The sequence below is a fragment of the Isoptericola sp. NPDC056618 genome (assembly GCF_042792715.1).
Classification (GTDB): domain Bacteria; phylum Actinomycetota; class Actinomycetes; order Actinomycetales; family Cellulomonadaceae; genus Isoptericola; species Isoptericola nanjingensis.
In genome coordinates, this window is record NZ_JBHTVZ010000008.1 from 137,510 (window position 1) to 178,142 (window position 40,633).

Sequence of the window (40,633 nt, forward strand, 5' to 3'; positions counted from 1 at the left end):
GTCCCGTCAACCGTGACGGTGAGGCCGCCGTCCGTCTCGGACTCTCGGATGGGGCCGGTCGTGTTCGCCGCCGGGTTCGACACCCACAGCCAGATCGGCATCCCCACGATCCCGATCGCGTTCCCGTCCACCTCCGTCGTCGGCGGCGTCGAGCCGATCTCGCCCATCGTCAGCTGCATCCGCGCGTACGCGCGCTCCGCCAGCTCCTCCGGGGTGGGACCCATGTCCGTGGGCGGCAGATCCGGTGAGTACTGCTGGCCGCCCGCGCAGAGGTACATGAATTCCGTGGCGTCGTCCATGCCCTCGATGCACTCATCCCGGGGGGGCGTGCACTGGACGATGTAGCCCTCGTCCTTGCCGTTCCAGATACCCGCGTCCTTGGGCGGCTGCGGGTTCGCCAGCTTGATGTAGCACGAGCCGTTGTAGACGCCAAGGCTGGTCACGCAGGGGATCACCTTGCCGCTGTAGCGGCACACCCACTCGCCGCCGCTGCCGTTGCTGACGCCGCTGCTGTCCGAACCGTCGTCGCCGTCGTCGCCGTCCTCGCCCGGGCAGGTCACCTCGCCTCCGACGTTGCCGTCATTGTCGGCGCCGCCACCACCGGTGCAGGGGTCGGCGACAGCGGAGACGGGGGCCGCTACCGACGGCGCGACGGCCACGCCGGTGAACAGCATCAGCACGGCCAGGACCCGCGTCACCTGCCTCAGCACGACTCCTCCGTGTCCGCCTCGCGGCTGTCGATGCCCCATCGGTCCTCCCCGCGCGCGCTCATCGTGTACACGACCGTGAACCGCTCCGGCACGCCCTCGGCCCGGGGGACCTTCGCGCCGTCCTTGTCGAGGGTCGTGACGCCGGAGGTGTCGTTGCACACCTCGAGGGTCACCCGCTCGTCCCCCGGCTCATCGCCGCCGGGGTCGAAGTCGCTCGCCTGCACGTCCGTGAAGGTGGCGGCGCCCTCGGTCGTCCAGCCGTCGGCGACGCGCTGCTCGTAGGTCGCCTGCTGCGCCTGCCACTGCTCGTCGTCGGTCCAGAAGCCCTGCATGACCTGCCAGTTCACGAAGCCGTCGTTGCCGACCTTCGCGCCCAGCTCGTAGAAGTCCTGCAGCGTCTGCTCGGCGGCCTCCACGCTCTCGCGCTCCTGCGCGTCCGGGGTGGGCGACGGCGACGGGCTCGGGCTGGCCGGCAGGGGCGCGGCGGGCTGGTCGGCCCCGGGCGAGCAGGCCCCCAGGACGCCGACGGCCGCGACGAGAACGCCGGCCACCAGGGCGGCGCGCGTCGGGGTCTGGTGCATGAGGGTCCTCTGCTCCGGTGCCGCTCGAAGCACGCGGGCACGTGGTGGGTCGGATCGGGCGCAAGGATACAGGCCAGGCCCCGCCGCGGGACAGCGAGTCCGTCCCGCGGCGGGGCCTGCTCCGGCCCTGGCGTCAGGCGTGCACGTGCCCGTACCGGTGGCGCGTGCGGCTGACGGCCTGCTCGCGCACGACGGCGAGCAGCTCGCGCCGGCCGCTGGCGACCACGGGCGCGTCGAGCACGGTCACGGTGCCGAGGCGCGTCGCGGCGGCCTCGCGCAGGCCCGGCGCGCGGCCGACCACGCGGACGCGCCCGGTGACGCGGCCCGCCGCGACGGCGGCGGCGAAGTCCGCGTGGGACGTCGGCGCCTCGTGCGGCACGCCCCAGCCGGAGTCCGTGTCGGGGACGACGACGGCCGGCACGCCGGCGCGCTTCGCCGCGGCGAGCACGCGCCGCACCTCGATCGGCAGGGCGCCGTCGCCGACGCGCACGGTGAGGCGGTCGATCGGCCGGTAGCGGAAGGTGTTCTCCTCCACCGTCAGGCCCGACTTGTCGTGCCCGACGCCGATCTCCGTGGCCCAGGCGGCGTCGTCCGACGCCTGCGCCGCGGCGAGCCAGCCCTCGGGGTCGTTCGTGCGCGACGGGAGGTCGGCGTCCGCCCACGCGCCGAGCTCGGCGACGTAGTTGGGGCCGCCGGCCTTGGCGCCCGGGCCCACGGCCGAGGCCTTCCAGCCGCCGAACGACTGCCGCTGCACGATGGCGCCGGTGATGTGCCGGTTGACGTACACGTTGCCGGCCTCGACGCGGTCGAGCCAGGTGGCGATCTCGTCGTCGTCGAGGGAGTGGATGCCCGCCGTGAGGCCGAAGTCGACCTGGTTCTGGAGGCGGATCGCCTCGTCCAGGTCCTTGGCGGTCATGATGCCGAGCACGGGGCCGAACACCTCGGTGAGGTGGAAGAACGACCCCGGCGCGACGCCGTCGCGCAGGCCCGGCGACCAGAGCCGGTCCGCCTCGATGCCGGCCGCGGCGGCCGCGTCGTCCAGGCGACGCGGGCGCACGAGCCACGACTCCCCCGGCTCGAGGGTCGTGAGCGCGCGCAGCAGCTTGCCCTGCGCGGGCTCGGTCAGCGGCCCCATGACGGTGGACAGCTCGGTGGGCGAGCCCACCGCGAGCGACTGCACGGCGTCGACGAGCTGGCGGCGGAACCTCTTGCCGGTCTCGGTGGACGGGTCGCCCACGGAGCCGACCAGGATGACCAGCGACGCGGCCGAGCACTTCTGCCCGGCGTGGCCGAAGGCGCTCTTGACCAGGTCGGACACGGCGAGGTCGAGGTCCGCCGACGGCGTCACGACCAGCGCGTTCTTGCCCGACGTCTCCGCGAGCACCGGCCGCTCCGGCCGCCAGGAGGCGAACAGCTCGGCCGTCTCGATGGAGCCGGTGAGGATCACGCGGGCGACGTCGGGGTGCGTCACGAGGTGCTGGCCGAGGTCGCCGTCGGGCACCCGCAGGAACTGCACGACGTCCCGCGCGACCCGGGGGTCGAGCCCGATCTCCGGCGCCACCTCGTCGAGCGCGGCGTGCACGGCCTCGATCGCGAGCTCGTAGCAGCGCGGCGTGGTCGGCGCCGGCTTGGCGAGCACGGTCGACCCGGCCGCGAGCGCCGCGAGGGCGCCGCCCGTGGGGATGGCGACCGGGAAGTTCCACGGCGGGGTGACCAGCGTGACGCCGTCGGGCGTGAACGTGGCGCCGTCCACCTGCTCCAGGGCCTCGGCCATCGCGGCGTAGTAGTTGGCGAAGTCGATCGCCTCGCTGACCTCGGGGTCGGCCTCGGCGACGGTCTTGCCGGGCTCGTGCACCATGGCGGCGACGAGGTCCGTGCGGCGGGCCTCGAGCTCGCGCGCGGCGGCGCGCAGCACGCGCGCGCGGTCGGCGGGCGCGACGGCGCCCCAGGCGCCCTGGGCGGCGACGGCGCGGGCGACGGCGTCGTCGATCGCCTCGGTCGAGGCGACCTCGGGAGCCTGTACCGGGACGAACCCGGAGTCCGGCCCGACGACGCTGCGGGCCCACGCGCGGTGCGCGGCCACGGCGGGGTCGGTGTCGACGGCGTTGCGGAACGGCTCCGCCGTCGGGCAACCGGCGGCGGTGGGCGCGGTGGCCCCGCCGGCGAACCGGTCGCGGCGGCGCGGCGCGACGTCGACCGGCCGGTAGTGCACGCCGTCCCGCACCGACGCCCGGAACGCCAGCTCCTGGCGCTCCATCGGGGTGGCCTCGACGCCACCCGTCCCGGCCGCGGGCGCGAACGCGGCGTGCAGGAAGTTCTGCTCGGCGGCGTTCTCCTCGAGGCGGCGCACCAGGTAGGAGATCGCGACGTCGAAGTCCTCGTCGCGCACCACCGGCGTGTACAGCACGACGTGGCCGCCTTCCTTGGCCACCTCGTCGCGCACGAGGCGCGCCTCGATGGGGGCCATGCCCTGCAGCATCTCGATGTCGAGGCCCTCGGTGACGCCGCGGCCGCGGGCGAGCAGCACGGCGAGCGCGACGTGGAAGAGGTTGTGCGACGCGACGCCGAGGCGCACGGCCGCGGTGCGGTCGGCGCGCAGGTGGTGGTCGAGGATGCGCACGTAGTTGGCGTCCACGTCCGGCTTGGTGGGGTACGGCGCCTGCGCCCAGTCGTGCAGCTCGGCCTCGACGTGCTCCATCGCCAGGTTGGCGCCCTTGACGAGGCGCACCTTGATGCGCGCGCCGCCGTCGGCCACGCGCTTCTGCGCGAACTCGGTGAGCTCGTCGAGCGCGCCCATCGCGTCGGGCAGGTAGGCCTGCAGCACGATGCCGGCCTCGAGGTCCTTGAACTCCTCGCGGTCGAGCACCTGCGTGAAGACCGCGGTGGTCAGCGCGAGGTCCTTGTACTCCTCCATGTCGAGGTTGAGGAAGACGCCGTGGTCGCGCGCGGCCCGGTACAGGGGCAGCAGGTGCTCGACGACGCGCTCGCGCGAGCCGTCCAGGTCCCAGGTGACGAGCTGCGCCGCGACGGAGGACACCTTGACGGAGACGTAGTCGACGTCGGGCCGGCGCACCAGGTCGATGGTGCGCTGCAGGCGGGCGGCGGCCTCGTCGTCGCCGAGCACCGCCTCGCCGAGCAGGTTGACGTTGAGCGTGTAGCCCTCGGCGCGGGTGCGGGCGAGGTGCGCGGTGAGGCCCTTGCCGGCGTCCGCGACGAGGTGGCCGACGAGCTGGCGCAGGCGCACGCGCGCGGCGGGGACGACGACGGACGGCAGCACGGGGGCGACGACGGCGCCGACCTTGAACAGGGTGCGGTCGACGGGGCCGAGGAAGGTGGCCGAGCCGGCGTCCCGCCCGAGGCGGGCGAGCGCGGTGGCGGCGACGCCGACGTCCTGCGGGCGCGCGACGTCGTCGACGAACCCGACGGCGAGCTCGAGCCCGGCCGGGTCGGAGACGAGCGAGCCGAGCCGCTCGGCGGTGGCGCGCGTCTTCCGGTCGGCGCGGGTGGTCGACCCGGTAGCGCCGGAGGAGCCGGAGGCGACGGCGATCCAGTGGTGGGCGAGGGCGACCGCGTCCTCGACCAGGGCTTCGGCGCCCGCGTCGGTGGGGGCGCTCTGCACGGCGGAAGGGGTGGCGCCGCCGCGCGCCGGAACGGAGGTACTCATGCCCCCAGGGTGCGCCCTGGGGCCGGGGCCCGTCTTGTACGATCGGGCGCGCGATGGGAGCAGATTCCGACAACACCACCGGCACCGCGGGCGACGCCCAGGGAGAGCCCGTCGGCGACCCCTCGCCGGTCGGCGCCGAGGCCGCGGCGGACGTCCCCGGCACGGCGGCTCTCATGGCCGCCCTGTCGCCCGTGATGGTGGACCTCATGGACGAGCTGTCGGACGTGATGTTCTGCGCCAAGGACGCCGACGGCCGCTACCTCGCCGTGAACCAGGTGTTCGTGCGCCGCACCAACGAGCGCTCCCGCCGCCAGGTGCTGGGCCGCCGCGCCGTCGACCTGTTCGTGCCCGAGCTGGCCGAGCGCTACGAGGCGCAGGATGCCGAGGTGGTGCGCACGGGCCGCCCGCTGCGCAACGAGCTGGAGCTCATCCGCCGGGTGGGCGGGACGCCCGGCTGGTTCCTCACCGCGAAGCTCCCCGTGCGCGACGCCGCGGGCCGCGTGGTCGGCCTCGTCTCCGTGTCGCAGGACCTGCGCTCGGGCGACGCCGACGACGCGACGATGGACGCGATGGCCCGCCTGGTGGCCGCCGTCGAGCGGCACCTCGACGCCTCCCCCGGCGACCCGCTGTCCGTGGCCGACCTGGCGCGACTGTCGGGCAGCACGCCCGCCGTCCTGGACCGCCGGGTGCGCAAGGTCTTCGGGCTCTCGCCGCGCCAGCTCGTGCTGCGCACGCGGGTGGACCGCGCCGCGCACCTGCTGACGTCCACGACCACGCCGCTCGCGGAGGTCGCCGCCGCGGCGGGCTTCTACGACCAGCCGTCGTTCACCCGCACGTTCGCCCGGCTCACGGGCGAGACGCCGTCGTCGTTCCGGCGCCGCGCCCGCGCCGCGGGCTGAGGGTCACCCGCCGAGCACGGGCGCGAGCGCCTCGACCAGCTGCTGCACGCCGAGCACCACGAACATCAGCGTCACCAGCCCGAGGATCACGTTCGTCAGCGGCCGGTTGCGCCACCGCTCCGGCACCCGCGACGAGTTCATGAGGATGAGCAGCGTGACCGCCAGGAACGGCATGAACAGCGAGCCGAGCGCGCCGTAGGCGACGACGAGCGCGATGGGCTTGTCGAGCAGGAGCAGCAGCATCGGCGGGAACGTGAGCCACAGGATGTACGCCCTGTAGTAGCTGCCGCCGGCCTTGCGCCGCGGGTCGTCCTCCGCCAGCCCGCGGACCGTGGCGACGAAGTCCGCGAACATCAGCGAGACGCCGTTCCACACGCCCAGCACGGACGAGAACGACGACGCCCAGAAGCCGACGAGGAACAGCGGCGCCATGAACGCCCCGTACCGCTCGGCGAGCACGTCGGACAGGTCGACCAGGCCGCCCTCGCCGTCGGCGACCGTGATGCCGGAGGAGTACAGCAGCTCGGCGCCCACGATGAGCATGGAGATGACGAAGACGCCGGAGATCACGTACGCCATCGCGTTGTCGATGCGCATGACCTTCATCCAGCGCGGCGCGTACCAGCCCTTCTCCTTCAGCCAGTACCCGTAGGCCGCCAGCGTGATGGTGCCGCCGACGCCGCCGGCGAGGCTGAGCGTGTAGAGGATCGATCCCTCCGGGATGCGCGGCACCAGGCCGCCGAGGATCTGGCCGAGGTTCGGCACCGTGAGCACCGCGGAGCCGACGATCGTCACGAACATGACGCCCACGAGCACGGCGATCACGACCTCGAACATCTTGTACTTCCCGAGCCAGACGATGGCCGCGCCGATCAGGCCCATGCCGATCGCGAACCAGATCAGGTCGACCTGCGGGAACAGCGCGACGAGCGGCAGCGCCGAGCTCGACATCGCCGCGGCGCCGTAGCTGAAGCCCCACACCACGATGTAGACGCCGAAGTAGACGCTCGCCCACGCGCCCAGCGACTTCCAGCCGTCGAAGATCGTGCGGTTCGTGGCGAGCGACCAGCGGCCCGCGCCCTCCACCAGGACGATCTTGATGATCACGCCGAGGACGGCCGCCCAGAGCAGGGTGTAGCCGAACTTGCTGCCCGCGACGAGCGTGGCGACCAGGTCCCCCGCGCCGATGCCCGTGGCCGCGACGACCAGGCCGGGGCCGACCAGCTTCCAGCGGGGGCGTTCCACGTCGGAGCCGTGGTCGAGGTCTCGGTCGAGGGCGGGGGGTGTGACGTCCTTGTCAGCCATGTCGCCGGAGGCTACCGCACGGAGGTTCCAATCCTGTGACATACCGGGCGCGTCGGCGGGCCCCGCTGCACGATTCCCACAAAGGAGCCGCCCCAGCACGCCCGCTGCCCCGCCGCGTGTGTACGACCTGCACAAACAGACGCCCCCGAGCGTTGGTCCACCTCGGTCATGACCGCGGCCGCCGTCCGCCCCTAGCGTCGTCGTCATGACCGCAGCCGCCCTCCCCCTCTCCCCCGCCCGCCCGCGCCGCGTCCTCGCCGACCTGCTGCCCGGGGCGCTCGCCCGCGACGCCGTCCTCGTCGTCGCGGTGGCCGCCCTCACCGCGCTGGCCGCGCAGGTCGTCGTCCCGGTGCCCGGCCTGCCGGTGCCGCTCACCGGCCAGACGTTCGCCGTCCTGCTGGGCGCCGCCGCCCTCGGCCCCTGGCGCGGGGCCGCCGCCCAGGCGGTCTACCTCGCCGCCGGCGTCGCGGGCCTGCCCGTGTTCGCCGGCGCGACGGCGGGCTGGGAGTCCGTCGCCGGCGCGTCCGGCGGCTACCTCGTCGGCTTCCTCCTGGCGGGCGTGGTCGTCGGGGCGCTCGCCCGCCGCGGCGCAGACCGCCGCGTGCTGTCCACCGTCGGCGCCTACGCGCTCGGCACCCTCGCCGTCTACGCCGTGGGCGTCCCGTGGCTCGCGGTGAGCACCGGGATGCCCGTGGGCGCCGCGCTGCTCTCCGGCGCCGTCGTCTTCCTGCCCGGCGACGCGCTCAAGGCCGCGCTCGCGGCCGCCCTGCTGCCGACCGCCTGGCGGTTCGTGCGCTGAGGCGCACCCCGGTGCCGCCGGTCGAGCTTGTCGAATCGCCGTCCCCCGGTCTCGACAAGCTCAACCGGCGGCATCGTCGGGTCAACGCCCGGACACGGCTCCGTAAGGCGGCGGGTTTCGCCCGCTGAAGGGTGCGCGGGAGCGGCTACGGTGGGCGCCGAGGCCCACCATCCCGGGCCGCGCCAACCCTGCCGGGGCCCCTACCCGGGGACCTCGGCACCGTGTCCTGGAGGACCCGTGACGACGACGACGTCGATGACCTCGACACCCCTGCCCGACACCCCGGCCGCGCCGCGGGCGAGCTCCCCGCTCGACACGGCGCACAGCCAGCTCGCCAGCGCCGTGGCCGTGCTCGGCTACGACGAGGGCCAGCGCCAGATGCTGGCCACCCCCCGCCGCGAGATCCACGTGGCCGTGCCGCTGCGGCGCGACGACGGCGAGACCGTCCTCTTCCACGGCTTCCGCGTGCAGCACAACATCACCCGCGGCCCTGGCAAGGGCGGCCTGCGCTACGCGCCCGGCGTCGACATCGACGAGGTCCGCGCCCTCGCGATGTGGATGACCTGGAAGTGCGCCATCGTCGACCTGCCGTACGGCGGCGCCAAGGGCGGCGTCGCCATCGACCCGCGCGACTACTCGACGGCCGAGCTGGAGCGCGTCACCCGCCGGTACACGTCCGAGATCATGCCGATGATCGGCCCGGACACCGACATCATGGCGCCCGACATGGGCACCGACGAGCACACGATGGCGTGGGTCATGGACACCTACTCCGTGAACCGCGGGTACACGATCCCCGCCGTCGTCACCGGCAAGCCCCTGGCGCTGGGCGGCTCCCGCGGCCGCGGCACCGCCACCAGCGCCGGCATCGTGCACGTCACCGCCGCGGCGCTCGGCGAGGCCGGCGTGCCGCTGACCGACGTCACCGTCGCCGTGCAGGGCTTCGGCAAGGTGGGCTCGCACGCCGCCGCGATCTTCGCCGCGCGCGGCGCGACCGTCGTCGCGGTGAGCGACCAGTACGGCGGGCTCCGCAACGACGCGGGCCTCGACATGCCCCGGCTCCTCGCGCACGTCGCGGCCACCGGCTCCGTCGTCGGCTTCGACGGCGCCGACCCGCTGTCCAACGCCGACCTGCTCGGCCTCGACGTCGACGTGCTCGTGCCCGCCGCCGTCGAGGGGGTGCTCGACGGCGTCACCGCCGGCACCGTGCGGGCGCGCTGGGTGGTCGAGGGCGCCAACGGACCGACCACCACGGACGGCGACAGCGTGCTCGCCGCGAACGGCGTCACGGTCGTGCCGGACGTGCTCGCCAACGCGGGCGGCGTCGTCGTCTCCTACTTCGAGTGGGTGCAGGCCAACCAGACCTACTGGTGGTCGGAGGAAGAGATCGCCGACCGCCTCGAGCACCGTATGACCTCCGCGTACGGCGACGTCTCCGCGCTCGCCAAGCGCGAGGGGCTGTCCCTGCGCGACGCCGCGCTGGTCATCGGCGTGCAGCGCACCGCCGAGGCGCACCGCATCCGGGGGCTGTACCCCTGAGCACCGACCGGACGGACCCCGCACCGCCCGCGGCCGACGACCTGGGACCCGACCTGGAGCCCCTCGTCGCGCGGCTGCGGGCGGCGGGCTGCGTGTTCGCGGAGGACGAGGCCGCGCTGCTGCTCGAGGCGGCCGTCGACGCCGTCCGCCTCGAGGGCCTGGTCGCGCGGCGCGCGGGCGGCGAGCCGCTGGAGCACGTGCTCGGGTGGGTGGAGTTCGCCGGCCGACGCTGGTCGGTGGGCCCCGGCGTGTTCGTGCCCCGGCGCCGCACGGAGCTGATGGTCGCCGCGGCGCTCGCGCTCCCCGCCCCGGCCACGGTGCTCGACCTGTGCTGCGGCTGCGGCGCGGTGGGCGGCGCCGTGCTGCTGGGGCTGCGCGCCGCCGGGACCGATCCCGTGCTGCACGCGAGCGACGTCGAGCCCGCCGCGGTCGTGCACGCCCGGCGCAACCTGGCCCCGCTCGGCGCCGCCGTGCACGAGGGGGACCTGCTGTCCGTCGTCCCCTCCGTGCTGCGCGGCCGCGTCGACCTGCTGCTGTGCAACGCGCCCTACGTCCCCACCGACGCCATCCCGACGATGCCGCCCGAGGCGCGAGACCACGAGCCCGCGGTCGCGCTCGACGGCGGCACCGACGGCCTGGACGTGCTGCGCCGCGTCGTCGCGGCGGCACCGGGCTGGCTCGCCCCGGGCGGGTCGCTGCTCTTCGAGGTCGGCACGGACCAGGTGCCCGGCGCGACGACGCTCGTCGAGGCGCACGGGCTGAGCGTCATCGTCGTCACCGACGAGGATCCGGACGACGACGCCGCCACCGGCGGCACCGTCGTCGTCGCGACCCTGGACGCGAGCGGGGTCAGGCGCGGGGCTGCTTCTCCGCCCAGTCGGCGAGGGTGACGCGCGGGCCGGTGAAGAACGGCACCTCCTCGCGCACGTGGCGCCTGGCCTCGGTCGCGCGCAGGTCGCGCATGAGGTCGACGATCCGGTGCAGCTCGTCCGCCTCGAACGCCAGCAGCCACTCGTAGTCGCTCAGCGCGAACGTGCTCATCGTGTTGGCACGCACGTCCTTGTACCCGGCCGCGGCCATGCCGTGGTCGCGGAGCATCGTGCGGCGCTCGTCGTCGGGCAGCAGGTACCAGTCGTAGGAGCGCACGAACGGGTAGACGGAGAGGTAGTCGCGGGGGCGCTCGCCGGCGAGGAACGCAGGCACGTGGCCCTTGTTGAACTCGGCGGCGCGGTGCAGCGCCACGACCGACCACTCGGGCGCCAGGGACGCGCCCAGCCTCGACGCGCGCAGCCGCTGGTAGGCGCCCTGCACGGACTCGACCGACGGGCCGTGCACCCACACCATGAGGTCGGCGTCGGCGCGGAGGCCGGCGACGTCGTACACACCGCGCACGACGACGTCGCCCTCGGCGCGGGCCGGGTCGCGGGCGTCGTCGGGCTGGCCGTCCCAGAGGGCGGCGTCCGCCTCCGCGGCGATCTCCGCGCGCTCGGCGTCGCCCGCCGGCAGCGGCTCGGCGGTGGAGAAGACCGCGATCATGGCGTACCGGATGGACTCGTTGATCGAGGCGGCGTCGACGGTCTCGCCGGTGTCGCCGTGGATGTGGCTGTCGGTCATGACGTCCTCTCGGGGCGGGTCAGGAGTGCAGGTCGACGCTGCACAGGGCGGGGATGCCGCTCGGCTCGCCGTCGCGCCGCAGGCAGCAGCCGGGCGCGCACACCGAGCGGAAGGCGGGGAGGTTGCCGACCGTCTCCTCCACGACCTCCTCGCCGCGGGCGATGGCCGCGCGCTCGAGGAGCAGGTCCACCAGGCCGGACACGAACGCCGGCCGGGTGCCGACGGTGCCCGCCCGGACCGCGGTCATGCCGAGCTCGGTGGCCGTGGCCATCGCCTCGGTGTCGAGGTCGTAGGCCACCTCCATGTGGTCGGACACGAACCCGATCGGGGACAGGACGACGTCCTTGAGGCCCTGACCGGCACGCTCGGTGAGCAGGTCGTTGACGTCCGGCTCGAGCCACGGCTGCGACGGCGGGCCGGAGCGCGAGCAGTACGCCAGCTCCCACTCGACGGCGTGCCCGCGCACCTCGGAGACGACGGCGGCGATGACGGCGGCGACGTCGAGGTGCTGCGCGGAATAGGTGGCGTGCGAGACCTGGGACGCCGCCTCCATCGTGTCCGGGATGGAGTGCGTGACGAAGACGAGCTTCGCCGCGGCCGGGTCGCCGCCCTTCGCCTCGAGCGCCTCGTAGCCCTCGAGGACGGCCTCGGCGTTGGCCGCCACGAAGCCCGGGTGGTTGAAGTAGGAGCGGATCTTGTCGAACTGGACACCCGTGGAGCCGTTCGCGCCGAGCTGCCCGCGCTTCTCCAGCGTCACGGCGAGGTCCTCGCGGTACTGCCGGCAGCCGGAGTAGGACGAGTAGGCGGACGTGACGAGCGCGACGGCGCGCTTCACACCCAGGCGCTCGAGCTCGTCGATCGCGTCGGTGGTGTAGGGCTCCCAGTTGCGGTTGCCCCACACGACGGGCAGGTCGAGACCCCGCTCGGCGAGCTCGGCCTCGAGCGCCGCCTTCAGCGCGAGGTTCTGCTCGTTGATGGGGCTCTTGCCGCCGAAGCCGTAGTAGTGCTCGCCGACCTCCTCGAGCCGCGAGTCGGGGATCCCCTTGCCGGCGGTCACGTTGCGGAGGAACGGGACGACGTCCTCCGGCTTGTTCGGACCACCGAAGGAGTACAGGAGCAGGGCGTCGTACGGGCCGGCATCGGCCGACTGGGGGGTCAGCGACATGACTGCCATCATGGCACCGGCCCGAGGCTCGGCCCGCCGAGAACGGCCCCCGGCCGACGTGACGTTGATGGCACGCGTTGTCATCTCCGGTCAGGGATGTCCGCCTGCGCCAGCCGGAGCCGGTCCAGCAGGTCGCGCAGGTGCTCGAGCTCCTCGCCCGGCAGGGCTGGGCCAACGTACTCCGCGATCGTGCGCACGTGCGCCAGGCCGGTCTCGCGCTGCCGCCGCGCCCCGTCCGCGGTGAGGCGCACCAGGGTGCCGCGGGCGTCGTCCGGCGGCACCGACCGGGTGACCAGCCCGCGTCCCTCGAGCCGCTCGACCATCCGCGACAGCGACGACTGGGCGATGAGCATCCCCTCGTTGAGGTCGCGCAGCCGCAGCTCGCCGCCGGGCGCGCGGGACAGCGTGAACAGGACGTCGTACTCGCGCATCGACAGGTCGCGCCAGATGTCGTCGGCCTGGAAGCGGCGCATGAGCGTGACCTGCGCGCGGAACAGCGACTCCCAGGCCTCGGCGGCGAGGCGGACGTCGGGCGCGGGTCGGGTCTCGTGGTCGGGCGGGGTCACCGTGGCAGTGTGCCCCACCCGCCGGTGGTCGAGCCCGTCGAGACGCAGAACCGGGTCGCGACAGGCTCAGCGGCCGAGGCGCCGCTCCCGCCGGGAGAAGTCGCGCAGGGCGCGCAGGAAGTCGACGCGGCGGAAGTCGGGCCAGTACGCCTCGCAGAAGTACAGCTCCGAGTGCGCGCTCTGCCACATGAGGAAGCCGCCCACGCGCAGCTCGCCCGACGTGCGGATGACGAGCTCCGGGTCCGGCTGTCCCTTGGTGTACAGGTGGGCGGCGATGTCGTCGACGTCGATCCGCCCGGCCAGCTCCTCGAGCGACGCCCCGGTGGCGGACTCCTGCTTGAGGTACGACCGGACGGCGTCGGCGATCTCGTGCCGGCCGCCGTAGCCGACGGCGACGTTCACCTGCAGGCCCTGGACGTTCTTCGTGGCCTCGGCCGCGGACCGCACGGCGTCCGCGAGCTCGCCCGGCAGCAGGTCCAGCCGGCCCACGACGCGCAGGCGCCAGCGCCCCGACTCCGCGAGGTCCTGGACGGCGTCACGGATGATGTCGAGCAGGTCGGCGAGCTCGGACGCGGGGCGCGCGAGGTTGTCGGTGGACAGCATCCAGAGGGTGACGACCTCGACGCCGAGCTCCTCGGCCCAGCCCAGGAACTCCGCGATCTTGTCCGCCCCGCGCCGGTGCCCCGTGGCCGCGGTCTCGCCGAACGACCGGGCCCACCGCCGGTTCCCGTCGAGGATGACGCCGACGTGCCGGGGCGTCTGCGCCGGCGGCAGCGAGGCGGCCAGGCGCCGCTCGTACAGGCCGTAGAGCAGGTGGGGCATGCGCACGCGGGACCTCGAGGGTTCGGGCCGGGCCGCGGGCGCGCGACGGCGCAGGCGCCCGGCGGGGGCGGGACGGACGGAGAGCGGGACAACGGTACCGCTCCCGTGGACCCGCAGGTCCAGGGCCTGGCGGACGCCCGGCGACGCCCCGCAACCCCTGCGCACGATCTTCACGGCGCGGGGTCACTGCGCCCGCGCCGCGTCCCCTACGCTGACGTAACCTACGGATGCGTAGGTTCAGCGCGTCCGATCGAGAAGGAGCACCCGTGGCAGCAGCCGCCCAGCCGAACGGCCACCGGGCCGACCGGCTCGACGTCGACGACGTCAAGGAGGTCGCCCGCGAGGCGAAGGGCGTCGTGGGCGACGCCGTGCAGACCGTGTCGGCGGCGGCCGCCGGGAAGGCAGCCCTCCTCAAGCCGCACCTGCGTGGCTGGATCCACGCCGTGACGGCGCCGCTGGCGCTGGCCGCCGCGATCGTGCTCGTCGTCCTCGCCGACACCACCGCCGACAAGGTCGCGTGCGCGATCTTCGGCGTCACCGCCGTCATGCTCTTCGGCACCAGCGCGGTCTACCACCTCGGCACCGGCACCTGGTCGCCCCGCACGGCCGCCGTCCTGCGACGCCTGGACCACGCCAACATCTTCCTCATCATCGCCGGCACCTACACGCCCCTGGCCGTGATGCTGCTGCCGCGCGGCACCGCCACCGTGCTCCTCGCCGTGGTCTGGGGCGGCGCGATCCTCGGCCTCGTCGGGCGCGTGCTGTGGATGAGCGCGCCGCGCTGGCTCTACGTCCCGGTGTACGTGGCGCTGGGCTGCGTCGCCGTCGGCTACATCCCGCAGTTCGCCGCCGCGGGCGGCGCCGCCGTCGCCTGGCTGGTCGCCTCGGGCGGTATCGCGTACATCCTCGGCGCCGTCGTGTACGGCACCAAGTTCCCGAACCCGTCCCCGCGCTGGTTCGGGTTCCATGAGATCTTCCACGCGCTCACCGTGGTCGGCTTCACCTGCCACACCGTGGCGATCTACCTGGCAGCCCTGTAGCCGCGCACGGCCGGTCCCGGCGGGCTCAGCCCGCGGGCACCACCAGGTAGCGCCGGTTCGCCAGCGACGGGTTCTGCAGGCGCACCTGGGCCAGCGGCTCCGGGTCCAGGTCCACGGTGCGCACCTGCGGGGTCTCGTCGAGCTCGAGGCCGACGACGCCGTCCGGCCCGGCCAGGAGCGACCGGCCCACCAGCCCGGGGCCGGACATCCCGACGCCGATCACCACGGCCGTGTTCTCGATGGCCCGCGCGCGGATCAGCGTGCGCCAGTGGTCCGCCTTGAGCGGGCCGTCCACCCACGCCGCCGGCACGACGATGACGTCGGCCCCGGCGTCCACGAGACGGCGCGCCGACTCCGGGAAGCGCAGGTCGTAGCAGGTGACGACGCCGAACGTGAGGTCCCCCAGCCGCAGCACGAGGGGCGGCACGCCGGGCGGGCCGGGCTCGAGACGGTCGGACTCTCGCGTGCCGAACGCGTCGTAGAGGTGCACCTTGCGGTAGGCGCCGACGACGGCGCCCGTCGCGTCGACCGCGACGACGGTGTTGAACGCGCGCGTCGGCGGCCCGGGCGGCGAGCCCACCGTCGGCGTCGTCCCGGTGATCGCGGGCAGCGAGCCCGTCACCGCGGGGAACGACCCCGTCACGGCGGGGAACGCACCGCTGACGGCGGGGAACGCGCCGGTCACGGCCGGGTGCTGGCCGGAGCTCGCGGCCGGGGCGCCGTAGGCGGGCAGGGTGGTGCCGGCCACCACCGCGATGCGGTACCGCGCGGCGTGCTGGCGCAGGGCGGTGACGAACGGGCCGTCGAGCGGCTCGGCGTGCTCGACGCCGACGCCGTGCGGGTCGTAGCCGGAGGAGTACTCCGGCAGCACGAGCAGGTCCGCGCCCACGCGGCCGGCGGCGAGGAAGGCCTCGGCGACCGCCTCGCGGTTGGCGTCGTGGTCGGCCGTGATCGCGAGCTGGCCGACCGTGACCCGCACGCTGGCGCTCATCGACCGGGCTCGCCGTCCGTGCCGTCGCCCGTCCCGCCGTCGCCGGCTCCGCCGTCGCCGCGCGGCCCGGCACCGTCGGGCGCGGCGCCGGGCGCGCCGGAGCCCCGCCCCGGGCCCTGGAGCCCGAAGTGCTTGGGTTCCTCGAGCGGGATGCCCTGGTCCTCGGCGTTGCGCTGCGCGCGGCGCAGGTGCCGCGTGAGCGACAGGAAGAGCAGCACGCAGGCGACGGCCACGGCGAACGTCGCGACGAACCCGGCGAGGCCGGGCGTCACCTGGAGCTCGTCCGGCCCCTGGCTCGGGCTGGGGCTCGGGCTCGGCGCGGCGGCGAGCAGGGTCCAGACGGCGCTCATCGGACCTCCTCGCGGAGGCCGGCGAACAGGTCGTCCTCGGGCAGCGACGTCGGCACCCGCGAGTCGGCGAGCTCGTACTCCTCCGTGGGCCACACGTCGGCCTCGAGGTCGCGCGGGACGGCGAAGAAGAACCCGTCCGGGTCGATCTGCGACGCGTGCGCCACGAGGGCCGCGTCCCGCTGGGCGAAGAAGTCCGCGACGGCGACGTGCGTCGTCGCCTCCCGCTCGGGGATCTCGCGGGCCGCGCGCGACTCGATCCAGTCGCCGAACGGCGACTCCAGGCCGGCACCCTGCATCGCCTCGTGGACCGCGCGCATGCGCGCCATCGAGAAGCCGTGGTTGTAGTAGAGCTTCAGCGGCTCCCAGGGCTCCGCGCCGCCCTCGACGACGTACCGGGAGGCGTCGCCCGCCGCGTGGTAGGCCTCGAACGACACCTCGTGGCACTTGATGTGGTCGGGGTGCGGGTATCCGCCGGACGGGTCGTAGGTCGTCATGACGTGCGGGCGGAACTCGCGCACCAGCTCGACGAGCGGCGCCGCCGCCTCGTCGAGCGGCACCAGGCCGAACGAGCCCTCGGGCAGGGGCGGCAGCGGGTCGCCCTCCGGCAGCCCGGAGTCCACGAAGCCGAGCCAGGTCTGGCGCACGCCGAGCGCCTCGGCCGCGGCCGCCATCTCCAGGCGGCGGACCGCCAGGCGGCCCTCGATGCTGTCGAACTCGTGCCCCTCGGGCACCTGGAAGCTCGGGTTGAGCACGTCGCCCCGCTCCCCGCCCGTGCAGGTCACGACGAGCACCTCGACCCCCTCGGCGGCGTACCGCGCGGTGGTCGCGGCACCCTTGCTGGACTCGTCGTCCGGGTGCGCGTGCACCGCCATCAGACGCAGGGGCTCGGGCCGCGGGGTGGGCGACACGGAGGAGGCGGAGGACAAGGTCCCTCCCGGGGTGACGGGTCGGCGTTGAGGTTCAGGGACAATGGTGCACCATGAGCGAGCCCGTCAGCCCCACTCCCCCCGCCGACCGGTACGGCACGTCGCGTGCCGGACAGGGCGGTCGGCAGGACGGCCGACGCCCGCTCGGCACGGGGGCCAAGGTGGCCATCGGCGCCGCCCTCGCGGCGGCGGTCGGCGTGGCCGCCTGGTTCTCGGTCGAGCAGACCCGTCGGGACCCCGTGACGGTGGAGATGGTGGGCTTCGACGTCCGCGACGCCGAGCAGGTCGACGTCACCTTCCAGGTGCACATGCCGCCCGGCACGACGGCGGTCTGCGACGTGGAGGCGCTCGCGCAGAGCTACGCCCAGGTCGGCACCCTCGAGGTGCCCGTCGGCCCGGCCGAGCAGCAGACCTCCACGTACTCCGTCACCGTGCGCACGTCCGAGGAGGCGACGACCGCGGTCGTCGAGTCCTGCGACGTCCCCGACGCCTCCTGAGACCACCCCGAACCCGACGTCCCGACCGGGATCACCCTGTTCGCCCAGGGCAGAGGCCTGGGTTCTGGCGCCCGCCCGGGCTATCCTGAGGGATTCACACGCAGTCCTGCCCCAGCCGACGCGCGTGCCGACGCCCGTCGGTCGCCCGCGCACGGCCGAAACAGGCCATCGAGCACCACGAAAGGAGAGCCCTCGTGACCGAGAGCACTGTCACCTGGCTCACCCAGGAGGCTCACGACCGGCTGCAGGCCGAGCTGGAGCACCTCTCCGGCCCCGCCCGCACCGAGATCGCCGAGCGCATCGCCGCCGCCCGCGACGAGGGCGACCTCAAGGAGAACGGCGGCTACCACGCCGCCCGCGAGGAGCAGGCGAAGAACGAGGCCCGCATCCGCGAGCTCACCGAGAAGCTGCGGCACGTGCAGATCGGCACGCCCGCGGACGACGGCGTCGTGGAGGCCGGCATGGTCGTCACCGCGGTCGTGGCCGGGGACGAGATGACGTTCCTGCTCGGCTCCCGCGAGATCGCCGGCACCACCGACCTCGACGTGTACTCGCCGACGTCGCCGCTCGGCGCCGCGATCGACGGGCACCGCATCGGCGAGAAGGTGGCCTACACCGCGCCGAACGGTCGCGAGATCCCCGTCGAGATCCTCAAGGCCACGCCCTTCGCGGGCTGACCTCCCCCGGGCCCTGCCCGGCACCGACGCATGCCATGGGCGTGCCCGTCCCGACGGGCACGCCCATCGTCGTCCCCGGCACCGCCCGGTGACTTCACCCCCAGCGGTCTCATCATCCGAGACGGATGGCGATCCATAGAACCGTCGATGATCCGTCGATGGTCAACACGACCTTTCGTTGCGCTGCCAACGATCAGGGCCTCGCCGCCATGCCCGACCGGTCGAGGAATGGTCATGGCCAAGGTGAAGTTTCCCCCGTGATGCGTCTATGGTCGATGGCGGTATGGACACGACGGACACCGCAACGACCAACCATTCGACCGACGACAGCTCGACCGACAGCCTGGCCGACGACACGGCGTCGTCCCGCGCCGCGGAGCCCCTCCCTGGCCTCACGGTGCGCGCGCCGACGACGCAGGACGGCGCCGCGATGTGGCGCCTGGCGCGCGACTCGGGCTCGCTCGACCTCAACTCCTCCTACGCCTACCTGCTGCTCGCGGACCACTTCGCCGCGACCTGCCGCCTGGCGTTCCTCCCCGACGGCACCGACCGCACCGGCACGGAGGGCGAGCCCGTGGGCTTCGTCTCCGCGTACCGGCTGCCGGCCGACCCCGCGACGCTGTTCGTGTGGCAGGTCGCCGTCGACCCGCGGGCCCGCGGCCGGCGCGTCGCGGGGCGGCTGCTGGACGCCGTCGTCGACGCGGCGGTGGAGGGCGACGGCCCCGCCGTCACCCGGCTGCACACCACCGTGACCACGGACAACGCGTCCTCGCGGCGCGTGTTCGCGCGATGGGCCGCCGAGCGCGGCGCGACCCTGCGCGAGACGACGGGCTACGAGGCCGCGCACTTCCCCGACGGCCACGAGGCCGAGCCGCTGCTGGTGATCGAGGGCATCCGCCCTCCCCGTTGACGTCCGTACCTCTCAGGTCCCCAGACCTCGGGCTGCGCCGGTTCGGCGCGCAGGTGACGACGCAGCCCTCTCCACCACAAGACACCGCACCGGCGCGCACCACCTCAAGGAGTGTCCTTCGTGACAACCCCGACCGTCCCCACCACCGAAGCGTCCGCCGCCGACGACCCGCTGGGCTTCACCGCCCTGGAGTCCGAGGTCCGCAGCTACTCGCGCTCCTGGCCCGTCGTGTTCGACCGGGCCTCGGGCGCGACGGTGCACGCGGAGGACGGTACCGAGTACCTCGACTTCTTCGCCGGCGCCGGCACGCTCAACTACGGGCACAACAACCCGATGCTCAAGCAGGTGCTGCTGGACTACCTCGCCGACGACCGCATGGTGCACACGCTGGACATGTTCACCTCGGCGCGGCGCGAGTTCCTGGAGACGTTCAACGAGGTGATCCTGGAGCCGCGCGGGCTGGACCACAAGGTCGTGTTCCCCGGCCCGGGCGGCGCCAACGCGGTGGAGGCGGCCCTCAAGCTGGCGCGCAAGGTGACGGGCCGCGAGTCGGTCATCAACTTCACCAACGCCTTCCACGGCATGACGCTGGGCGCGCTGTCCGTGACGGGCAACTCCATGAAGCGCGGCGGCGCCGGCGTCCCCCTGGTGCACGCCACCCCGATGCCGTACGACGACTACTTCGACGGCGACGTGCCCGACTTCGTGTACCTGGAGCGCCTGCTCGAGGACAGCGGCTCGGGCCTCAACGCGCCCGCCGCCGTCATCGTCGAGACGGTGCAGGGCGAGGGCGGCATCAACGCCGCGCGCGCCGAGTGGCTGCGCGGCCTGGCCGACCTGTGCAAGCGCCACGACATCCTGCTGATCCTGGACGACATCCAGATGGGCTGCGGCCGCACCGGCAAGTTCTTCTCGTTCGAGGAGGCCGGCATCGTGCCCGACATCATCTGCCTGTCGAAGTCGATCTCCGGCTACGGCCTGCCGATGGCGCTCACCCTCGTGCGCCCCGAGCTGGACATCTGGGAGCCGGGCGAGCACAACGGCACCTTCCGCGGCTTCGCCCCCGCCTTCGCGACGGCGTCCGAGGCGATCCGGACCTACTGGACGGACGACACGCTCGAGACGGCCACGATCGACAAGGGCGCGCTCGTCGAGGCGCACTTCAACTCCCTCGTCGCCCGCTACGGCGACGACGTGCTGGTCGCCAAGGGCCGCGGCCTCGCGCGCGGCCTGCAGACGCCCGACGGCGAGACCGCGGGCCGCATCTGCGACGAGGCGTTCTCCCGCGGGCTGCTCATGGAGACCTCGGGCCCCGACGGCGAGGTCGTCAAGCTGCTGCCGCCGCTGACGATCACCTACGACGAGCTGCAGCGCGGCCTGCGCATCATCAGCGACTCCGTGGCCGCCGTCCTGCCCGCGCCGACGGCCTGACCCGCACCCGACCCACCGCACCCGAACCACCGGAGGTACCACCCATGCTCGTGCGCACGCTCGACGAGATCACCGACACCGACGCCGACGTCAAGAGCGAGAACTGGCGCTCGAAGCGGATCATCCTGGCGAAGGAGGGGGTCGGCTTCTCCGTGCACGAGACCACCCTGTACGCCGGCACCGAGAGCTTCTTCTGGTACGCCAACCACATCGAGGCCGTCTTCATCACGTCCGGCGAGGGCGAGATCGAGGACCTCGGCACCGGCGAGGTGCACCAGCTGAAGCCCGGCTCGCTGTACCTGCTCAACGACCACGACAAGCACAAGGTGCGCCCGCGCACCGACATCACGTGCGTGTGCGTGTTCAACCCGCCGGTCACCGGGCGCGAGGTGCACGACGAGAACGGCGTCTACCCCCTCGTCACCGAGCCCGAGGCCGCCGCCGTCTGACCGGCCCGACCAGTTGTGGGTGGGATCGTGGCCCTGTTTCGCGACGAAACAGGGCCACGATCCCACCCACGACGTCTTCTTGGGTCAGCGGCCGCCGATTGCGGCGAGGCGGGCGCTCAGGAGGCGCCGGTCGCCCTCGCGGTCGACCTGGTCGAGGGCCCGGCGCAGCTCGACGAGGGCGTCGGCGGGGCGCCCGGCGCGCGTCAGCAGGTCCGCCCGCAGGGCCGGCAGCAGGTGGTAGCCCGCCAGCGCCGGGTCCTGCGCGACGGCGTCGACGGCGGCCAGACCGGCGTCGGCGCCGTGCACCTCGGCCACGGCCACGGCCCGGTTGAGCGCGACGACGGGCGACGGCGCCAGGTCGAGCAGCACGTCGTAGAGGGCGAGCACCTCCGCCCAGTCCGTCTCCGCCGCGGTCGCCGCGCGGCAGTGCAGCGCCGCGATCGCGGCCTGCACCTGGTACGGCCCCGGTCGGCGTGCTGCGAGCGCCGTGTCGAGCACCGCCAGCCCCTCGTCGATCTCGTCGCCGTACCACCGCGTGCGGTCCTGCTCCGCCAGGGTCAGCGCGACGCCGTCCTGCCCGGTGCGCGCGTCGCGGCGCGCGTGCTGCAGCAGCAGGAGGGCGAGCAGGCCGCGGGCCTCGGGCTCGTCCGGCAGCAGCCGGGCGGCGAGCCGGGCCAGCCGCACCGCGTCCCCGGCCAGCGCGCGACGCTCGGCGCACCCCTCGACCTCGTCGGCGGGCTCCGCCCAGGCGTCGTAGCCCTCCGTGAACAGCACGTAGAGGACCGCGAGCACCGCGTCCGTGCGCCCGGCGAGCAGCGCCGGCGGCGGCACCCGGAACGCGATGCCGGTGGCACGGATGCGCCGCTTCGTGCGCACCAGCCGCTGGGACATGGTCGCCTCGGGCACGAGGAAGGCGCGCGCCACCTGCCCCGTCGTCATGCCGGTGAGGGAGCGCAGCGTCAGCGCCACCCGGCCGTCGAGCGGCAGGGCCGGGTGGCAGCACGTGAACAGCAGACGCACCAGGTCGCCGTCCGGGTCGTCGGGCGACCAGCCCTCGTCGTCGAGGCCGCGCTCGACCTCGTCGTGCACGCCGTCGCCGGCCCGCCCCGGCCCGTCGACCCGCTCGCCCCGCCGCACGGCTGTCGCGCTCTTCTCCGCCTCGACGCGGCGGCGGCGCAGCACGTCGAGGGCGTGCCGCCGCGCCGTCGTCGTGAGCCACGCGCCGGGCCGGTCGGGGACGCCGTCGCGCGACCAGGTGCGCAGCGCCGCCACGAACGCCTCCTGCGCGGACTCCTCCGCGAGGTCGAGGTCGCCGGTGGCGCGGGCCACCGCGCCGAGGACGCGCCCCCACTCGCTGCGGAAGGCGTCCTCGACGGCGACGGCGGCCGGCGCTGTCACGCCGGTGCGCCCCCGTCGGTCGGCCAGAACGGGTGCACCTCGACCGTGCCGCCGCCCCGGCTGCCCGGGTGCTCGGCGGCGATCGCGAGCGCGGCCTCGAGGTCGGGCGCCTCGACGACGTCGAACCCGCCGATGACGTCCTTCGTCTCGGTGAAGGGGCCGTCGGTCACCAGGGTGCGGCCGTCGGACACCCGCACGCGCCGGACGTCGGCGGCCGGCCGCAGCCGCTCTCCCAGGATGCGCGAGCCGTCGGCGTCGTGCCGGCGCACCCAGTCCTCGATGTCGGCGTCCGGACCGCGGTCGGGCACGTCGGGCTCGATCACCAGCAGCAGGTACCGCATCACGCGCCCCCGTCCGTCGAGCCGGCGCCCTCGAGGCCCAGCGGCCAGAACGGCCGCAGCTCGATGGCGCCCGCGTGGGCCATGGGGTGCTCGGACGCGATGGTGATCGCCGTGTCGAGGTCGGGCGCGTCGAGGACGTCGAACCCGCCGATCGCCTCCTTGGTCTCCGAGAACGGCCCGTCGGTGACGAGCGCGCGCCCGCCGCGCACCCGCACCCCGACCGCGTCGGCGGGCGGGCGGAGCCGGTCGCCGAGCACGGCGGCGCCGCTGCCGTAGTACTTCTCCACCCACCCCTCGATGGGCGGCGCGCCCGCGGTGTCCTCCGGCCGCAGCTCCGGGTCCTCGGGGGTGGACAGCACCAGCATCAGGTAGCGCACGACGATCTCCTTCGGTCGGTTCCTCATCCTGCACGGCCCTCGTGGCCGTGTACATGAGCACGACGTACGGGAGACCTCCCGACAGACACCTGACGGACTTCGGTCGACGACTACTTGATCCCCGTGCTCGCGATGCCCTGCACGAACGTCTTCTGGAAGACCAGGAACACGACGAGCAGCGGCACGACGGCGACGGTCGCCACGGCCATCACGGCGCCCCACGGCGAGGCGAACGCCGGGTTGCTGGTCAGGGTGGACAGCCCGACCGGCACGGTGAGGCTCTCGTTGCCCTGCAGCACCACGAGCGGCCACAGGAAGTCGTTCCAGCGGTTCATGAACCCGAGGATCACCAGGACGCCGACCAGCGGGCCGCAGGAGGGCAGCACGACCCGGAAGAAGGTGCGCAGCTCCCCCGCGCCGTCGAGCCGCGCGGCCTCGATGAGCGCGTCGGGCACGCCGAGCATGAACTGGCGGGCGATGAAGATCCCGACGACGTCGAACAGGGTCGGCAGGATGACCGCCCACGGCGAGTCGACCAGGCCCAGCCGCGCCACGACGAGGAACGCCGGCACCAGCGTGACCTGGATGGGGATCATGATCGTCACGAGGAAGACCGCGTACAGCAGCCCGCGCCCGCGGAACCGGTACTTCGCGAGCGCGTACCCCGCGCCGAGCGAGACGCACACGGACAGCGCGGTGCCGACCGTGGCGACGAGGAGCGAGTTGCCGAGCCACCGCCAGACCGGCTGGGTGGCGAAGACCTCCGTGAAGTTGCCGACCGTCGGCGCGTCGGGCCACAGGTAGAAGTCGCTGCTCTGCGACTGCCCGCCCGGGGTGAGGGCCGAGACCACCATCCAGTACAGCGGGAAGACGACGAGGATCGCGACGGCGGTGAGGCCTGCGGTGAGCAGCCACCGGCGGCGGTGCGACCGGCGCTCGCGCGGGGAGCGGCCGCCGCGCACGGGGGCGGCGTCGGGCGCGGGGCGCGCGGGCAGGACGGTGGTGGTCACAGGAGCTCCTCGGCTTTCTTCGTCGCCCGCTGCCGCAGCAGCGTGAAGACCAGCAGGATCAGCACGAGCAGCAGCCCGAGCGCCGCGGCGTAGCCCATGCGGGCGTCGGCGAACGCGGACCGGAACACGTACTGGATGAGGACGGTCGTGGAGAAGCCGGGACCGCCGCCGGTCATCACGTAGATGACGTCGAAGGCCTGCAGCGAGAACACCACGTTGAGGATGAGCAGGATCGACGTCGTCGGCGCGAGCATCGGCACGGTGAGGCGCCGGAACCGCTGCCAGCGGCTCGCGCCGTCGATGGCGGCGGCCTCGCGCAGCTCGGACGGGATCGACTGCAGCGCGCCCAGGTAGATCACCATGCAGAAGCCGATGCGGGTCCACACGACGACGAGCACCAGCGTGAGCATCGCCGTGCGCGGCGACGTCAGCCACGGCAGCCCGTCGAGCCCGACCGCCCGGAGCGCGTTGTTCGCGACCCCGTAGTCCGGGTTGAAGATCCACGACATGATCACGCCGACCACGACACCGGCCGCGACCATCGGCACGAAGAACAGCGCCCGCAGGAGGCCCCGCCCCGGCAGCGGGCGGTTGAGCGCGACGGCGAGCGCCAGCCCGACCGCCATCGCCGTCGGCACCGTGCCGACGGTGAAGACCAGCGTGTTGAGCAGGGCCGTGCGCAGCAGCGGGTCGGACAGCATGGTCCGGTAGTTGTCCGCGCCCACCCACTGCCCGTCGCCCAGCGTGGCGGTGTCCTGGAACGACAGGGCGACCGCGATGACGATCGGCACCAGCGAGAACGCGAGGAAGAGCAGCCCGGCGGGGCCGACGAACAGGTAGGGCGCCCAGCGGCCGCGACGGCGGCCGGTGGGCCCGCCCGTGCGCGACGTCGCGCGCGCGACGTCGGCCGTCGGTGAGGCGGCCGGCGGCGCCTCCAGGGTCGTCGTGAGGGTCTCACCGCGTGGTGACACTGCGCATCGCCTCCGTCATCTGGGCGCCGCACTCGGCGGGCGTGAGCTCGCCGAGGAAGCACAGGTCGAGGTAGTCCGCGAAGACCGAGTTGAGGGAGCTGAAGTACGGCCCGGACTGGGCGCGCACCATGGACAGCGGGATGGTCGTGGCCTGGTCGATGAACTGCTGCATCGTGGCCTCGTGCCGGTCGTAGCCGATGTCGGCCGCGTCCAGCGAGGAGCGGGCGGGCAGCCAGTTGCCGCGCCGGCAGAACTCGGCGACGTTGGTGCGGCTCGTGAGGAACGCGACGAGCTCGGCCGCCAGCTCGGGGTGCTTGCTCGACCTCGTCACGGCCAGCGCGTTGCCGCCGAGGTCGGACGCCTCGCCGGCGTTGCGGATCATGTAGGTGGTGCCCCACTCGTCGGGGCGGGCCTCGTCGAGGGCGGCGATGGCCTCGGGGTTGTCCAGCAGCAGCCCGGCCTGGCCGGTGGCGAACAGGTCGCGGCCGACGGCGCCGCCGCCGGACTTGCTCATGTTCGCCGGCGAGACCAGCCCGTCGGCGTACCAGCGGCGGCCGAAGTCCAGCGCCCCGACCGCGGCGTCGGTGTCCATGCTCGGCGTCTCGCCGTCCTCCCCGAGGAAGGCGCCGCCGTTCTGGTAGACGAGCGGCATCCAGCGGTACGCGGTCTCCGGGCCGCTCCAGCCGTAGCCGAAGCCGTACCGCCCGGTGACCTTCTGCGCCTCGGCGGCGATCTCGAGGAACTCGTCCCAGTGCCACGCCTCGTCGAGGGTCTGCGGCACGTCGACGCCGACCTGCTCCATCACCCGCTTGTCGTAGTAGGTGATGAAGTTGTCGGTGTGCTGGAAGACGCCGAACAGGCCGTCGGCCTTGGCGCCGATCGCCCAGAACGGCTCGGACCAGTCGTCCTGGTACTCCGGCGGCACCGCGTCCGTGAGGTCGACGAGGCTGCCGTTCGCGGCGTAGCGGCCGATCTGCTGCGGCGTGATGCGGATGATGTCGGGCGCGAGGTCCGCCGCCAGCCGCGTGATGAACCACTGGTGGAACTGGCCGGTCGTGACCTCGACCGCGACGCTGGTGCCCGGGTGGGCGGCCACGAACTCGTCGGCGAGCGCCTGGTACGACTCCAGGTCCAGCGGGATGTTCCACGAGGACAGCCGCAGGTGCTTCGTGCCGGTCGGGGCGCCGGAGCAGGCCGCGAGCGCCCCGGCCACGCTGATCCCGGCCACGGCCAGGAAGCTCCGCCGGGACAGCCTGCGCGCGACCGGGCGCCTGCCGGGCACCGCACGGTTCGGCATCTCGTCTCCTCTTCGTCGAGGGTTCGTGGGTCGTCGGGGCCGCCGCGCGGCCCCGCGGGCGGCGCCCCGGCCGCGTCGCCGGGGCACCACGAGGGCTCAGCGCGCCAGGACAGGGTCGCGCTCGAGGGTGGACGCCGACGACGACGCGGACGACGCCGGCCGCAGCGCGGCGGGCAGCAGCGCGGCGTGGGCCTCGAGGAGCTCGTCCGTCATCGCGCGGGCCTGCTCGAGCGTGCAGTGCGCGGACGTCAGCGGGTCGAGGGCGACGGCGTGGTGCACGTGCTCGACGTCGCCGGTGAGGGCGGCCCGGACGGCGAGCGTCTGGACGTTGACGTTGGTGCGGTTGATCGCCGCGAGCTGCGGCGGGAGCTCCCCGAACGACGTCGGCTGCACGCCGTTCGCGTCCACCAGGCAGGCGACCTCGACGCAGGCGTCGTCGGGCAGGTTCGTGATGACCCGGCCCGCGTTGGGCACGTTGCCGTACACGACGGCGGGCACCCCCGTGACGACGGCGTTGACGATCGACGCCCCGTACTCGACCGACGGGCTGAGGTCGGCCTTGAGCCGCTCGAGCTGCTCGTCCACGTCGCCCTGCTCGTCGTGGGAGGAGCAGATCTCGTAGTAGTCCCAGCGCTCCGGGAGGTACTCGAGCGTCGTGGCGGGGTCCTTGCGGAACCACGGCACGTACTCCGACGCGTGGTGGCTGGACTCGGTCTCGAAGTACCCGAAGTGGTTCATCAGCGTGGTGCGCACCTGCTCGTTGCCGCCCTCGTAGGTGCTGGCGGCGAGCGCGGCGTCCGAGTGGTCGCCGTCGTCGGCGAGCAGGTCGGCGGCCGCCCGGCCGCGGACGTGACGCTCGGCCATGACCCGGCGCAGACGCGGGTACAGGTCCTCGGCGCCGCGGCGGAGCTCGAGGATCCAGGCCTGGTGGTTGATACCCGCGCACCGGTAGGAGACCTCGTCGTAGGGGACGTCGAGGGTGCGGGCGAGCATGCGCGTGGTGCCCTGCACGCTGTGGCACAGGCCCACCGTGCGCAGCCCGAGGGCGTTGAGGTAGGCGGTGGCCATCGCCATCGGGTTGGCGTAGTTGATGAACTGCGCGTCGGGGCAGACCTCCAGCGCGTCGTCCGCGATGTCCTGGTACGCGCGGACCGAGCGCAGGAAGCGGAACACCCCGCCGGGGCCGACCGTGTCGCCCACGGTCTGGTCGACGCCGTAGCGGCGCGGGATCTCGACATCGTGCCGGTAGGACTCCACGCCGCCCACCTGGAACGTGATGATGACGAAGTCGGCACCGTCGAGGGCCGCCCGCCGGTCCGTGGTCTGCTCGACGACGGTGGGCAGGCCGTGGTGGTCCACGAGCTCGCGGGCCGCCCCCGCCACCCGGTCCAGCCGGTCGGCGTCGAGGTCCATGAGGCAGAGCGTGGCGTCGCGCAGGGCGGGGAAGCTGAGCAGGTCACCGATGAGCCGGAACGGGAACACGAAGCCGCCGGCGCCGATGATGGTGATCTTCGGGGAATGAGCCATGCAGCGACGCTAGGCCCGAGGATGGCGGTCGATCCTCCGGATCGGTCGCCCCGCTTTCCGGGATCCTTCGATCGCCCTAGGCTCCCGGCATGACGCTGACGGTCGACGACGTCCGCCTGGAGGAGGCCGCCCTGTGGGTGCGCCGCGGCGCACCCCCGGTGATGGAGCACCCGCACCGGCACGACGACCTCGAGCTCAACCTCGTGCACACGGGTCGCCTGGAGTACCTGTTCGGCGGGTCGACGCTGCGGGTCGAGGCGGGCGAGGTGGCGCTCTTCTGGGGCGGCACGCCGCACCAGCTCGTCGAGCCCGACGCCGTGGAGTCCGCCGTGTCGTGGGTGCACGTGCCGCTCACCGAGGTGCTCGGCTGGGCCCTGCCGGCCGAGCAGATCGCGGTGCTGCTGAGGGCACGCCCCGTCGTCGTGCCCGCCGCCGCGCTCGCCCGCGACGTCGACGCGCTCTTCGCGACGTGGCACCGCGACGTCCTGGCCGGCGGCGACCACGCCGTCGTCATGCTGGAGGTGCAGGCGTTCGTGCGCCGGACGCTCGCGGCCGCGGAGGCCGCGGGGACGCCGGGCCCGGCGGGCGACGCGACGGGCGCGGCCGGGCCGTCCGGCGCGGCCGCGCGCGCCACCGCGATGGCCCAGTTCGTGGCCGAGCACTACCGCTCCCCCATCTCGCCGTCGGACGTCGCGCGCGCCGTGCACCTCAGCCCCAGCCACGCGATGACGCTGTTCAAGCGGGTGGTGGGCACCACCCTCGGCACCTACATCGCCCGGTGCCGGGTCGCGGAGGCGCAGCGCCTGCTCATCACGACGGACGCCACCACGGTGGAGGTGGGGCACGCGGCCGGGTTCACGTCGCAGAGCAGCTTCTACGACACCTTCCGCCAGATCTGCGGGTACGCGCCCGGCGACTACCGCCGCGCGCTGCGCTGACCGGGCGGGTCGGTCGGCGCGGGCCGGGTCACGCGACCGCGAACCCCGCGGCGCGCAGGCGCTCGACGACGGCCTCGCAGTGCTCCTGCCCCTTGGTCTCGAGCTGGAGGTTCACGAGCACCTGCGCCACGGTGAGCGAGGTGTCGGTGCGGGTGTGCTCCACCTGCACGATGCTCGCGCCGGCGTGCGCGACGACGTCGAGCAGCCCGGCGAGCGAGCCCGGCTTGTCGTCGATGCACACGCGCAGCTGCAGGTACCGGCCGGCGGCGACGAGGCCGTGCTGCACCACCCGCAGCAGCAGCAGCGGGTCGATGTTGCCGCCGGTGAGGACGGGCACGATGGTGCCCGGCAGCGAGCCGGGCTCGGCGGCCAGCACCGCCGCGACCCCGGCGGCGCCCGACGGCTCCACGATCAGCTTGCCCCGCTCGGCCACGAGCAGCAGGGCGCGGGACATCTCCTCCTCGGAGACGGTGCGCACCTCCACGCCGAGGCGGGCCAGCACCTCGAACGGCACGTCGCCGGGGGTGCCGATGGCGATGCCGTCGGCCATCGTCGCGCCGAGCGCGCGCGGCACCGGTCGCCCGGCCGCGAGCGACTGCGGGTACGCGGCGGCCGTCTCGGCCTGCACCCCCACGACCTTGACGTGCGGTGCGGCCTCGGCGAGGACGGTCGCGATGCCCGCGACCAGCCCGCCGCCGCCCAGCGGCACGACGACCGTGCCGACGTCGGGCACCTGCTCGAGGATCTCGAGCGCGACCGTGCCCTGGCCGGTGACGACGTCGAGGTGGTCGAACGGGTGGATGAGCGTGCGCCCGGAGCGCGCGGCCTCCGCGCGGGCTGCGACGAGCGCCTCGTCCACGCTCTCGCCGACCTGCCGCACCTCGGCCCCGTAGCCGCGGGTGGCCCGCAGCTTCGGCACCGACGCGTCCACGGGCATGTAGACGATGGCGTGGATGCCGAGCATCTGGGCCGCGAGGGCCACGCCCTGCGCGTGGTTGCCCGCGCTCGCGGCGACGACGCCGCGCGCCTTCTCCTCGTCGGACATCCGGCTCAGGCGCGTGTACGCCCCGCGGATCTTGAACGACCCGGCGCGCTGCAGGTTCTCGCACTTGAGGACGACGGGCGCCCCCGCCACCTCGGACATCGCGCGGAAGGCCTGCACCGGGGTGCGGGTGATGACGCCGTCCAGGAGGGCCGCGGCGGTGCGGACGTCCTCGAGGGTGACGCGGTCGATCGGGAGCTGTGCTGCCACTTACCTGTTCTCTCCTGCGGGGCCCGCGTCGGGCGGGGCAGGGGCGTCGGTCGTGCTGCCGTCCGAGGTACCGCCCGTCGTCGCCGTGTCCTGCGACGCCCGTCCCGACCAGAGCAGGGTACCGGGCAGCTGGGGTCGCCGGCGCAGCAGCGGCACGTGGTCCTCGGTGCCGAGCTCGGGGAACTTGTCGTGCCCGTGCAGGTACAGCAGGATCGTGTTCAGCACGGCCGCGAGCGGCACCGCGAACAGGGCCCCCACGATCCCCGCGGCGAGGCTGCCCGCCGCGACCACGAGCACCACCGCCACCGGGTGCAGCGACACCGCGTGGCCCATGAGGAACGGCTGCAGGATGTGGCTCTCGGCCTGCTGCACCAGCAGCACGATGCCGAGCATGATGAGGGCCGCGACCCAGCCGTTCGCCACCAGCACGACGGCGGTGGCGATCGCACCGGTGACGATCGCACCGATGATCGGCACGAACGAGCCGACGAAGACGAGGATGCCGATCGGGAGCGCGAGCGCGGGGACGAAGAACGCCGACCCGATCCCGATGCCGACGGCGTCCACGAACGCGACCAGGATCTGGGTGCGCACGTAGGCCGACAGCGTGACGAGCCCCCGACGGCCCGCCTGGTGCACGTTCTCCCGGGCCCGCACGGGCAGCAGGTTGACGAGCCACGTCCAGATGGTGCGGCCGTCGAGCAGGAAGAAGATCGTGCAGAACAGCGCGATGAGCGCGCCGACGAAGACGTGCCCCACGGTGGTCGCGGCGCCCAGCGCGCCCGAGACGAGGCCAGAGCTCTCCACCAGCGAGCTCTGGAGCTGCTGGCCGTACTGGGACAGCTGGTCGGAGTCGAGCTTCAGCGGGCCCTCGGCGAGCCAGGTCGTGAACTGGCGGAAGCCCTCGACGGCCTGGTCGGCGAGGTCCTGGAAGCCGCTGACGATGGACGTGCCGGCGAGCGTCACCAGGCCGCCCACCAGCACGATCAGCCCGACGATCGACACGGCCGTCGCCAGGCCCTTGCTGAGGTGCCACCGCTGCAGGGTCCGGCGCACGGGCGCCAGCAGGATCGTCAGCAGCAGGGCGATGGCGACCGGCACGACGATGGTCTTGAGCGCCGCCAGCAGCCACAGGAAGGCGGCCACGGCGGCGGCGATCAGCAGGACGCGCCACGACCAGGAGGCCGCCGCGCGCACGCTCAGCGGGACGCTGTCCGCGCCGGAGGGGGAGGTACGTTCCGAGCTCACGCGGAAACCCTAGGTGTCCCGGGGTCTCGACGCGCGGGGGCCACGCCCGCGCGCGGGTGCGGCGGCCAGCCGCCGACCGGGATCTTCACGGCGCGTCCACAGGATGGTCGCCGACGCGGGCCTCCCGGCGGCCCCGTCATCCTGCGGCGGGACGCCGCCGCTGCGGGTGGAGGGTCTCGCCGCGCTCCAGCATCGCGACGTACTTCGCCACGTTGCGCTCGCGTGCCTCCGCCGTCTTGAGGGCGCCCAGGCGGTGCAGGATCGCGTACCGGTTCTGCGACGTGAGGACCTCGAACATCGCCGACGCCGCAGGGCTGGCCGCGAGCGCCGCCGCCAGGTCGGGCGGCACCTCGGCCCGCGCCGACCCGTGGTAGGCGGCCTCCCAGCGCCCGTCCGCCTTCGCCGCGTCGATCTCCGCCTGCCCGCGGGGCCGCATCCGGCCCTCGTCGGTCAGGCGGGCCACGATCTCCTGGTTGCGCACCGACCAGCGGCTGCGCGGCCGGCGCGGGCAGAACCGCTGCAGCATCGTGTCGGCGCCCAGGCTCCGCATCTGCGCGTCGATCCAGCCGCTGCACAACGCCTCCTCCAGCGCGGACGCGTGCGTGAGCGTCGTCGGCGACGGGCGGCCCTTCTTCGCGAGCACCAGCCACGCGCCGTCGGGAGTGGTGTCCTCGTGCTCGTCGAGCCAGGCCCGCCATGCCGCCGGGTCCGGCAGGAGGAGCTGGTCGGGCAGGTCGGGGCGGTCGTCGGCCATGACGGGACCGTAGCGCCAGGCCCGCCTTCGGGCATGGAACACCCCGGTGGGCGATGTCGTTGCGCACTACGGGACCACCGCGTCCCTCTCAAGGAGGTAACCCGATGAACTCGATCTTCGACCAGCTGCTCGGCCGCTCCGGCAAGACCACCATGGTGGCGCCGGAGGACGCCCTGCCCGGGCGCGAGTCGCCCGTCCTGCCCGCCGCCCGTCCGCACACGGTGCTCGGCACGTCGCTCACGGGCCCGTGGCCCGAGGGCACGCGGGTGCTGTACCTGGCGATGGGCTGTTTCTGGGGCGCCGAGGAGATCTACTGGCAGGTACCCGGCGTCGTGAGCACGGCCGTCGGCTACATGGGCGGCACGACGCCGAACCCGACGTACGAGGAGGTGTGCACGGCACGCACCGGGCACACCGAGACCACGCTGGTCGCCTACGACCCGGCGAAGGTCTCCGAGGCCGAGCTGCTCAAGATCTTCTGGGAGCGGCACGACCCGACCCAGGGCTTCCGGCAGGGCAACGACGTCGGCACGCAGTACCGCTCGGCGGTCTACTGGACCACCCCGGAGCAGGAGCAGGCGGTGCGCGAGACCGCGGAGCGGTACTCCGAGGTGCTCGCGGCGAAGGGCTACGACCCGATCACCACCGAGCTGCGACCGGCCGTCGAGGCCGGACCGTTCTACTACGCCGAGGACTACCACCAGGAGTACCTCGACAAGAACCCGCACGGCTACCGCTGCCACGCGACGACGGGCGTCCCGTACCCCGACGCCGCCTGACCGCGGGCGCGTGACCGCGTGGTAGTGCTCTCGGTACTGCGGTCGTGCCCTCCGGGGCCTACCGCGGTACGGGACGCACTACCGCGCCGGCGCGGCGGCGGGTGTGGAATGGGGGGATGACCAAGAACGCCATCCCCACCCGCACCGCCGCCGACGGCACCGCGATCCCCGCCGTCGGCTTCGGCACGTACAAGCTCAAGGGCTCCGGCGGCGCCGACGCGATCGCCCGCGCCATCGACGCCGGCTACCGGCTGATCGACTCGGCGTTCAGCTACGAGAACGAGGGCACGGTCGGCCGCGCCGTGCGTGCCTCCTCGGTGCCGCGCGACGAGCTGCTCGTCACGTCGAAGCTGCCCGGCCGCCGCCAGGCTTACGACGACGCCGTCGCCACCGTCGAGGAGTCGGTGTACCGCAGTGGGCTCGACCACCTCGACCTGTACCTCATCCACTGGCCCAACCCGCGCATCGGGAAGTACGTCGAGGCGTACCAGGCGCTGGTCGACTGCCGCGAGCGCGGCCTGATCCGGCACGTCGGGGTCTCGAACTTCCTGCCCGAGCACCTCGACGCCGTCATCGAGGCCACCGGCGTCACCCCGGTCGTGAACCAGGTCGAGCTGCACCCGTACTTCCCGCAGGCCGCCCAGCGTGCCGCCGACGCCGAGCGCGGCATCGTCACCGAGGCGTGGAGCCCCCTGGGCCGGGCGAGCGACATGCTCGAGGACCCGGTGATCGCGGAGGTCGCGGCGACCCACGGAGTCTCGCCCGTGCGCGCCATCCTGCGCTGGCACGTGCAGCTCGGCGTCGTGCCGATCCCCAAGGCGTCCAGCCCGGAGCGGCAGGCCGACAACCTCGACCTGTTCTCGTTCGAGCTCACCGACGACGAGATGGCCCGCATCACCGGTCTCGGCCGCCCCGACGGGCGCACCGCCGACCAGGACCCGGCGGTCTACGAGGAGCTCTGACCCTCCACGTCGCCACCCGCGGGGCGGGCCTCGCGCCCGTCCCGCGGGCCGAAGACGCGCAGCGCGTCCGCATCGCTCGCCGCCGACCGCAGGTACTCGTCGGCCCACGCCCGCGCGTCGGGGTACGCCGACCCGGCGGCCACCGCCGCCACCGCGGCGTCCACGTCGACGGCCGTGTGCCGCAGCTCGACCTGGCCGTCGCGCAGCAGCGCCCACGACCCGCCGGCACGGCCGTACGGCATCCCGACGCTGCCCGGGTTCACGACGAGCCGCCGGTCCACCAGCCGCACGAACGGCATGTGCGTGTGCCCGCACAGCACCGTCGTGACGTCGTCGTCGAGCCCCCCGAGCACCTCGGCCCATCGCTCGAGCGAGGAGTCGACGAGCACGACCTCCTCGTCGTCGCGCGGCGTCCCGTGGCACGCCACCACCCGCCCGAACCCGCGCACGCGCAGCTCCACGGGGTGCGGCAGCCCCGCCAGCAGCGCGACGTCGGACGGGCGCAGCTGCGCCGCCGCCCAGGGGGTGACGGGGTCGGGCGCGGGGCCCGAGCCGTCGCGGGCGTGCGCGACGAGCTCGCGGTCCGCGTTGCCGCGGACCAGCACCGCCCGGTCGCCGAGCGCCCGCAGCCGGTCGAGCACCGCCACGGGCTGCGGTCCCGCGGCGTGGTCGCCGGTGACGACGACGGCGTCGGCCGCGCGCACGTCCGGCTCGTCGAGGACCGCCTCCAGCACGGGCAGCACGCCGTGCACGTCCGACAGCACCGCGACCGCGCCCAGCTCACTCGCTCCCATGCCGCCACGCTCCCAGGGCGAGCGTCCGGGCGCACGCGGTTCCGCCCGCAGCAGCAGGCCGGGGGGCGGGCCCGACGGCGCCGCGACAGCGTCGGAGGCGGGTGCGACGATCGTCGGGTGCTGCTCACGGAGCTGGTCACCACCCACGCCGCGGTCGCCGGGACGCGCTCACGGCTGCGCAAGCGGGAGCTGCTCGCGGACGCGCTGCGTGCCGCGGAGCCCGGCGACGAGGTGGAGGTCGTCGCGGCGTTCCTCTCGGGCAGGCCGCGGCAGCGCCGCACGGGCCTGGGCTGGCGCACGCTGGGCAGCCTCCCCGACCCCGCCCCAGAGCCCGCCCTGAGCCCGGCCGAGGTCGACGCCGCCCTCGGCCGCCTCGAGCGGCTCGCGGGCGCCGGGTCCCATGCCGCCCGCCGGGCCGCCGTCGACCAGCTGTTCGGGCGCGCCACGGCGGACGAGCAGGACTTCGTGCGTCGCCTCGTGCTGGGCGAGCTGCGCCAGGGGGCGCTCGACTCGCTGCTGCTCGACGCGATCGCCGCCGCGGCCGACGTCCCGCTGCCGGTCGTGCGCCGCGCGGCGATGTTCAGCGCCCTCACCGGGCCCATCGCCCGCGCCGCGCTCGACGGCGGCGCGCCCGCCCTGGAGGCGTTCCGGCTCGAGCCCGGCCGGCCGGTGCGGCCCATGCTCGCGGCGTCGGCCCCCGACGTCGCCGCCGCCCTGGAGCGGTTCGAGGGCGCCGCCGTCGCCGCCGACACCAAGCTCGACGGCATCCGCGTCCAGGTGCACCGCCGCGGCGACGACGTCGTCGTCTTCACGCGCTCGCTCGACGACGTCACGGAGCGGCTGCCCGAGGTGGTCGCCGTCGCACGCTCCCTCGACGTGCGCACGGTGGTGCTCGACGGCGAGGCGATCGCCCTCGACGACGCCGGCCGCCCGCGCCCCTTCCAGGAGACCGCCGCCCGCACGGGCAGCCACGACGCCGACGCGGGCAGCGCCACCGTGCCGCTCAGCGTGCGGTTCTTCGACGTGCTGCACCACGACGGCAAAGACCTCATCGACGCGCCCGCGGCCGAGCGGCTCGAGGTGCTGGACCGCGTGCTCCCGTCCGAGGTCGTGGTGCCGCGGCTGGTCTCCGCCGACGTCGGGGAGGTCGAGCGGTTCTTCGCCGACACCGTCGCCGCGGGTCAGGAGGGGCTGGTGCTCAAGGCCCTGGACGCGCCCTACGCCGCCGGCCGCCGCGGCGCCGGCTGGGTCAAGGTCAAGCCCCGGCACACGCTCGACCTCGTGGTGCTCGCCGTGGAGTGGGGCTCCGGCCGCCGCCAGGGCTGGCTGTCCAACATCCACCTCGGCGCGCGCGACCCCGGCACCGGCGGCTTCGTCATGCTCGGCAAGACGTTCAAGGGCATGACCGACCAGATGCTCGCATGGCAGACCGAGCGGTTCACGGAGCTGGCGACGTCGCCCGCCGACGGGTCGTCGTACGTCGTGCAGGTGCGGCCAGAGCAGGTGGTCGAGATCGCCTTCGACGGCGTGCAGCGCTCCACCCGCTACCCCGGCGGCATGGCGCTGCGGTTCGCGCGGGTGGTGCGCTACCGCGACGACAAGACCGCCGCCGAGGCGGACACGGTGGACACCGTGCGCGCCCTGGCGGCGGCCTCCTCGGGGAGCTCGGCCGGCTGAGCCGGCTGGGTCGTCAGCTCGCGCGGCGCTGGCGCGTCCAGATCAGCGCGCCGACACCCGCGCCCACCAGCGCGACGGCCGCCATGACGATGCCGAGCACCTGCGCGCCCGTGACCGGGAGCGACCGCGGGGCGGCAGCCGCGTCGACGTCCGCGCTCACGCGGCCGGAGCTGCCGCCCACGGTCTGCGTGCGGGCCTCGACGGCCTCGGACCCGTCGTCCACGTCGTCCGCACCGCCCATGCCCGGGGTCGACCCGTCGGTCGGCGCCGTCGGGAGGGGCGTCTCCGTCGGGGTCTCCGACGGCGTCACCGCCGGGGTCGGCGGGGCGGTCGTCTCGGTGGAGGTCTCCGGGGTCGGCGACTCCTCGGCGGGGGGCGTCGTCTCCTCCGCCGGGGTGGGGGTCGGCGTGGACGAAGGCGTCGACGAAGGCGTGGTCGTCGGGCTCGGCGACGGCTCCGGGGCGTCGACGTACTCGACGGCGTAGTGGCTGATCGCCCGGCACTTGCCGCCGGTCGGGTACGCGATCGTGACCTCCGCGACGGGCTCGTCGAGCTCGACGATCTTGGGGCCCTCGCCCTGCCGGGCGGACCCGGCCTTCACGCAGTACGCGGAGATGAGCTTGCCCTCCGGCGCCACCAGCGTGATCGTCTGCTTCTCGCCGTCGACGTCCGTCTTCGGTTCGTCCATGTCCGGGCAGACGTTGTCGTCCCAGGACCGCGTGCCGTCGGGCCACGAGTAGCGCTCGCCGTCGGCCCAGCCCGAGCCGCCGTCCCAGGAGGCGCCGGTGCGCGAGTCTCCGGTCCCGCCCCAGCCGTCCCGGTCCCCGTGCCCAGCGGGGAGCGCGGCGGCGGGGCCGGCAGCGAGGCCGACGACGAGAAGGAGCGAGGCTCCGAGGACGGCGGGTGTGCGCACGAGCACTCCAAAGGGCAGGCGGGATCGACCGCATCAGCAGATGGCGCGGCCTCCGGCCGCGCCGGAATGCTAGCGAGTCCGACCTTTCGGCGGAAGGGTGAAATTTCCGGACGGTTGGTACGAACCCGACCCGCGCCCGCGGGAGCGCGACATCGCCGACGCATCGCCCCGGACCCAGGAGGGTTCCCACCCTGTGCCGACGCCGCCGCCGCGGCGGCCGACCCCCTCAGCGGCTGCCGCGCCGGCGGCCCTTCCGCGGCGACGACGGCCGCGAGCCCCCGCCACGCCGTGCCGCGCCGCGCTGACCGGAGCCGCGCCCCTGGGCAGCGCCCCCGCCGCGCTGGCCCTGCGCCCTCGCCGGCTTCGTGACCTCCGCGGGCTTCGCGTCCGTCCGCCCGGCCGCGGCACGGCCCCGGGAGCTGTTCGCGGTGCGGCCGCGCACGATGCCGATCATCTCCTCCACCAGCTCGCGCACGTCGTCGGGCAGCCCGTCCACGAGCCACGCCAGGCCCACGGGCGCGCCGGGCCCGCCGTCGAGCACCCGGTAGGTGACGTCCTTGCGGTGGTGCAGCCGCGCCAGCGACATGGGCACGACCGTGACCCCGACCCCGGTCGCGACCAGCGCGATCGCGTCGGCCGCCGTCGCGGGCCGCTCGGGCTCCACGAGGCCGCCCGCGCCGTCGTCGTACGCCTCCGGCGCCCGGCCAGGAACGGGCTCTCCCTCCGGGTAGAGGACGTCGTCCGCGGGCAGCCACACGACGTCGTCCGCGACGTCGTCGGCGGTGACGACCTCGTCCTCCGTCGTCGCCGCGAGGAGGTGGTCGCGCGAGACGGCGACCACGGGCAGCTCGGTGTACAGCGGGATGGCGTGCAGGACGTCGCCGTCGACCGGGAGGCGCACGAGCGCCGCGTCCACCTGCCGCTCGACCAGCGCGGCGGGCGCGTCGGCGGCGTCGACCTGGACCAGGGCGAGCCGGACGCCCGGGAGTCGGTCGCGCCACGTGCGCGCCCAGCGGCCCGGCGTCGCGCCGGGCACGTACCCGAGCCGGAAGGTGGGACGGCCGTCGTCGGCCGCCTCGGCGAGGGCGTCCTCGCTCTCGACGGCGTCGTCCGGCTCGTCGTCCACCGTGTCGTCGAGGGCCTCGCCCGGCTGGTCGGTCACGGCACCAGGCTACGTGGGCGTGCTGCGCCGCCCGCCGCGACTACCCTGGTGCCCATGGCCGGAACCCCCTTCTCCCAGCAGGTCCTCAAGCCGACGAACGCGGCGAAGAAGCTCGGGGTGTACCTGCCCGCGACCCCGCCCGAGTTCCAGGAGCACGGCATTACGCGCGCCGAGCTCGAGGAGCTCGAGACGAACCCGCCGCAGTGGCTCGAGGAGCTGCGCCGCCTCGGGCCGCACCCGCGTCCCGTCGTCGCCGGCCGCCTGGGCATCTCCATCGCCGGCCTCGCGCGCGGCGGCATCACCGAGCCGCTGACCACCGAGCAGATCGACGAGCTGCGCGACGAGCCGCCCGCGTGGCTCCTCGCCGAGCGCGAGACCGCCGCGAAGGTGCGCGAGGAGGAGGACCGGGTCAAGGCGAGGGCGGCCGAGCAGGCCGAGCGCCAGGCCCGCCGGTCCCGCTGAGCGCCACTCCCGATCAGTTCGGCAGCCGATCGATCTCTTCGGCAGCCGGACGTGCCGAGGAGATCGACGAGATGCCGAACAGATCGGCTCAACCCCGGGGCTGCACCCGGTCCGTGTGTCCGAGCGAGAGGTCCGGCGCGACGGCGTCGCGGATCGCCGTCTTGAGCGGCGGGATCTCGGGGAACCCGCCCTCGGCGGCGCGGTCCCACAGCAGCACCGCGGGGCGGCCGTCGCCCGGGTCGAGCTCCACCCGGAAGACGCCGCCGGTCCCCGGGACCAGCGCGACCTCGGCGAGCCGGGTGCGGAACGTCTGCAGCAGCTCCTGCGCCACCCAGGCCGCGCGCATCAGCCACCGGCACTGCGTGCAGTAGGTGATCGACACGCGCGCGGTCGACGTCGGCTCCGGCGCGGCGGGGGCTTCGCTCATGGCGCCAGGGTAGGGCGCCCGGTCGAGACCGTCGGGCGCCGGCGTCCCCGTCAGGGAGACTGGTCGGGTGCACCACGCCTCCGAGCCCGACTCCCCCGCCCCCACCGAGCCCTTCGAGAGCCTCGACCCCGCCGCACGGCTGGCCGCCGTCCTCGGCGCGCTCGTCCCGTGGCCCGAGGACGGCTCACGGCCGGACGGCCCCGTCGCCGTCGACGCCACCGACCGACTGCTGCTCGACGAGGCGGCGCCGCTGCTCGCCACGGCCGGACCCGGCGACGTCGTCGTCATCGGGGACCGCTTCGGCGCCCTCACGCTCGGCGCGGCGACGCTGGGCGCCCCCGACGTGCGGTCGTGCACGGACACCGTCACGGCCGAGGCCGCCCTGGAGCGCAACATGGACCGGGACGGGCTGCTCGACGCCGTGCGCGGGGACCGGCCGACCGTGGAGATCGCCGTCCGCGACCGGGTCGACGAGCACCTGCTGAACGGCGCCCGGCTGGTGCTCCTGCAGCTGCCGAGCTCGCTGGCCGAGCTCACGGAGGTCGCGGAGCTCGTCGCGAGACACGCCTCCCCCGACGTCGTCCTGCTGGCCGGCGGGCGGGTCAAGCACATGACGCGCGCGATGAACGAGGTGCTGGCCGCGTCGTTCACCGACGTGCGCGCCACCCTCGCGCGGCAGAAGTCCCGCGCGCTGGTGGCGTCGGGCGTGCGCCCCGAGCGTCGGGACACGCCGCCGAGCTATCCGGCGACGGCGCGCCTGACGGACGCCGAGCTCGTCGCCGCGGCCGGGACGCCGCACGTGGACGTCGTCGCGCACGGTGGGGTGTTCGCGGGCACGACCCTCGACCTCGGCACCCGCTTCCTGCTCACGACGGTGGAGAAGTGGCCGGGGGCCGACCGCGTGCACGACGCCGTCGACCTGGGCAGCGGCAGCGGCCTGCTCGCCACCGTCCTCGCGCTCCGGTACCCCGGGGCGCGGGTGGTCGGCACGGACCGCTCGGCCGCGGCCGTCGCGTCGACCCGGGCGACGGCGGAGGCGAACGGCGTCGGCGGACGCGTCGTCGCGCTGCGCGGGGACGCGGGCGAGGACCTGGAGCCCGCGAGCGTCGACCTGATCCTGCTCAACCCGCCGTTCCACGACCGCACGGCCGTGCGCACCGACGCCGCCCACCGCATGTTCCGGGCGGCGGGGCGGGCACTGCGCCAGGGCGGCGAGCTGTGGTGCGTCTTCAACACGGCGCTGCACTACCGGGAGGCGCTGAACCGCGCCGCCGGGCCCACCGTGCACGTCGCGCAGAACCCGAAGTTCACGGTCACGCGGTCCCGCCGGCGCTGACCTCCCACGCACTCCCCCGAACGCCGAACAGGCGGTTGACACCGTGATCGCGCGCCAGCAGGCGCGATCACGG

At 74.3% G+C, this 40,633-nt stretch carries 41 protein-coding genes (1 of these 41 only partly in view); 16 read left to right on the plus strand and 25 right to left on the minus strand.

All coding sequences use genetic code 11. From position 1 onward, the window contains the following. The 3 genes from ACFQ8T_RS12015 to ACFQ8T_RS12025 all read right to left on the minus strand — a co-directional run. Positions 1–710: the 5' portion of a hypothetical protein gene (locus ACFQ8T_RS12015; RefSeq protein WP_430546762.1), read on the minus strand. Its footprint begins 310 nt before the window's first position; only the first 710 of its 1,020 coding nucleotides appear in the window; its start codon is at positions 708–710; its stop codon lies off the left edge, out of view. Next, positions 704–1,291 (minus strand): hypothetical protein, encoded by a 588-nt coding sequence (locus ACFQ8T_RS12020; RefSeq protein ID WP_430546763.1) that lies wholly within the window; start codon positions 1,289–1,291, stop codon positions 704–706. The genes ACFQ8T_RS12015 and ACFQ8T_RS12020 overlap by 7 nt, the downstream gene beginning before the upstream one ends. A gap of 133 nt (positions 1,292–1,424) precedes the next feature. After that, positions 1,425–4,955, minus strand: coding sequence for a proline dehydrogenase family protein (locus ACFQ8T_RS12025; protein WP_430546764.1), 3,531 nt, complete (start codon positions 4,953–4,955; stop codon positions 1,425–1,427). A 53-nt stretch (positions 4,956–5,008) separates the two neighbouring features. On the opposite strand from ACFQ8T_RS12025, the gene ACFQ8T_RS12030 reads away from it, so the two are divergent. Next, positions 5,009–5,854: a helix-turn-helix domain-containing protein gene (locus ACFQ8T_RS12030; protein ID WP_430546765.1), complete on the plus strand. Its 846-nt coding sequence runs from the start codon at positions 5,009–5,011 to the stop codon at positions 5,852–5,854. Positions 5,855–5,857: 3 nt separating this feature from the next. On the opposite strand, the gene ACFQ8T_RS12035 is transcribed toward ACFQ8T_RS12030, so the two are convergent. After that, positions 5,858–7,159: an Nramp family divalent metal transporter gene (locus ACFQ8T_RS12035; protein WP_430546766.1), complete on the minus strand. Its 1,302-nt coding sequence runs from the start codon at positions 7,157–7,159 to the stop codon at positions 5,858–5,860. 205 nt (positions 7,160–7,364) lie between these two features. On the opposite strand from ACFQ8T_RS12035, the gene ACFQ8T_RS12040 reads away from it, so the two are divergent. From ACFQ8T_RS12040 to ACFQ8T_RS12050, 3 genes are all read left to right on the plus strand, one after another. Then, complete coding sequence (locus ACFQ8T_RS12040; RefSeq protein ID WP_430546767.1) at positions 7,365–7,958, plus strand: biotin transporter BioY; 594 nt, start codon at positions 7,365–7,367, stop codon at positions 7,956–7,958. A 255-nt stretch (positions 7,959–8,213) separates the two neighbouring features. Continuing rightward, positions 8,214–9,497, plus strand: coding sequence for a Glu/Leu/Phe/Val dehydrogenase (locus tag ACFQ8T_RS12045; protein ID WP_430546768.1), 1,284 nt, complete (start codon positions 8,214–8,216; stop codon positions 9,495–9,497). A 41-nt stretch (positions 9,498–9,538) separates the two neighbouring features. Then, positions 9,539–10,387 carry a putative protein N(5)-glutamine methyltransferase gene (locus tag ACFQ8T_RS12050; protein WP_430546802.1) on the plus strand — a complete coding sequence of 283 codons (849 nt, stop codon included), beginning with the start codon at positions 9,539–9,541 and terminating at the stop codon, positions 10,385–10,387. Here the strand turns inward: ACFQ8T_RS12050 and hemQ are convergent. The 4 genes from hemQ to ACFQ8T_RS12070 all read right to left on the minus strand — a co-directional run bounded on the left by hemQ (position 10,347) and on the right by ACFQ8T_RS12070 (position 13,670). Further along, a complete protein-coding gene (hemQ, locus tag ACFQ8T_RS12055; RefSeq protein ID WP_430546769.1) occupies positions 10,347–11,111 on the minus strand; it encodes a hydrogen peroxide-dependent heme synthase in 765 nt (254 codons plus the stop codon). The two genes, ACFQ8T_RS12050 and hemQ, sit on opposite strands and share 41 nt — an antisense overlap. A 19-nt stretch (positions 11,112–11,130) precedes the next feature. Next, positions 11,131–12,276, minus strand: coding sequence for a ferrochelatase (locus ACFQ8T_RS12060; RefSeq protein WP_430546770.1), 1,146 nt, complete (start codon positions 12,274–12,276; stop codon positions 11,131–11,133). An 80-nt stretch (positions 12,277–12,356) separates the two neighbouring features. After that, the gene (locus ACFQ8T_RS12065; protein WP_430546771.1) at positions 12,357–12,842 is read right to left on the minus strand and encodes a MarR family winged helix-turn-helix transcriptional regulator; all 486 of its coding nucleotides are present in this window, start codon (positions 12,840–12,842) and stop codon (positions 12,357–12,359) included. Positions 12,843–12,908: 66 nt separating this feature from the next. Next, complete coding sequence (locus tag ACFQ8T_RS12070) at positions 12,909–13,670, minus strand: isoprenyl transferase (protein WP_430546772.1); 762 nt, start codon at positions 13,668–13,670, stop codon at positions 12,909–12,911. 260 nt (positions 13,671–13,930) lie between these two features. Between ACFQ8T_RS12070 and ACFQ8T_RS12075 the strand changes: the two genes are divergently transcribed. Continuing rightward, the gene (locus ACFQ8T_RS12075) at positions 13,931–14,704 is read left to right on the plus strand and encodes a hemolysin III family protein (protein ID WP_430546773.1); all 774 of its coding nucleotides are present in this window, start codon (positions 13,931–13,933) and stop codon (positions 14,702–14,704) included. A 25-nt stretch (positions 14,705–14,729) separates the two neighbouring features. On the opposite strand, the gene ACFQ8T_RS12080 is transcribed toward ACFQ8T_RS12075, so the two are convergent. From ACFQ8T_RS12080 to mca, 3 genes are read right to left on the minus strand one after another with little or no spacing between them, the layout of a single operon-like run. Further along, positions 14,730–15,695 carry a carbon-nitrogen hydrolase family protein gene (locus ACFQ8T_RS12080; RefSeq protein WP_430546774.1) on the minus strand — a complete coding sequence of 322 codons (966 nt, stop codon included), beginning with the start codon at positions 15,693–15,695 and terminating at the stop codon, positions 14,730–14,732. After that, positions 15,692–16,045 carry a hypothetical protein gene (locus tag ACFQ8T_RS12085; protein ID WP_430546775.1) on the minus strand — a complete coding sequence of 118 codons (354 nt, stop codon included), beginning with the start codon at positions 16,043–16,045 and terminating at the stop codon, positions 15,692–15,694. The genes ACFQ8T_RS12080 and ACFQ8T_RS12085 overlap by 4 nt, the downstream gene beginning before the upstream one ends. After that, positions 16,042–16,917 carry a mycothiol conjugate amidase Mca gene (gene mca, locus ACFQ8T_RS12090; RefSeq protein ID WP_430546803.1) on the minus strand — a complete coding sequence of 292 codons (876 nt, stop codon included), beginning with the start codon at positions 16,915–16,917 and terminating at the stop codon, positions 16,042–16,044. The genes ACFQ8T_RS12085 and mca overlap by 4 nt, the downstream gene beginning before the upstream one ends. Before the next feature lie 107 nt (positions 16,918–17,024). Here mca and ACFQ8T_RS12095 point away from each other — a divergent pair, with 107 nt between their 5' ends. The 5 genes from ACFQ8T_RS12095 (at position 17,025) to ACFQ8T_RS12115 (ending at position 20,935) form a co-directional block, all read left to right on the plus strand. Further along, a complete protein-coding gene (locus ACFQ8T_RS12095) occupies positions 17,025–17,468 on the plus strand; it encodes a DUF4307 domain-containing protein (RefSeq protein WP_430546776.1) in 444 nt (147 codons plus the stop codon). A gap of 194 nt (positions 17,469–17,662) precedes the next feature. Next, positions 17,663–18,145 (plus strand): transcription elongation factor GreA, encoded by a 483-nt coding sequence (gene greA / locus ACFQ8T_RS12100; protein ID WP_429764557.1) that lies wholly within the window; start codon positions 17,663–17,665, stop codon positions 18,143–18,145. Between the two features lie 283 nt (positions 18,146–18,428). Next, the gene (gene ectA, locus ACFQ8T_RS12105; protein ID WP_430546777.1) at positions 18,429–19,055 is read left to right on the plus strand and encodes a diaminobutyrate acetyltransferase; all 627 of its coding nucleotides are present in this window, start codon (positions 18,429–18,431) and stop codon (positions 19,053–19,055) included. 120 nt (positions 19,056–19,175) lie between these two features. Next, complete coding sequence (gene ectB / locus ACFQ8T_RS12110; protein ID WP_430546778.1) at positions 19,176–20,486, plus strand: diaminobutyrate--2-oxoglutarate transaminase; 1,311 nt, start codon at positions 19,176–19,178, stop codon at positions 20,484–20,486. 44 nt (positions 20,487–20,530) lie between these two features. Next, the gene (locus ACFQ8T_RS12115; protein WP_430546779.1) at positions 20,531–20,935 is read left to right on the plus strand and encodes an ectoine synthase; all 405 of its coding nucleotides are present in this window, start codon (positions 20,531–20,533) and stop codon (positions 20,933–20,935) included. An 84-nt stretch (positions 20,936–21,019) separates the two neighbouring features. Here the strand turns inward: ACFQ8T_RS12115 and ACFQ8T_RS12120 are convergent, their stop codons facing one another. The 7 genes from ACFQ8T_RS12120 to melA form a co-directional block, all read right to left on the minus strand. Further along, positions 21,020–22,333, minus strand: coding sequence for an RNA polymerase sigma factor (locus tag ACFQ8T_RS12120; RefSeq protein WP_430546780.1), 1,314 nt, complete (start codon positions 22,331–22,333; stop codon positions 21,020–21,022). Then, positions 22,330–22,674, minus strand: coding sequence for a YciI family protein (locus ACFQ8T_RS12125; protein WP_430546804.1), 345 nt, complete (start codon positions 22,672–22,674; stop codon positions 22,330–22,332). Before ACFQ8T_RS12125 ends, ACFQ8T_RS12120 begins: the two co-directional genes overlap by 4 nt. Further along, positions 22,674–23,078 carry a YciI family protein gene (locus tag ACFQ8T_RS12130; RefSeq protein ID WP_430546781.1) on the minus strand — a complete coding sequence of 135 codons (405 nt, stop codon included), beginning with the start codon at positions 23,076–23,078 and terminating at the stop codon, positions 22,674–22,676. Before ACFQ8T_RS12130 ends, ACFQ8T_RS12125 begins: the two co-directional genes overlap by 1 nt. Before the next feature lie 83 nt (positions 23,079–23,161). Further along, positions 23,162–24,061 (minus strand): carbohydrate ABC transporter permease, encoded by a 900-nt coding sequence (locus ACFQ8T_RS12135; protein ID WP_430546782.1) that lies wholly within the window; start codon positions 24,059–24,061, stop codon positions 23,162–23,164. After that, positions 24,058–25,032 carry a carbohydrate ABC transporter permease gene (locus tag ACFQ8T_RS12140; RefSeq protein WP_430546783.1) on the minus strand — a complete coding sequence of 325 codons (975 nt, stop codon included), beginning with the start codon at positions 25,030–25,032 and terminating at the stop codon, positions 24,058–24,060. The genes ACFQ8T_RS12135 and ACFQ8T_RS12140 overlap by 4 nt, the downstream gene beginning before the upstream one ends. After that, entirely contained in the window at positions 25,016–26,329 is a 1,314-nt protein-coding gene (locus ACFQ8T_RS12145) for an ABC transporter substrate-binding protein (RefSeq protein WP_430546784.1), read from the minus strand. The genes ACFQ8T_RS12140 and ACFQ8T_RS12145 overlap by 17 nt, the downstream gene beginning before the upstream one ends. Before the next feature lie 96 nt (positions 26,330–26,425). Beyond that, positions 26,426–27,856 carry an alpha-galactosidase gene (gene melA, locus ACFQ8T_RS12150; protein WP_430546785.1) on the minus strand — a complete coding sequence of 477 codons (1,431 nt, stop codon included), beginning with the start codon at positions 27,854–27,856 and terminating at the stop codon, positions 26,426–26,428. An 89-nt stretch (positions 27,857–27,945) separates the two neighbouring features. Here melA and ACFQ8T_RS12155 point away from each other — a divergent pair, with 89 nt between their 5' ends. Next, positions 27,946–28,794: a helix-turn-helix domain-containing protein gene (locus tag ACFQ8T_RS12155; protein ID WP_430546786.1), complete on the plus strand. Its 849-nt coding sequence runs from the start codon at positions 27,946–27,948 to the stop codon at positions 28,792–28,794. A 28-nt stretch (positions 28,795–28,822) separates the two neighbouring features. On the opposite strand, the gene ilvA is transcribed toward ACFQ8T_RS12155, so the two are convergent. The 3 genes from ilvA to ACFQ8T_RS12170 all read right to left on the minus strand — a co-directional run bounded on the left by ilvA (position 28,823) and on the right by ACFQ8T_RS12170 (position 32,048). After that, positions 28,823–30,046 (minus strand): threonine ammonia-lyase, encoded by a 1,224-nt coding sequence (gene ilvA / locus ACFQ8T_RS12160; protein ID WP_430546787.1) that lies wholly within the window; start codon positions 30,044–30,046, stop codon positions 28,823–28,825. Then, positions 30,047–31,294: an AI-2E family transporter gene (locus tag ACFQ8T_RS12165; RefSeq protein WP_430546788.1), complete on the minus strand. Its 1,248-nt coding sequence runs from the start codon at positions 31,292–31,294 to the stop codon at positions 30,047–30,049. Positions 31,295–31,430: 136 nt separating this feature from the next. Further along, entirely contained in the window at positions 31,431–32,048 is a 618-nt protein-coding gene (locus tag ACFQ8T_RS12170; RefSeq protein WP_430546789.1) for a YdeI family protein, read from the minus strand. 104 nt (positions 32,049–32,152) lie between these two features. On the opposite strand from ACFQ8T_RS12170, the gene msrA reads away from it, so the two are divergent. Both msrA and ACFQ8T_RS12180 read left to right on the plus strand, forming a co-directional pair. Beyond that, positions 32,153–32,827, plus strand: coding sequence for a peptide-methionine (S)-S-oxide reductase MsrA (gene msrA, locus ACFQ8T_RS12175; protein WP_429764544.1), 675 nt, complete (start codon positions 32,153–32,155; stop codon positions 32,825–32,827). 116 nt (positions 32,828–32,943) lie between these two features. Then, positions 32,944–33,789 carry an aldo/keto reductase gene (locus tag ACFQ8T_RS12180; protein ID WP_430546790.1) on the plus strand — a complete coding sequence of 282 codons (846 nt, stop codon included), beginning with the start codon at positions 32,944–32,946 and terminating at the stop codon, positions 33,787–33,789. Here the strand turns inward: ACFQ8T_RS12180 and ACFQ8T_RS12185 are convergent. Continuing rightward, the gene (locus tag ACFQ8T_RS12185; RefSeq protein WP_430546791.1) at positions 33,774–34,583 is read right to left on the minus strand and encodes a metallophosphoesterase family protein; all 810 of its coding nucleotides are present in this window, start codon (positions 34,581–34,583) and stop codon (positions 33,774–33,776) included. The genes ACFQ8T_RS12180 and ACFQ8T_RS12185 overlap by 16 nt on opposite strands. Before the next feature lie 117 nt (positions 34,584–34,700). Here ACFQ8T_RS12185 and ACFQ8T_RS12190 point away from each other — a divergent pair, with 117 nt between their 5' ends. Further along, positions 34,701–36,260, plus strand: coding sequence for an ATP-dependent DNA ligase (locus ACFQ8T_RS12190; protein ID WP_430546792.1), 1,560 nt, complete (start codon positions 34,701–34,703; stop codon positions 36,258–36,260). Between the two features lie 13 nt (positions 36,261–36,273). On the opposite strand, the gene ACFQ8T_RS12195 is transcribed toward ACFQ8T_RS12190, so the two are convergent. Beyond that, a complete protein-coding gene (locus ACFQ8T_RS12195; RefSeq protein ID WP_430546793.1) occupies positions 36,274–37,173 on the minus strand; it encodes a hypothetical protein in 900 nt (299 codons plus the stop codon). 226 nt (positions 37,174–37,399) lie between these two features. Further along, complete coding sequence (locus ACFQ8T_RS12200; RefSeq protein WP_430546794.1) at positions 37,400–38,335, minus strand: LysR substrate-binding domain-containing protein; 936 nt, start codon at positions 38,333–38,335, stop codon at positions 37,400–37,402. A gap of 54 nt (positions 38,336–38,389) precedes the next feature. On the opposite strand from ACFQ8T_RS12200, the gene ACFQ8T_RS12205 reads away from it, so the two are divergent. Next, the gene (locus ACFQ8T_RS12205) at positions 38,390–38,797 is read left to right on the plus strand and encodes a DUF5997 family protein (RefSeq protein WP_430546795.1); all 408 of its coding nucleotides are present in this window, start codon (positions 38,390–38,392) and stop codon (positions 38,795–38,797) included. A gap of 88 nt (positions 38,798–38,885) precedes the next feature. Here the strand turns inward: ACFQ8T_RS12205 and ACFQ8T_RS12210 are convergent, their stop codons facing one another. Then, positions 38,886–39,224 carry a SelT/SelW/SelH family protein gene (locus ACFQ8T_RS12210; RefSeq protein WP_430546796.1) on the minus strand — a complete coding sequence of 113 codons (339 nt, stop codon included), beginning with the start codon at positions 39,222–39,224 and terminating at the stop codon, positions 38,886–38,888. 67 nt (positions 39,225–39,291) lie between these two features. Between ACFQ8T_RS12210 and ACFQ8T_RS12215 the strand changes: the two genes are divergently transcribed. Then, entirely contained in the window at positions 39,292–40,560 is a 1,269-nt protein-coding gene (locus ACFQ8T_RS12215) for a class I SAM-dependent methyltransferase (protein ID WP_430546797.1), read from the plus strand. The last annotated feature ends 73 nt before the right edge of the window (positions 40,561–40,633 follow it).

What these genes read in the sequence shown, in the direction of transcription:
- ACFQ8T_RS12125 (WP_430546804.1), bottom strand. Translation starts at nt 22,674, where the DNA reads ATGCGGTACCTGCTGCTGGTGATCGAGCCCGACGTGCCCGACCGCGGT.
- ACFQ8T_RS12085 (WP_430546775.1), bottom strand. Translation starts at nt 16,045, where the DNA reads ATGAGCGCCGTCTGGACCCTGCTCGCCGCCGCGCCGAGCCCGAGCCCC.
- ACFQ8T_RS12205 (WP_430546795.1), top strand. Translation starts at nt 38,390, where the DNA reads ATGGCCGGAACCCCCTTCTCCCAGCAGGTCCTCAAGCCGACGAACGCG.
- ACFQ8T_RS12030 (WP_430546765.1), top strand. Translation starts at nt 5,009, where the DNA reads ATGGGAGCAGATTCCGACAACACCACCGGCACCGCGGGCGACGCCCAG.
- ACFQ8T_RS12080 (WP_430546774.1), bottom strand. Translation starts at nt 15,695, where the DNA reads ATGAGCGCCAGCGTGCGGGTCACGGTCGGCCAGCTCGCGATCACGGCC.
- msrA (WP_429764544.1), top strand. Translation starts at nt 32,153, where the DNA reads ATGAACTCGATCTTCGACCAGCTGCTCGGCCGCTCCGGCAAGACCACC.
- ACFQ8T_RS12095 (WP_430546776.1), top strand. Translation starts at nt 17,025, where the DNA reads ATGAGCGAGCCCGTCAGCCCCACTCCCCCCGCCGACCGGTACGGCACG.
- mca (WP_430546803.1), bottom strand. Translation starts at nt 16,917, where the DNA reads ATGGCGGTGCACGCGCACCCGGACGACGAGTCCAGCAAGGGTGCCGCG.
- ACFQ8T_RS12170 (WP_430546789.1), bottom strand. Translation starts at nt 32,048, where the DNA reads ATGGCCGACGACCGCCCCGACCTGCCCGACCAGCTCCTCCTGCCGGAC.
- ACFQ8T_RS12045 (WP_430546768.1), top strand. Translation starts at nt 8,214, where the DNA reads ATGACCTCGACACCCCTGCCCGACACCCCGGCCGCGCCGCGGGCGAGC.
- ACFQ8T_RS12210 (WP_430546796.1), bottom strand. Translation starts at nt 39,224, where the DNA reads ATGAGCGAAGCCCCCGCCGCGCCGGAGCCGACGTCGACCGCGCGCGTG.
- hemQ (WP_430546769.1), bottom strand. Translation starts at nt 11,111, where the DNA reads ATGACCGACAGCCACATCCACGGCGACACCGGCGAGACCGTCGACGCC.
- ACFQ8T_RS12130 (WP_430546781.1), bottom strand. Translation starts at nt 23,078, where the DNA reads ATGAGGAACCGACCGAAGGAGATCGTCGTGCGCTACCTGATGCTGGTG.
- ACFQ8T_RS12040 (WP_430546767.1), top strand. Translation starts at nt 7,365, where the DNA reads ATGACCGCAGCCGCCCTCCCCCTCTCCCCCGCCCGCCCGCGCCGCGTC.
- ACFQ8T_RS12180 (WP_430546790.1), top strand. Translation starts at nt 32,944, where the DNA reads ATGACCAAGAACGCCATCCCCACCCGCACCGCCGCCGACGGCACCGCG.
- ACFQ8T_RS12145 (WP_430546784.1), bottom strand. Translation starts at nt 26,329, where the DNA reads ATGCCGAACCGTGCGGTGCCCGGCAGGCGCCCGGTCGCGCGCAGGCTG.
- ACFQ8T_RS12020 (WP_430546763.1), bottom strand. Translation starts at nt 1,291, where the DNA reads ATGCACCAGACCCCGACGCGCGCCGCCCTGGTGGCCGGCGTTCTCGTC.
- ACFQ8T_RS12185 (WP_430546791.1), bottom strand. Translation starts at nt 34,583, where the DNA reads ATGGGAGCGAGTGAGCTGGGCGCGGTCGCGGTGCTGTCGGACGTGCAC.
- ectA (WP_430546777.1), top strand. Translation starts at nt 18,429, where the DNA reads ATGGACACGACGGACACCGCAACGACCAACCATTCGACCGACGACAGC.
- ACFQ8T_RS12115 (WP_430546779.1), top strand. Translation starts at nt 20,531, where the DNA reads ATGCTCGTGCGCACGCTCGACGAGATCACCGACACCGACGCCGACGTC.
- ACFQ8T_RS12025 (WP_430546764.1), bottom strand. Translation starts at nt 4,955, where the DNA reads ATGAGTACCTCCGTTCCGGCGCGCGGCGGCGCCACCCCTTCCGCCGTG.
- ACFQ8T_RS12060 (WP_430546770.1), bottom strand. Translation starts at nt 12,276, where the DNA reads ATGTCGCTGACCCCCCAGTCGGCCGATGCCGGCCCGTACGACGCCCTG.
- ACFQ8T_RS12035 (WP_430546766.1), bottom strand. Translation starts at nt 7,159, where the DNA reads ATGGCTGACAAGGACGTCACACCCCCCGCCCTCGACCGAGACCTCGAC.
- ACFQ8T_RS12155 (WP_430546786.1), top strand. Translation starts at nt 27,946, where the DNA reads ATGACGCTGACGGTCGACGACGTCCGCCTGGAGGAGGCCGCCCTGTGG.
- melA (WP_430546785.1), bottom strand. Translation starts at nt 27,856, where the DNA reads ATGGCTCATTCCCCGAAGATCACCATCATCGGCGCCGGCGGCTTCGTG.